Source organism: Microbacterium sp. LKL04 (genome assembly GCF_900102005.1).
Lineage (GTDB): Bacteria > Actinomycetota > Actinomycetes > Actinomycetales > Microbacteriaceae > Microbacterium.
The window spans coordinates 1,643,898-1,700,156 of sequence record NZ_LT627736.1 but is presented as its reverse complement, the minus strand read 5'-3'; the positions used below and the strand labels follow the sequence as shown (position 1 = coordinate 1,700,156).

The window sequence follows — 56,259 nt, the reverse complement described above, 5'->3', positions numbered from 1 at the left end:
ATCGAGCAGATCGAACATGTGCCCGCCGACGATCGTGGGAGTGGTCGTGAAGCGGCCGAAGACGATCGATCGGCGCAGGGCCTCGGGCTCGATCCGTACGTCGTCGTCCAGGAGCTGGACGAAGTCGCTGTCGGGACGATCGAGGGTCTCGAGCATGGCCCGGGCGAAGCCGCCCGAACCGCCGAGGTTCGGCTGGGTGATGACCTGGAGCGTCTCGCCGAGGCCCTCGGCGATCGCCGGGTACTCCTCGCGTGCGTCGACGCGCTTGTCGCCCTGATCGATGACGAAGATGCGGTCGATGTTCTCGAGCACGTCGGGCGCATCGATCAGGCTCTGCAGGGTCTCGACGCAGTATTCGGGCTTGTTGTACGTCGTGATGCCGATCGACGCCTTGCCGCCTCGAGCGGGCTCCTGATCCGTGCTCCAGATCCCGCTGCGGAACGTGACGTCCTGCGTATCGGCCACCACGTCGAACCAGATCCACCCGCCGTCGGTGTACTGCGTCAGATCGAGGTCGACCTCGGTCGTCGACTCGCCCGACACCTCGTGGGTGACGATCCGCTGGCGGATGCCCCCGCCGTTCGACCGGTAGACGAGCAGGGTGGCCTCGCCCGAGAGCTCCACCGTGAGGCGGATGCGTCGCACCGACGTCCAGTGCTGCCAGTACGACGCGGGGAAGGCGTTGAAGTACGTCGCGAACGACATGCGGCGTCCCGCGGCGATGCGCGCACGACGCCTGTCGAGCACGTCGCCCAGCTGCGCGTTGGCGCTGACGCGGACGCCTTCGCCCTCGATGGTCGACCACGTCTCGGGGTCGAGGTAGAGGGGGAGGATGTCGGGGTCGCGGTCGACGGGGAAAACGACGTTGGCGAGGACGTGGGTCAAGTGATCTCTCCGTGTTGGCGGCGCGGCGCACCGGACTGCGGGGCCAGCGATGATCCTACCCGGCCTGCCTGAACCCTCCCGGGGCGAGCGGCAGTCCCGGCGGAACTGCGCGCCGATCCAAAGCTTCCCGCCACGACCGCGACTGTCCGGCCCGCACTGCGCAGATCACCAGAAGGAGCCAGCCGATGCCGAACAGCGTGAAGCTCTCGAACATCGAGACGACCGCGAGCGTGGCCACCATGAGCGGGACCCAAGCGTGCACGGCCGCGCGGCGGCGGCTGGCATCCACCCACGATCGTGCGAAGGTGAGAGCGAAGAAGGCGACGAAGACCACCAGGCCGGCCCAGCCCAGTTGGAGGAGCACGTCGACGTACGCGTTGAGCGCTGTCGTGTGGCTGTCCCGCAGCAGCCAGTTGATGACGGCGAAAGGCGGTTCGCGGACATCCCAGGGGCCGAACCAGCCCCAGCCCTGCACGGGCTGGCGTTGCACGTAGAACTCGACGAAGCGCCAGAGGTTCGTGCGGAGGGACAGGTCGTCGGCCGCTCCGAGCCGGTTGATGATCGACGAACGCGCCCCCCACGCGACCGACCCGCCGATGACGGCGACAACGGCGAGTATCCACTGAGCGCGGGTGCGGTGCGCGTCGGGGATCCGACGGATGAGGTACAGAACCCCGGTCAGCGCCGAGACCGCTGCGGCGAGCACGAACACGGTCGGCGATGCGGACAGCAGCGCCAGGACGCTCGCGAGGACGATCGACAGGGCGGCGACCCCCGTGCGCACCGACCGGGTCCGGAGCTCCACGATGAACGTCACGAGGGCGACCACGCAGAAGAACCCGAGCATGTTCCTCGTGCCGAAGATGCCCTGAATCGGGCCGAGGTCGGCGATGTCGCCGCGGACGCCGAGGAAGGTGAACGGCATGTCGAAGAGGATGCCGGAGGCGATCTCGACAGCCAGCGAGACGATCAGGAGGAACCGAGCGACGTCTCCGACGGCGCGCACGGTCTGCAAGGTGTCCCGGATGTGACCGATGGTCACGGCGAGCAGCGCCAGCGCGGCGAGAGACAGCCAGCGGAAGAAGCTCTCGACGGGGTCCGTGCTCCAGAAGGCGCTCGCGAGCGTCCACAGGAGGAAGGCGACCAGAGTCAGAGGGATCAGCCGCAGCGCCGAGAGCTCGCGGCGCCGCGCGACGAGGATGCCGACGGCGATCATGCTCTCGGCGGCGATGATACTGACGAGCGCAGCACTCCCGGCGAGGCTCTCGATGGCGTGGCTTCCGGCGATGCTCGCGAGGACGGTCACCGTGAAGGCGCGCGCGAAGTCGGCGGAACCGGGAAGGTCGGTCCAGCGGGGGAGCGCACGCAGCGTCGTCATCGCTCGAGTGGCCTGTCTCCCTGTTCGCCGATGAGCCGTTCCTCCGAGGGACCTCTTCCGACCAGCGGGGCCTGCTTGATCTTAAAGGCGAAGAGGATGAGCAGGAACCAGCCCCAGTTCAGGAGGGGTGTCGACTCCGCGAGGCCCTGCACCAGCAGGATCGCCCCGGTCAGGGTCGGGAGCAGAGTGACGGCGGTGTAGGGCCGGTCGCTGACGAGGTCCCATCGGGGCCGGTCGATGGCGAAGAACCAGGACCGCCACACGAAGGCGACGTACGCGGCGGCGATGAGGACGATCCCGACGGCGCCGAGCTGAAGGAAGACGTCGACCCACATGTTGTGCGCCTGCATGACGGTCTGGCCGTGGTCGACGATCCACCGGTCGAAGGCGGGGTCGGTAGGGATCCACGGGGTGGAGAACCCCCAGCCGATGACGGGGTGCTCCACCGCTCGCGCGAGGACCTTCTCCCAGATCGACTCGCGTCCCGTGAGGTCGCTCGATCGTCCCAGCGCGGTGAAGACGTGGTCCCGCAGCAGCCAGGCGGCCAGCAGGCCTCCCACCGCGAGGATGCCGTAGGCCAGGTAGTAACGGGTGCGCTCGCCGGCTCGCGTGGTCGTCCGCATGACGAGGACCGTGATGAGGACGACCCCGACGGCGACGGCCGAGAGCGTGGCGGTCGCGGACCCCGCCCGAACGAAGAGGAAGACGGCGAGGACCAGCCAGAGAGCGAGCACGGGTCGTCGAGGTGCGCGCGAGGCGATCCGGATGGCGAACACGACGATCGCCAGCAGGGCGACATACGCGAGGGCGTTCGAATTGCCGAAGATCCCTTGGATGCGACCGCCGTCCAGGAGGTTGTCGCGAGACCACAGGACGATGGGGTCGGGGACCGGTCCCGCGGGGCGCTCGAAGTGGGGCAGGATCGGGCCGTCCCAGATGAGGCTGACCCACAGTTCGAACACGATGGACAGTCCCAGCATCCATTTCAGAGCGGATGCCAGTGCCCGAACGACTTCGCGCCACGTCAGGACGGCCCCGACGAACAGTGCGCCCACGGTCGTGACGATCAGGAGGGCGACCGTCGTCAAGGTGGCTTCCAGCCAGTGCGTCCAGAGGATCGATGCGAGTGCCCACACGATGTACGCGAGCGCGTACCAGGGCAGTCGCGGCCACTGGACGCGGGGACGGATCGTCGCCCAGAGGATCACCGAGACGAAGAAGCTGACGACGCCGACGGCTGCCGCGACGGGGACGCCGAAGGCGAGGGGGAGCGCGGTCCCCGAAAGGGTGACGATCAACAGGGCGATGCACCAGCCGCGCAAAAGGATGTGGCTCGTCCGCTCACGCGGCGGGGCAGCCGGCGGCGCCGAGACCGGGTGCGAGGAGTGGACGGCCATGGTGACAGCAGGGTATCGCGCGCCCCCGTGCGTTCCGCCTCACGCCCTAGGCTGATCGCGTGCTCGAGACGCTTGCGAACGCCCCCCGTGACTACTCGTGGGGATCTCCCACCGCCATCCCCGAGCTGCAGGGGCGGACGCCCACCGGAGCGCCCGAGGCCGAGGTCTGGTTCGGTGACCATCCGGGGAGCCCCGCGATCCTGGGCGACGGGCGGACCCTCGCTGACGCGAGGACGCACGCCGGCGAGCCGCCGCTTCCGTTCCTGCTGAAGATCCTCGCGGCGTCGTCATCGCTGTCCATCCAGGCGCACCCCGACCTCGCCCAGGCGAAGGCGGGCTACGCCGCGGAGGAAGCGGCAGGCGTCCCTCGCGACGCGGCGGAGCGCGTCTACCGCGACGACAACCACAAGCCGGAGATCATCGTCGCGCTGAGCGAGCGCTTCCGCGCCCTCGTCGGGTTGCGTCCCGTGGCGGACACCGACCGTCTGCTCGCGGGGCTCGGCGAAGCATCCGGCGTCATGAGACTCCGGCACGAGTTGACCGCCGCCGCGCCCGCCGACGCGCTGCGCGCCGTCATCGAAGCGGTCCTCAGCGGGCGCGCGGACGACGTCGTCACGGACGTGTCCGCCGCGATCCGGGATGCCGACGTTCCGGGCTTCGAGGAGGAGATCGACGTCCTCCGCGCCATCGTCCGGGACTTTCCGGGCGACGCGGGCATCGTGGTGGCGCTCCTCATGAACCTCGTCGTGCTGCGTGCGGGTGAGGCCGTCTTCGCCCGCGCGGGCGTCCTCCACGCCTATCAGGACGGCCTCGGCGTGGAGCTGATGGCGGCGAGCGACAACGTCCTCCGGGGCGGGCTCACGCCGAAGCACATCGACGTCCCCGAGCTCATGCGCATCGTCGACACGGAACCTGCGGACGCTCCCGTCCTCGCGCCCCGCGGTGACGAGGAGGCGGGGGAGGTCTTCGACGCCGGGGTGCCCGACTTCCTCTTGACGCGTCATCGGATGACCGGCACGTCCCGGACGGTCGCGCTCGAGGGTCCGGCGATCGTGCTCGCGACCGCCGGAGCGGTGTCCGTGGCCGGCGACGAACAGCGCGTCGACCTCGTTTCGGGCGCGGCCGCCTACGCCCAGGGCGAGGACTCGCTCACCGTGGAGGGCGTCGGCGTCGTCTACATCGCGCAGCCCGGTCGCCGCCACTGAGGGTCGCGACACGCCGGTGACCTCAAGAAGATTCAATGTCGGGTTGAGGGTTTACGATTTGCGACTTGACCGGAGCGAATCACACGGGTGTAATTAGGCATCGGCCGCACCGCGGCGAGTGTCTACAGGTGGGAGAGCAAGATGACGGGTTACCGTTCCGGCGTTCCCGAGAATTGGTTCGTCGACCCGGTGAACCTCGGGGTCCCCGGTGTCCGCCGGCGCATCGACACCGATGAGGACACGGCGCTCGCGTGGCAGGCCGACGCCCTGTGCGCGCAGACCGATCCCGAGGCGTTCTTCCCGGAGAAGGGTGGATCCACGCGGGACGCGAAGCGGATCTGCACCTCCTGCGACGTCCGCGGGGAGTGCCTGGAGTACGCCCTGCAGAACGACGAGCGGTTCGGCATCTGGGGCGGCCTCAGCGAGCGCGAGCGCCGCAAGCTCAAGCGACACGCTTCCTGACGCGATCCGCGCCACCCCGTCCGTCCTCCCCGCGACGGTCGGTGCGCGACCTAGGCTGACCTGGTCATGCCCGCCCGAGTACACGCGATCCTCGTCGTCCGCCCCCACGGACGAGGCCCCACGGATCTCCACCTGAGCCGCACCCTGCGCGCGCTCGCCGCCCAGACGCGGCGCGTCGACGCGCTCACCGTCGTCCTGTGCGGCCCCGACGAGGCGCTCAAGAAGCTGGCCTCCGAATCCGGCGCCGAAGCCGTCATCGTCACGGGGCGTGCGACCGGATTCGCCGACGCGCTCCGGCTCGCCAGTCGGCGTGTGTCGGGAGACGCCGTCTGGTTGCTCGCGCAGGACACCGCTCCCGCCCCGGACGCGCTCGCGCGGCTCGCGGGTGCGCTGGAGACCGCGCCGTCCGTCGCCCTGGCGGCACCGAAACTGGTCTCGTGGGATGACTCGAGTCGCATCGTCTCCCTCGGCGTCACCGTGACGCGCACCGGCCGCACGGTGGGCCTGGCGGACGGGGAACTCGACCAAGGCCAGCACGACACCGGTGAAGACGTCCTCGGGTCGGACATCCGCGGCGTCCTCGTCCGTTCGCAGGTGTGGCGCGACCTCGGCGGAGTCGACCCGGGCCTCGCCGGTGCGGATGAAGGCCTCGATCTCGGCATCCGCGCCCGTTTGTCGGGGGGACGCGTCGCACTCGCTCCCACCGCACTCGTGGCTGTCGCGGGCGACGGTGTCGCCGGCGCGCCCGCGGGTCGCTCCGCGGGGGCTCGCGGGCGTCGCCAGTACGCCGAACGCAAGGCGCAGCTGCACCGCCGGATGGCGTACGCGCCGGCCCTCGCCGTTCCGTTCCACTGGCTGAGTCTTCTCCCGTTGGCGCTCTGGCGGACTCTCGGTCACCTGCTGGCGAAGAATCCGGGTCGCATCGGGCCGGAGTGGGTGGCGTCGTTCTCCGTCCTGTTCGGTCTCGCGTCCGTGGTGCGTGCGCGCCGCACCATCCGCCGGCACCGGTCGGCGGCGTGGTCCTCGCTCGCGTCCTTGCGGATCGGACGCCGCGACCTCCGCGAGCGCCTCGAAGACGAGGCGGACGCCGCGGCGGCACCGAGGGAAGACCTCCACTTCTTCAGCGGGGGAGGGGCATGGCTCGTCCTCGGCGCGCTCGCGACGTCGGTTCTGTCGTTCGGCGCACTTCTGGCCTGGCCGGTCCTCGGCGGCGGCGGACTCGCACCGCTGCGCAGCGGCGTCCTCGCGCTGTGGACGGATGCCGCCTACGGTCCGCGTGCGCTGGGGTGGGACACCGTGGGTCCCGCCGATCCGTTCGCCTCCGTCGTGGCCGTGATCGGCTCGCTGTCTCCCCTCGCCCCGTCCCGGGCCCTCGTCATCCTGTGGTTCCTCGCGCTGCCGCTCGCGGCGCTCGGCGGCTGGTTCGCCGCGACGCGCGTGACCGCGCGTCCCATCCTTCGCGCCGCCGCGGGATTCGCGTGGGCCGTCGCACCGATGTTCCTCGCCGCCCTCGTCGAGGGTCGGCCGGCCGCGGTCATCCTCCACCTCGCGCTCCCGTGGCTGGTCTACACGGCGCTCGCCGCGCGCCGCTCGTGGAGCAGCGCAGGATTGGCCTCGATCATCCTGGTGGTGGTCGTGGCGTGCGCGCCCTCCCTGGGACCCGCGCTGATCGTGCTCTGGCTCGTGGGGCTCGGACTGGCGATCGCCACCCGCCGTGGACGTGGAGCCGGTCGCATCGCGTGGCTCGTCGTGCCGTCCGTCGCCGTCTTCCTCCCCCTCTGCTGGTACCACCTGAGCGTGGGCGATGCGCTCGCCGTCTTCTCCGATCCCGGGCGTCCGCTCGCCGTCACGGGTGACCCGGACGGTCTGCTGCCCAAAGCGCTCTTCGCCTTCGGCTACCCGTCGACCGACGGGGTCGGATGGGCGCAGTTCCTCGGCGAGGACGGGCGCGCGTGGTGGGCCGCCGCGTTCACGGCTCCCGTCGTGGTCCTCGCGCTCCTCGGGCCCGTCCTCGGTCGCCTACTCCCGGCATCCGTCGCTCTGGTGGCGGGAGTCCTCGGCGTCGCGACCGCGGTCGCGGGGTCGGGTGTCGCTCTGACGGTCGGGATGTCCGGCTCCGTCCCGATCTGGCCCGGGAGCGGACTCTCGCTCGCGTGGGCCGGCCTCGTCCTCGCCGCCGTCGCAGGCCTCGACGGGCTGCGCCGCGTCGACGCCCTCGTTCCCGTGGCGGCGTCCGTGATCATCGCCTTCCTCGCCATCGGCGCGGTGCCCGCGCTGACCGCCGTCGTCCGAGGGGATGCCGCGCTCACCGACGGGCCGACGAGCACCCTGCCGGCGTACGTCCAGACCGCGGGCAGCGAGGGGGAGCGCGACGGCGAACAGACCGCGACGCTCGTCCTCACGGTGCAGCCGGATGCCGCCTACTCGGCGTCGGTGGTCTGGGGTGCCAGCGAAACCCTCGGCGGACAGACGACGCTGCAGTCCACACGCCCCGACCTGACCGCAGGCGACCGCGAGCTCGCCCACGTGACGGCCGACCTCGTCTCGACGGCCGGCGGCGATGTCGTGTCCACCCTCGCGAATCACGGGATCGCCTACGTGCTCCTCGAGCGGGCGCCCCGCGAGAGCGACCTCGCCCGAGCGGGCCGACTGGGTGCTCAGAACCTGCTGAACCAGCGGGCCGACCTCGTGAGCGTCGGCGAGACGGCCCGCGGCGTCCTGTGGAGCGTGGAGGGTGCCATCGCGGAGCGCACCGTCGACGACGCGTCAGGCCCCACGACGCTCCGGGTGGCACTCCTCCAACTCGGCGTGATCGTCATCGCGCTGCTGCTGGCGGTCCCGACTCGGGCGAGCCTGCGCGCGGGACGACGTCACCCGCGCATCATCGGTGAGCGCGATGCGCTCGCTGCGGAGAGGAGCAGCTCGTGACGACCGCCCGCCGGATCCGTCGGGGCGTCGGGGGCGTGGTCAGCGTCCTCGTCGTCGTCGGCACCCTCTTCCTCGTGACCACGCCGCTGCCCGAGGTCGACCGGTCCACGCTGTCGCTCACGACCCGTCCCGAAGCGGCGACATCGCTGCTGTCCTGCACGGGACCGCTGTTCGCCGCGGGCCGGAACACCGATGATGCCGCCGCCGTCCAGGTCGCCGCGTCGCAGAGCGTCGTCGCGGGAACCGCTGCGGGGGATGCCGCGCCTGCGCAGGGTGAGGTCGCTTCGGCGGTGGCCGACGGTCCGCCGGCCCTGTCGTTCTCCGCGGTTCCCGTCGAAAGGGTGCGAACGGACCTCGCTGCGGCAGGATCGTCGCGCGTGAACGCCGACGACCTGGCCGGTTTCGGCGCGTCGGCGTGCACGCCGCCCGCCATGGAGACGTGGCTCTCCGCCGGCAGCGGTCTCACGGGCGCCGCCGACCTGGTGGTCATCGCCAATCCCGGGGACGTCGCTGCGCGCGTCGATCTCACCGTCTTCGCGTCCGGCGGTCGGACGGCACCCGAGGCGGGCGCAGGCATTCTGATTCCGCCGCAGCAGCAGCGGATCGTCCCGCTCGCGTCCCTCGCGCTCGGCGAGACCAGCCCGGTCGTCCTCGTCTCGGCCACGCAGGCCCCTGTCCAGGCGGTGCTGCAATCGAGCCTCACCCGCACTCTCGTGCCGGTCGGCGTGGACGAGGGGGGTGCGACGGGCCTGCCGCGCACGCAGCAGACGATCCCCGCCTTCAGCGTCGTCGGCGAACGCGATGAGCCCACCGACACCGCCGTCCGCGTGCTGGCGCCCTCCGACGACACCACGGTGTCGGTGTCGGTGACGCCCGTCGGCGGGCGAACGGCAGCGGCGTCGTTCAACGATCTCGCGGTGACCGCGGGTGTCCCGCTCGAGATCGACATGGAGAGGCTGCCCCCGGGACGGTACCGCGTGGACATCGACGCCGGGGCTCCCGTCGTCGCCTCGGCCCACGCCTCGACCGGGGCGGATGCCGGATCCGATTTCGCCTGGTACGGCACGGCCGACGACATCCGGGTCCCCTCGCTCCTCGCCGTCGCGCAGGGACCGCAGCCGCAGCTCGCGATCGTCAACCCGGGAGCGCAGGAAGTCGCGGCGGTCCTCACCGGCGCCGCTGGCGCCGGTGAGCCGAGCGAGGTCCGGATTCCGGCGGGCGGATCGGCGTCGGTCGACCTGCGCGCGGGCGAGCTCTACCGGCTGGATCCGGCCGGCGGCACCCTCCGCGCGAGCGTCACGTTCTCCGCGCCCGATGCGATCGCCGGCTATCCCGTCCTCCCCGCGGACGCGGCCGCCGCGCCCGTCGTGGTGCGGCCTCGCTGACGCCCGCCGGAGCAGGGTCCGTCGCGGTCAGAACCGGAAACGGTCGGGACCCAGGTCCCACGGGTCGCGGTCGAGGTACTCGGCTGCGGCGCGGAAGACGCAGCTCTCGATCATCATGCGGCGGTGCAGATCGTCGTTGCGGTGCAGTCGCGCGAGCCGTTCGATCGGCAGGCGGAAGAGGATGATCCGCTTCTGCTCGCCCTGGACCTGCCAGCGGGGGATGCCGTCGTCATCGGATGCGTCCGGCATCCACCCGATGTCGAAGCGGACCTCCCGGAGTTCGGGCCAGGCGCTCCGGAGGAATTCGACGGCCGTCGTGACGGTCAGGTCGAACTTCTCGGCGCGGGTCTCGATGGCGGGGAGTGGCGGGCGGACGACGGAGCTGCGGTCCAGACGGCCGTGTCGACCGTGCCGATCGGGGCGGGCGGTTGTGCGCGCACGTCGCCTCACGGGTCCACCTTGCTGCGCATGACGCCATCCTAGGCGTCGGCGGGCCGCCGGGTGCCGTCCTGCCAGACAGTGATGCCGCCGGCGATGAGAGCGAGGGCCGCAGAGAAGGCGTCGTCGGCGGGGTGCTCGAAGGACGCGGGGGTGACAGACGCCTCGGGCGCGGCCGCACCCCAGGCATCCGCTGATCGGCGCTGCTGCTCGTGGAACGTGATCCCGACGACGTAGTGGGTGATCGCGTCGGCGACCACGTCGGCGGTGGCGGACTCCTCCCAGCCGGAGAGCGCCTCGTGCAGGGGGGATGCCACGAGCCCGAGCGCCAGCGAACTCGAGACGACCTCGGCGCCGTCCCGGTGGGCGAGGAGCCGATCGTGCAGGCGGTGGCCGAGGGTGACGGCCGCCTCCGCGAGGTCGTCCGGATCCGACGAACGAAGGGTGACCGGGGCCAGGATGCGCGCGCTCACCGCCGCCAACAGCTCCTGCTTGCTGGCCACGTGCCAGTAGAGCGCGCTCGGCTGGACGCCGAGCTCGTCGGCGAGCCGCCGCATGGAGAGGTCGGGCAGGCCGACCCGATCGAGGAGGTCGACCGCCGCGTCGACGACGTCCTCTCGTGTCCTTCGCGCGGGACGGGGCGACCGGTTTGAGTCCGGGGGAGTCATGGGGCTACCCTACCTGAACAGTGTTCACGTGAACGCCGTTCAGGAGGATGAGATGACCCACCCACGCCCGACTCCGCGTCTGGACACGACCGACCTCGCGCGCGCGGCGGTCTTCGCCGGCGTCATCGCCGTCCTCGGACTACCCGGCTCGTTCTCGGTCTTCGGCGGCGTGCCCATCACCGCGCAGACGTTGGGGGTCATGCTGGCCGGTGCCATCCTCGGGCCGCTGGTCGGCGCGGTGTCCGTCGCCACCCTGCTGGCGCTCGTCGCCCTGGGCTTGCCCCTGCTCGCCGGCGGGCGCGGCGGAGCAGCCGTTTTCGTCGGGCCGACCTCGGGTTACCTGATCGGTTGGCTCGTCGGCGTCGTGATCATCGGGCTGATCGTGCACGCCGGTGAGCGTCGACCGGTGTGGTGGCGTACCTTCCTCGGGGTTTTCCTCGGCGGAGTCGTGGCCGTGTACGCCTGCGGCATCCCGCTCCAGAGCGTCATCATGCGGATCGGCGTCGATCAAGCCGCCCTCGCCAATCTCGCGTTCGTGCCCGCTGACCTCGCGAAGGCGATCATCGCGACCGTCGTCGTCGGCGCTCTGGTCCGCGGCTACCCGCGTGCGTTCCGGCGCACCTGGGCGCCGCGTGCGACCGCTCCGCGTGAGGCGGCGCCGGTCCGGTGACGAGCGCCGTCCGACTCGCCGGTGTCTCGGTTCGGCTGGCTGGCACCGACGTCCTCCACGATGTCGACCTCGCGCTCGATGCGCGGACCGTCGCCGTCGTCGGCGACAACGGCTCGGGCAAGTCGACGCTGGCCCGCCTCATCGGCGGGCTCGTGCGGCCGACGCGGGGACGTGTCGAGGTCTTCGGTCTCGACACGGTGACGGATGCCGCGGCGCTCCGCTCCCGCACCGCGATCGTCTTCAGCAATCCCGATGCGCAGATCGTCATGCCCACCGTCGCCGAGGACGTCGCCTTCTCCCTCCGTGCGGACCGGCTGCCCCGGCCGGAACGCGACGCGCGTGTCGCGGCCGCCCTCGAGCGGTTCGCCCTCGCGGAGCTCGCCGATCGCCCCGCCTACGAGCTGTCCGGTGGTCAGAAGCAGCTCCTCGCCCTGTGCGGCGCGTTCGTCCGGCATCCGGACCTCGTGATCGCCGACGAACCGACGGCGTTCCTCGACGGTCGGAACGCCCGTATCGTCGCGGGGCACCTGCTCGCCGACGGCGGGCATCGCCTGGTCGTCGTGACGCACGACCTCGACCTCGCGGCGCGCTGTGACGTCGCCGTCCGGGTGCACGAGGGGCGCATCGCCCAGGTGGGCGTCGCGGACGAGGTCGTCGCGGGCTACGCCGCGAGCTGGCGATGCTGAGCCTGTATCGTCCCGGCTCCGGTCCCTGGCACCGGATGCCGCCGGGGCCGAAGGCGCTGCTCCTCCTGCTCCTTGCGCTCGGCGTCTCGCTCCTGCCGTCGGCGTGGCCGTCCGCGGCCGTCGCGGTCGGCGTCTGCGTCGTCTGCTACGTCGTCCCCGGAGTGGGCATGGGTGAGCTCGGACGTCAGGTGTGGGCGCTCCGCTGGCTCGTCGTGGTGGCCTTCGGCATCCCGTGCATCTTCCTCGGTGTCGAGGCGGCGACGGTCGGCACCGTCCGCATCGTGGCCGCCGTCGCCCTCGCCGGGCTCCTCGCCCTGACGACTCCGGTCGCCGCGCTCCTCGACGTGGTGGAGCGGGCGCTGGGACCGCTCCGGATCGTCGGTGTGGATGCATCCCGCGTCGCGCTCCTGCTCGTCGTCGCGCTCGGAACGGTGCCGACGCTGGCCCGTCTCGCTCGCGAAGTGCGCGATGCGCAGCGCGCGCGGGGGGCCCGCGGCATCCGAGTGTTCGTGGTTCCCTTCCTCGTGCTCGCGCTGCGTCACGCAGACGACCTCGGGGACGCGTTGACGGCCCGCGGGGTGCGTTGAGACCGGCGCGGCCTCCCCGCGTCGTGGGGGCGCGCGGATAGCGTGGACCCGATGCTCGAGAGACTCTGCTCCAAGGTGGGCTGCGCCCGTGAGGCCGTGACGACCCTGACCTACGACTACGGCGACCAGATGGCCGTCCTCGGCCCGCTGGGCGCCGGCAACGACCCCCACGCGCACGATCTGTGCGCCATCCACACCGGCAGGATGTCGGTTCCCAAGGGGTGGGTCGTCGTCCGTCACGAGACGCTCCGCGTCTGACCCTGCGTGGGAGGATGGGCGCGTGCCCACTCCCGTGAAGACCATCGAACACGTCGTCGCCGACCTTTCGCTCGCGGAGGCCGGTCGTCATCAGATCCGCCTCGCCGAGAACGAGATGCCCGGACTCATGGCGCTCCGAGAGGAGTTCGGCGCCAGCCGTCCGCTCGCCGGCGCGCGGATCGCCGGGTCGCTGCACATGACGGTGCAGACCGCCGTCCTCATCGAGACGCTCGTCGTCCTCGGGGCGCAGGTCCGATGGGCCAGTTGCAACATCTTCTCCACGCAGGACGAAGCCGCCGCAGCCGTCGTCGTGGGGCCGAGCGGTACCGTCGCCGAGCCTGCCGGCGTGCCGGTGTTCGCTTTCAAGGGGGAGACGCTCGAGCAGTACTGGGAGCTCGCCGACCGGATCTTCGACTGGTCCGACGAGGGCTTCGACGGCCCGAACCTGATCCTCGACGACGGCGGCGACGCGACCCTGCTCGTTCACAAGGGCGTCGAATTCGAGGCCGCCGGTGCGGTGCCGGATGCCGCGCACACGGACTCGGCGGAGTACCGCATCGTCCTCGAGACGCTCCGGAGCAGCCTCGCGCGCGACCCGCAGCGGTTCACCCGTCTGGCGGCGGGGCTGCTCGGCGTCACCGAGGAGACGACCACCGGGGTCCACCGTCTCTACGAGCTGCACGCGGACGGGAAGCTCCTGTTCCCCGGCATCAACGTGAACGACTCGGTCACGAAGTCGAAGTTCGACAACAAGTACGGCATCCGACACTCCCTCCCCGACGGCATCAACCGCGCCACCGACGTCCTCATCGGCGGCAAGGTCGCCTTCGTCGTCGGGTACGGGGACGTCGGCAAGGGAGCCGCCGAGGCCCTGCGCGGCCAGGGTGCCCGCGTCATCGTGGGCGAGGTCGACCCGATCTGCGCCCTGCAGGCGGCGATGGACGGCTACCAGGTCACCCGTCTGGAGGATGTCGCGGACCAGGTCGACATCCTCATCACCGGGACGGGCAACACCCGTGTCGTCACGGTGGATCACCTCCTCGCGCTCAAGCACCTCGCCATCGTCGGCAACGTCGGTCACTTCGACGATGAGATCGACATGGCGGCGCTCGAGGCGCTGCCCGGTGTCGAGAAGGTCGAGATCAAGCCCCAGGTCCACGAGTACCGTCTGCCGACGGGGCGCAGCATCCTCGTCCTGTCGGAGGGGCGCCTCCTCAACCTCGGCAACGCGACCGGTCACCCGTCGTTCGTCATGAGCGCCTCGTTCACGAACCAGGTGCTCGCGCAGATCGAGTTGTTCACGAGGATCGACGAGTACCCGACGGGCGTGTACGTGCTGCCCAAGGCACTCGACGAGAAAGTCGCGCGCCTGCACCTGCCCGCCCTCGGCGTGCAGCTGACGCAGCTGACGCAGGAGCAGGCGTCGTACATCGGCGTGCCCGTCGAGGGACCCTACAAGCTCGATCACTACCGGTACTGACGCCGACACGCCCGGCGCAGGTCTCTTTTGATCGGATCAAAAGAAGGCGTAGGCTGAGTCCATGACCGATCTCACCCTGGACCCCGCCGGCGCCCTGCGCGACGCGGGTCTACGGGTGACCGAGTCCCGGCTGGCGGTGTTCGCCGCGCTCGCCGCCCACCCGCACGCGAGCGCGGACGCCGTCTTCGCCGAGGTCGCGGGGGCATTGCCGAAGGCGAGCCGCCAGTCGGTCTACAACGCGCTGAACGACTTCGCGGACGCCGCGATCGTCCGCCGCATCGAGCCGGCCGGTCAGCCCATGCTGTTCGAGCTCCGTGTCGACGACAACCACCACCACCTCGTGTGCACCTCCTGCGGCCGCGTCCAGGACGTCGACTGCGCCGTGGGCGCGGCACCTTGCCTGCACCCCGCCGACGACCACGGCTTCCGGATCGCCGCGGCCGAGGTGACCTATTGGGGTCTCTGCGGCGACTGCGCCGTCGAGGCCGCCGCCTGACCTCCCACCGCCCACCACTCATCCACCCGAACGGAAGGATCACCATGAGCGACCGTGACCCCCAGGCCGAGCCCATCGGCGCCGAGGCGACCGACGTCGACCACGCCGTCACCCCCATCGACACCCCGGTCGACGAGCGCGGCGACGGCGAGACGCGGCCGCGGGAGAACACCGCCGACGCCTGCCCCGTCATCCACGCGGCGCCCGGCGCCGACCGCGCGAACCACGGCGGCCAGCCGCATCCCACCGTCGGCACCGCCAACCAGGTGTGGTGGCCGAACCAGCTGAACCTCCGCATCCTCAAGAAGAACCCGGCCGTCGGCAACCCCGTCGGCGAGGACTTCGACTACAAGGCCGCCTTCGAGAGCCTCGACCTCGCCGCCGTGAAGGCCGACATCGCGGCCGTCCTCACCACGTCGCAGGACTGGTGGCCCGCCGACTTCGGCAACTACGGCCCCCTCATGATCCGGATGGCCTGGCACTCGGCCGGCACCTACCGCGCGACCGACGGTCGCGGCGGCGGCGGCACCGGCCAGCAGCGTTTCGCGCCGCTGAACAGCTGGCCCGACAACGTCAACCTCGACAAGGCGCGGCGCCTCCTCTGGCCCGTCAAGAAGACCTACGGCCAGGCGCTCTCGTGGGGCGACCTCATGATCCTCGCCGGCAACGTCGCGCTCGAGACCATGGGCTTCGAGACCTTCGGCTTCGGCGGCGGACGCCCCGACGTCTGGGAGCCGGACGACGACGTGTACTGGGGCCCCGAGACCACGTGGCTCGCCGACGAGCGCTACAGCGGCGACCGCAACCTCGAGAAGCCCCTCGCGGCGGTCCAGATGGGCCTCATCTACGTCAACCCCGAGGGCCCCAACGGCGAGCCCGACCCGCTGAAGTCGGCCCGCGACATCCGCGAGACCTTCGGCCGCATGGGCATGGACGACGAGGAGACCGTCGCCCTCATCGCCGGTGGTCACACCTTCGGCAAGACGCACGGTGCGGCGCCCGACACGAACGTGGACGACAACCCCGAGGCCGCCGGTCTCGAGCAGCAGGGCCTCGGCTGGAAGAACAGCCACGGCACCGGCAAGGGCGACGACACGATCACTTCGGGCCTCGAGGTCACGTGGACCTACCACCCGACCCGGTGGGACAACGAGTTCTTCCACATCCTCTACGCCTACGACTGGGAGCTCATGCGCAGCCCCGGCGGCGGACACCAGTGGCGTCCCACCAACGGCGCCGGTGCAGACATGGTCCCGCTCGCTCACTCCGACGGCCGCCGCGAGCCGCGCATGCTCACGAGCGACCTCGCGCTGCGGATGGACCCGGCCTACGACGCCGTGTCGCGCCGCTTCAAGGACGACCCGGTCGCCTTCGGCGACGCGTTCGCCCGCGCGTGGTTCAAGCTCACGCACCGCGACATGGGTCCCGTCGCGCGCTACCTCGGCCCCGAGGTGCCGCAGGAGGAGCTCATCTGGCAGGACCCGGTGCCCGCCGTCGACCACGAGCTGATCGACGACGCGGATGCCGCTCTGCTCAAGGAGCGCATCCTCGCCACCGGCCTGACGGTGTCGCAGCTGGTCTCGACGACCTGGGCCGCGGCATCCACCTTCCGCGGCAGCGACAAGCGCGGCGGCGTCAACGGCGCCCGCATCCGCCTCGCGCCGCAGAAGGACTGGGAGGTCAACAACCCCGAGCAGCTGCAGACGGTCCTCGCCGCGCTCGAGGACGTGAAGGCCGCCTTCGACGCCGAGCAGCAGGGACGCACCACGGTCTCGCTCGCCGACCTCATCGTGCTCGCGGGCAACGCGGGCGTCGAGAAGGCGGCGAAGGATGCCGGTGTCGAGGTCTCCGTGCCGTTCCACCCGGGCCGCACCGACGCCTCGCAGGAGCAGACCGACGAGCTGTCGTTCGGGTACCTCGAACCGGTCGCCGACGGCTTCCGCAACTACTACGGACCGAACGCGTTCCTCCCGGCGGAGCACCACCTCATCGACAAGGCGAACCTGCTGACCCTCAGCGCGCCCGAGATGACGGTGCTCGTGGGCGGCCTGCGCTCCCTCGGCGCGAACTGGGACGGCTCGTCGCACGGCGTGTTCACCGGCCGGCCGGGTGCGCTCACGAACGACGTGTTCGTGAACCTGCTCGACCTCGGGTCGACGTGGACACCCCTCGACCCGGGCTCGCACGCCTTCCGCGGCGTCGCCTCCGACGGTTCGCAGATCGGTGTGGGCACCCGTGCCGACCTCGTGTTCAGTTCGAACTCGGAGCTGCGGGCGATCGCCGAGGTCTACGCCTCGGACGACGCCGCCGAGAAGTTCGTCCGCGATTTCGTGGCTGCCTGGACGAAGGTGACCGAGCTCGACCGGTTCGACCTGCACGCCTGACCGGCACCGCCATCACGACGCACGGCCCCTCCTTCGCGGGAGGGGCCGTGCGTCGTCCGGGCGGGAGCGGTCACCTGTCGGTTACTGTGGACTCACCCGTGGCGGAGCACCGGCATCCGCCAACCCCGAAGGACGACATCGGCTCTATGACATCGCGCATCCTGGTTGTCGACGACGACACCGCTCTCGCAGAGATGATCGGCATCGTGCTGCGCACGGAAGGCTTCGACGTGGCCTTCTGCGCCGACGGTGCGGCCGCCGTCGACGCGTGGCGTGAAGAGCGTCCCGACCTGATCCTGCTCGACCTGATGCTGCCCGGCATGGACGGCATCGAGGTGTGCACCCGGGTGCGTGCCGAGTCCGGCATCCCGATCATCATGCTCACGGCCCGCACCGATACCGCCGACGTCGTCCGGGGCCTCGAATCGGGCGCCGACGACTACATCGTCAAGCCCTTCAACCCGAAGGAGCTCGTCGCCCGCATCCGCACCCGGTTGCGGCCGACCGCCGACGCGCAGACCGAGAACCTGCGGATCGGCGACCTGACGGTCGACGTCGCCGCGCACGAGGTCCGTCGGGCGGAGGGGGTCATCGCGCTCACTCCGCTGGAATTCGAGCTCCTCGTCGCACTCGCCTCGAAGCCCCAGCAGGTCTTCACCCGCGAGATGCTCCTCGAGCAGGTCTGGGGCTATCACTACAAGGCCGACACGCGGCTCGTGAACGTCCACGTGCAGCGGCTGCGCGCGAAGGTGGAGCGCGACCCCGACAACCCGCAGATCGTGACGACCGTGCGCGGCGTGGGCTACCGCGCCGGCGCCGCCGTGTGACCGGCCGGAGGATCCTCCCGTGTCGGTGACGGCTCGCACCGGTACGCACACCGTCGTCCCGGTCTGGCGCGATTGGCGGTCCTGGCAGCGACGCATCCGGTTCCTGTGGCGACGGTCCCTGCGCTTCCGGACGCTGGTCGTCACGCTGACCCTCACCGCGCTGACGATCGTCGTGGCGCTCGTCTGGATGTCGCTCGCGATCCTCACGGACCTGTACGAATCCCGCGCCGAGCAGGTGCAGGATGCCGCGCAGCGCGCCACGCAGGCCGCGCAGAGCACGTTCGACGCGGCCGTCGTCGACAGCGACCAGGTTGCGCTCCAGGTCCTCATGGACGAGGTGAGGCGGGAGATCCTGTCGCGCCAGGCGGGGACCACGATGCTCGCGGTGTTCCGCATCGACGACGAGCCGTCGGCGATCGCCCCGCAGAACTTCGAGGCCGGCGGACTCGAGGAGTCGATGATCCGCCCGGAGCTCCGCGAAAGCGTGCGGCTGTCGGCGGACCGGCAGTGGTGGCAGTCCATCGGGCTGCCCGAGGCCGATGGCGGCGAGACCCCCGGCATCATCGTCGGTCAGCAGCTGATCGTGCCCGAGGCCGGTGCCTACGAGGTCTACTTCGCCTACGACCTGGGGTCGGAGGCGCAGACGCTGCAGTTCGTGCAGGTGACCCTCTGGGTGGTCGGCGCAGCCCTCCTCGTCCTCATCGGCGGGATCTCGCTGTTCGTCCTGAGGTCGGTGACGGTGCCCATCGCCCAGGCGGCCGAGACGAGCGCCAAGCTCGCCGCCGGCGATCTGGCCGTGCGCCTCCCCGTCCGAGGCGAGGACGAGTTCGCGACCCTGGGCCGGTCCTTCAACGCGATGGCCGACAGCATCGAGGGGCAGATCAAGGAGCTCGCGGAGCTGTCCCTCGTGCAGCAGCGTTTCGTCTCGGATGTCTCGCACGAGCTCCGCACACCTCTCACGACGATCCGCCTCGCGGCCGACATGATCAACGACCAGCGCGAGGAGTTCGACCCCTCGACCGCGCGCGCCGCTGAGCTGCTGCATGCGCAGGTGCAGCGGTTCGAGGTGCTCCTCGGCGACCTGCTCGAGATCAGCCGTTACGACGCGGGCTCGGTTCAGCTGGAGCTCGAGGCGACGAGCCTCGCCCACCTGGCCGAGGACACGATCGAGTCGATGGCCCAGCTCGCGGAGCAGCATGGCAGTGACGTACGGCTGGTGGCCCCCGGCGGCTACTCGCCGGTGGAGATGGATCCTCGCCGCATCCGCCGTATCGTCCGGAACCTGCTCGGCAACGCGATCGAACACGGCGAGGGCCGTCCGATCGTCGTGACCGTCGACAGCGATCAGCGCGCCGTCGCTCTGGGGGTCCGGGACTTCGGCCTGGGCATGAGCGACGCGGACACCGAGCGGGTGTTCGACCGGTTCTGGCGCGCGGACCCGTCGCGGCGTCGGACGATCGGCGGCACGGGCCTCGGGCTCTCGTTCTCCCTCGGAGACGCGCGCTTGCACGGCGGTACCCTCGAGGTCTGGTCGGAGCTCGGCGGCGGAAGCCACTTCGTGCTGACCCTTCCCCGCAGGCCGGGGGAGCACCTCACCGGGGGATCGCCCATCGAGCTCGACCCGCGAGACGACGCTGCGCTCGGGGAACTCGGGCTCACCCAGCCGATCACCCTGCCGCAGCGGGAGGAGAGACCATGACCGTCCGTCGCGCCGTCAGTACGGTGATCGCGCTCGCCCTCGCCCTCATCCTGACGGCCTGCGCGGGTCTGCCCACCGGCGGATCCGTCCACGTCGGCAAGGCGATCGACGAGGTCGAGGGACCGCCGGACTTCTCCTACGTCCCCAACAGCCCCGTGAGGGATGCCACCCCGCAGCAGATCGTCGAGGGGTTCATCGCCGCCGGTTCCGGGCCGCGCGGCAACTGGAAGGTGGCGCAGGAGTTCCTCACGACCACCTTCCGTCAGAAGTGGCAGCCGCAGGCGGGTGTCACCGTCTACGCGCCCGGTGAGAGCTCGATCTCGTCGCCCGCCGAGAACGAGCTCGTGTTCAGCGTCGAACCCGTTGCGACCGTCGACGCGACCGGTTCCTACCGGCCGGCCGACCCCGGCCGCATCCCCTTCACCTTCTCCCTCGTGCAGGAACGCGGTCAGTGGCGCATCGCACAGGCGCCCGACGGCATCGTCCTCGACGCCAACCGATTCGGCTCGGTCTTCCAGAGCTACGACCTCTCCTACTTCGACCGGGGGTGGCGGACCCTCATCCCGGATGTGCGGTGGTTCCCCTCGACCAACCCCGCCACGCGGATCACCGCGGCCCTCGTCTCGGGGTCGCCGAGTCCCTGGATGGCGGAATCGGTCCGGTCGGCGTTCACGGGCGAGGTGACGCTCACCCAACCCTCCGTTCCGGTGCAGTCCGGCATCGCGCAGATCTCCTTCGATCCGTCGATCCGCGATCTCAACCGCGAAACCCTGGCGCGCATGAAGACCCAGCTCGAGGCGAGCCTCGCCGGGGCGGGCATCCTCGATGTGCAGATGCTCGTCGGCGACGAGCCCCTCGACGTCACGGCGCGCACCACGAGGTCGACGGCGGTCGATGCGCGCCCGCTCGTCCTCCGGGACGGCGCATTCGGCTTCCTCTCCGGAAACGACGTCGAGGAGGTGCCGGGGCTCGGCGACGCGTTGGACGAGGCGGATCCCGAGTCGGTGGAGACGGACGCCGCGCGTACGACGGCGGCGGTCCGCACCGGGAGCGGCGCGATCCTCCGCGTGTCCTCCGACGGGCAGCGGACCGAGGTGGACACCCGCGCGGGGATGACGGCGCCGACGGTCGACACGTTCGGGTACATCTGGACGGTGCCGGAGGACCAGCCCGGTGAGGTCGTCGCCTACGCCCCGGACGGTACCGCGCGGAAGATCCCGGCCGGGTGGGTCGGCGCGACGGAGGTCGCGGCGATGCGGGTCTCCCGCGACGGCGCCCGCGTGGCCGCGCTGGTGCGGTCCGGCGGACAGTGGGCCGTCTGGGTGGCGGGGATCATCCGCGACGAGAGCGGTTCCGTCCCCACCTCCCTCGGGCAACCGCTCCCGGTGGCGACCCTCGGCGGCAGGGGGGTCGACCTGTCGTGGATCGACGGGGCGACCATCGCCGTCGTGTACGTCGACGGGCAGCAGCGGGTCGTCCGCGAGCAGACGGTCGGCGGCCAGGGGACCGAGGTCCGCGGCCCCGACGGCGTCGTCGCGGTCGCGGGCGGCAACCAGAGCGGCAGCGTCTTCCTGCTGACCGACGACGGCAGCCTCTACGCGCAGCGCGGCTCCTGGCAGATCCTCGCGTCGGACGTCAGCGTTCTGGCGGATCAGCAGGGACTGCCCGGCTGATCCTCCTCCCCAGGAGAGCTCCTGCCGCGTCCATCCGCAACGCGCCACGGCCCCCGCCGCGACCGGTCGTCGGAGGGCACGGTGGGAGGATGCCGCACCCCACGGAACCCCGCGCCCCGTCACGCGTGCGCCGCGCGGTCGCAGAAGCCCTCGCCGTCGTGTTCCCCGTCGTGTGCGCGGGGTGCGACCTGAACGACGTCGATCTGTGCGAACGCTGCGTCGCGGAGCTTCGCCCCGATCCTCGTGCCCGGCGTCTTGCCGGTGGGCTGGAGGTGCGCAGCGCCCTGGTCTTCGACGCCGTGGCGGCCCGCGTCATCCGTGCGTTCAAGGAGGAGGGGCGGACTGCGCTCGCCGCGCCGCTCGGCAGGGCGCTCCGCGAGGCCTGGCCGTCCGGGTGGGACGCCGTTCCCGTGCCGATCCCCGCGAGCCGCTCGTCGATGAGGCGCCGAGGGTATGCACCCGTCGTCCTCGCGTGCCGGCGCGCGGGCTGGCGACCGTTCGCGCTGCTGCGTGTCGTGCGCCCGACCGCCGACCAGCGCCTCCTCGGCCGCCGGGAGCGCGCCGCGAATCTCGCCGGCGTGATGAGGGTGCGGCCACGTGCGGCGGCGAGACTCGCCGGACGGTGCGTCGTCCTCGTCGACGACGTGGTCACGACGGGAGCCACTCTGGCCGAGGCCGCGCGAGCGCTGGCCGAGGCGGGAGTCCATGTCACGGGCGCCGTCGCGATCGCCTCTACGCCGCTGCGCGGATCCTCGCGCGGCTGAGGGCGGATCCATCGTGATCTGGTCGTGACATAGCGCGGAGACGGCACTACGGTGGGGGGACACAAGGCGAACCGAGGTCCGCCCTTGACCGGGTGGACCGGAACAAGGAGGTCACGATGGAGATCAGTATCGTCGGCGTGGGAGTGAGCGTCAGCGACCGATTCCGCTCCGTTGTCGAGGAGAAGTCCGCCCGCATCGAGCACCTCGCCCCCCGGGCGCAGCGGCTCGACATCAAGGTCACGCACCGCGCCTATCACAACGGGGGCCGCGAGGATGAGACCGTCGAGGTCACCCTCACGGGCAAGGGACCCGTCGTGCGCGCAGAGGCGGTGGACGGCGACAAGTTCGCCGCTCTCGATCTCGCCATGACCAAGCTCGGCGAGCAGATCCGCCGGGCGAAGGAGAAGCGCGTGGACCTCCGCAACCACCCCCGCGGCGCGAAGCTCGAGAAGGGCACCGGGACGCTCCAGGGCATCGACGTGCAGCCCGCCTCGGTCGACGTCATCCGCGCTGTGGCGACGGGTGAAGTGCCGATCATCACGGGAGCCGAGGACGAAGAGGACTACACGCCCGTCGTCATCCGCACCAAGCGGTTCGACCCAGAATGGATGACGGTGGAAGACGCTGTGGACCGCATGGAACTGGTCGGCCACGACTTCTTCCTCTTCATCGACGCCCGCACCGACCAGCCGAGCGTCGTGTACCGGCGCAAGGGCTGGGACTACGGTGTCATCTCCCTGACCACCACGGCCGCACCGGCGGAGCTCGCCTCCTGACCTGACACGACCTGAGAAGAGAGGGTGGATGCCGCGCGGCATCCACCCTCTCTTCGTCTGATTTCTGTGTTCAGCCTGTCCGGAGAGCCTCGAGCACCCCGTCGCTGAACGGGGGCCAGACCTCGGCGGCCCACGGGCCGAAGGGGCGGTCCGTCAGCGCGACGAGCGCGGCACCCGCTCGAGGATCCACCCACAGGAACGTGCCGGACTGGCCGAAGTGTCCGAAGGTCTCGGGGGAGTTGTGCGCGCCCGTCCAGTGCGGACTCTTCGTTCCACGGATCTCCAGTCCGAGGCCCCAGTCGTTCTCGGGCTGCTGGCCGAAACCCGGGAGGACGCCGCGGCGCCCGGGGAACGACACCCCGGTCGCGCGCTCGAGCGTCGCGGGGTCCAGCAGACGCGGCTGCTGCAGCTCCGCGGCGAATCGCGCCAGGTCGGCGGTCGTGGACGATCCGCCTGCCGCAGCCGAGTCGCCGATCGACGTGTGGGCCATTCCGAGTGGCGCGAAGACCGCCTCCTGGGCGTAGGCGTCGAAGGCGATCCCGGTCTCGGACTCCAGCAGATCCGCGAGGACCTCGAAGCCCGTGTTGGAGTACAGGCGGCGTTCCCCCGGAGCCGCGCGGAGGGTCGTCGACGAGAAGTCGTACCCGGCGGTGTGCGCCAGGAGGTGCTCGACGGTCGCTCCCGGCGGGCCGGCGGGTTGATCGAGAGAGAGTGCGCCCTCCTCGACGGCGACGAGAGCGGCGTAGGCGCTGAGGAGTTTGGTCACCGAGGCGAGCCGGTACACCCGGTCCTGATCGCCGGCGGATGCCGCGGTCCGCCCGTCGGCGGTGACGACCGCGACCGATGCGTGCGGGACATCCCATCCCTGTGAGACCGCGACGGCGTCGTCGAGCGCCGTCATCAGTCGAACATGCCGTCGAGGAGCCCGCCGATCACGAGACCGCCGAGCAGACCGCCGGCCAGGCTTCCGCCGCCCATGCCCCCGCCCATGCCGCGGCCGCCGTAGCCGCCTCCGTTGCCCCAGTCGTTCGGGCGCGACGAGTCGATGTCGCGCTGGGCGAGATCGAGTGCCTCGGCGGCGAGCTGGCCGGCGCGACGGGCGAGGCCCATCGCCTCCTCGCGGTCGTCCTCGGGGATCGGCCCGGCGAAGCGCATGAGGTCGTTCCGAATGCGCTCGGCCTCGGCGAGGCGGGTGCGGGCGTCCGCGCCGATCCAGCCGCGGTGGCCCGAGATGACGCTGCGGGCGACGCCGATCTGGCGGTCGGCGTCGTCGATCGCGTGCCGGACGTGCGCCTCGGACGGGACGGGACGCTCCGCGCGGGCACGGGCCTTGGCGACCGCCGCGTCGAGGGCGGCGTTCGCGGTGCGGAGCCGGTTGAGCTCGGTGAAGGGGTCGGGCTTGCTCCCCGCGGGGGTGAGCGCGCCGAGCGCCGACTCGAGTTCCGTGGCCGCGGCCGCGACGTCGGGGGTCGCGCGGAGCGGCTGCGCGACGATCAGGTCCTCGCGCGAGTCGTCGACGATCGCCGCGAGGGTGGACTCGGCGCGGAGGGCTTCGATCTCGAAGGTGTCGACCGCTTCGACGAGGGTGCCCGCGCGCCGGGACGCCTCGATCGCCGTCTCGAGGGCGAGGTTCGCCTGCTCGCGCTGGCCGGCGTCGCGGCGGCGCTCCGACACCTCGGAACTGTGCTCGGCGAAATCGAGCAGCTGGGCGGCTTCGGCCGCGTTCCCGAGCACGGTCCGCATCGCGGCATCCGAGTACCGCGTCGACAGGCGCTCGAGACTCGCGTTCAACGCGGGGAGCCGCTCCCGCATGCGAGCGACGTCGCTGCGGATGCCGGCGATGATCTCGGGAGCGCGGCGGGCACGGGCGATGGATTCGGCCAGCGTCTCGGTACGGTCGTCCAGCAGGTCCTCGGCCCATTCGCACAGCTGCACGATCCGGGCGTTGCGCGTGCGCAGCTCCTCGGGGGTGTCGGGGATCTCGTCGTGGTTGAGCTGATGCAGCTGGAACGCCTCGCCGAGGTGCTGGCGGACGGCCGCCAGCGCGTCGCGCAGGTCCTTGGTAGCGTCGCGCCCGAGTTCGATCTCGGCGTACGCCAGCTCGTCGTCCGTCACCCGGATGCGCTCGTCGGCTGCGACGAGGGCAGCCCCGGCCTTCCGACTGAGTTCGGCATCCTGTGCCTCGATCTCCGCGTCTTCGCGCTTGCGCCTGCCCCAGAAACCCGCCATGCGCCCGATCTTACGGGCCGACGGATGCCGACGGTCCGTCACCTGCCGGGGGATGCCGGCGTCTCCAGCAACCTCGTAGGTCACGGGCGGATAACATGGCGATGTATGTCTGCGCGTCCTGCGCACCGGCATCCCGACATCGCGCGTCGGAATGCTGAATCGACAGATGGAGAACCTCCGTGGCGAACCCCCTCGAGAAACTGCTTCGTGCCGGTGAAGGCCGCGTCCTGCGCAGGCTGCAGCAGGTCGTGAAGGCCGTGTCGGCGCTCGAAGAGGACTACGCGCACCTCACCGACGAGGAGCTGCGCGGCGAGACGGCCGAGCTCCGCGCACGTCACGAGGCGGGCGAGTCGCTCGACAAGCTGATGCCCGAGGCGTTCGCCGCCGTCCGCGAGGCCGCGAGCCGCACCCTCGGTCAGCGTCCCTACGACGTCCAGGTCATGGGTGGCGCCGCCCTCCACCTCGGCAACATCGCCGAGATGAAGACCGGTGAGGGCAAGACCCTCACCGCGGCCCTGCCGGCATACCTCAACGCCATCGCCGGCAAGGGCGTCCACGTCATCACGGTCAACGACTTCCTCGCCTCGTACCAGTCAGAACTCATGGGCCGTGTCTTCCGTGCACTCGGCATGACGACCGGCACGGTCGTCTCGGGGCAGAACCCCGAGGTTCGGCGCCAGCAGTACGAGGCCGACATCACCTACGGCACGAACAACGAGTTCGGATTCGACTACCTCCGCGACAACATGGCGTGGCGGAGCGAGGACCTCGTCCAGCGCGGCCACTTCTACTGCATCGTCGACGAGGTCGACTCGATCCTCATCGACGAGGCCCGCACCCCGCTCATCATCTCCGGTCCGTCCTCGGGTGAGGCGAACCGCTGGTTCACCGAGTTCGCGAAGATCGCCCGCACCCTCGAGCCCGGAGTCGACTTCGAGGTCGACGAGAAGAAGCGCACGATCGGTGTCCTGGAGCCCGGCATCGAGAAGGTCGAGGACTACCTCGGCATCGACAACCTCTACGAGTCGGCCAACACCCCGCTCATCTCGTTCCTCAACAACTCCATCAAGGCGCTCGCCCTGTTCAAGCGCGACACGGACTACGTCGTCATGAACGGCGAGGTCATGATCGTCGACGAGCACACCGGTCGCATCCTGGTCGGTCGTCGCTACAACGAGGGCATCCACCAGGCCATCGAGGCGAAGGAGGGCGTCGCCGTCAAGGCCGAGAACCAGACCCTCGCAACCGTCACGCTGCAGAACTACTTCCGCCTCTACGAGAAGCTCGCCGGCATGACCGGTACCGCCGAGACCGAGGCGGCCGAGTTCATGTCGACCTACAAGCTCGGCGTGGTTCCCATCCCCACCAACAAGCCGATGATCCGCAAGGACCAGTCCGACCTCGTCTACAAGAACGAGCAGGCGAAGTTCGCGCAGGTGGTCGAGGACATCGCGGAGCGCCATGAGTCCGGACAGCCGGTGCTGGTGGGAACGGTGAGCGTCGAGAAGAGCGAATACCTGTCGCGCCTGCTCGCGAAGAAGGGCATCAAGCACGAGGTCCTCAACGCGAAGAACCACGCGCGCGAGGCCGAGATCGTCGCCCGCGCGGGCCGTTATGCCGCCGTCACCGTCGCGACCAACATGGCCGGTCGTGGAACCGACATCATGCTCGGCGGCAACGCCGAGTTCCTCGCCGTGTCGGAGATGAAGGCCAAGGGGCTGGACCCGGTCGAGACCCCCGACGAGTATGAAGCCGCGTGGGAAGAGGTCTACGCGGGCGTCAAGGAGAAGGTCCAGGAGGAGGCCGATCGCGTCGTCGAGGCAGGCGGGCTCTACGTCCTCGGTACCGAGCGTCACGAGTCGCGTCGCATCGACAACCAGCTGCGCGGTCGCTCCGGCCGTCAGGGCGACCCCGGCGAGAGTCGGTTCTACCTGTCGCTGACGGACGACCTGATGAGGCTGTTCCAGTCGGGCGCTGCCGAGGCGATCCTCGCCCGCACCAACTTCCCCGACGACGTGGCGATCGAGTCGACGATGGTCTCACGGGCCATCAAGAGCGCTCAGTCGCAGGTCGAGGCCCGTAACGCCGAGATCCGCAAGAACGTCCTCAAATACGACGACGTCCTCAACCGCCAGCGCGAGGCGATCTACGCGGACCGTCGCCAGATGCTCGAGGGCGACGACCTCTCGTCGCGCGTCGAGCACTTCATCGAGGACGCCATCGCCGCCATCATCGACGAACACACCGGCTCGGGTCACAACGAGAGCTGGGACTTCGACGCCATGTGGACCGAGCTGAAGACGCTCTACCCCGTGGGCGTGACGATCGACGAGGTCGTCGCCGAGAGCGGCAACAAGGGCAAGGTGACGCCGGAGCTGCTCAAGCGCGAGCTGCTCTCGGACGCGAAGATCGCCTACCGCTCCCGCGAGGAGACGCTCGGCGAGCCGGCCATGCGCGAGCTCGAGCGCCGCGTCGTGCTGCAGGTGCTCGACCGCCGCTGGCGCGATCACCTCTACGAGATGGACTACCTGAAGGACGGCATCGGCCTGCGGGCCATGGCTCAGCGCGACCCGCTCATCGAGTACCAGCGCGAGGGGTACCAGATGTTCCAGTCGATGATGGCGCAGATCAAGGAGGAGTCGGTCGGCTTCCTCTTCAACCTCGAGGTCGAGGTGCGTCAGACCGAGGGCGGCGACATCGAGGCCAAGGGGCTGGACTCGCCCGACATCGACGCGCAGAAGCTTCAGTACACCGCGCCCAACGACGCGGGTGAGGTCGAGGTGCGGAACGAGCGCGGTCAGGTGCAGCAGGCCGCCACCAGCAAGGCGCGTCAGCGCGAGGCCGAGCAGGAGGCGCCCGCCGAGGCACCTCGCGGAGCCTTCGGTCAGCAGGTCGACGCCGCGTCCGAGCCCGCAGATGCGGGCAACCGCGCGCAGCGCCGGGCGGCCGGCAAGAAGAAGTGACGGCGAGCCGGCGGGTGCCGGGCGGTCCACCGACCCGCCATTGGCCCCGTCGGCCTTCGCTATTCTGAACCGATGACCCCGCGCACCCTCGACCAGTCATCCAAGCTGAAGGACGTCCTCTACGAGATCCGCGGGGCCGCCCTGGTCGAGGCCGACAGGCTGCAAGACGAGGGTCACTCGATCCTCAAGCTCAACACGGGGAATCCCGCAGTTTTCGGGTTCGAGGCGCCGTTCCAGATCGTGCGCGACATGATCGAGGCCGTACCGAACGCGCACGGCTACTCAGACTCGCGGGGCATCATGTCCGCGCGACGCGCGATCGTCTCGCGCTACGAGGAGGAGCCCGGCTTCCCCAAGTTCGATCCCGACGACGTCTACCTGGGCAACGGCGTGTCCGAGCTCATCACGATGACGATGCAGGCGCTGCTGGACGAGGGCGACGAGGTCCTCATCCCGGCGCCGGACTACCCGCTCTGGACGGCGATGACGAGCCTCGCCGGTGGCACGCCGGTGCACTACCTCGCCGACGGGGAGAACGGCTGGCAGCCTGACCTCGACGACATCCGGTCGAAGGTGAGCCCGCGCACGAAGGCCATCGTCGTCATCAACCCGAACAACCCGACGGGAGCGGTGTACACCCGGGAGGTGCTGCGGGGCATCGTCGAGATCGCCCGCGAGCACGATCTGCTCCTGCTCGCCGACGAGATCTACGACCGCATCCTGTTCGACGATGCGACGCACATCCCGCTCGCGAGCCTGGCGCCGGACCTGCTCTGCCTCACCTACAACGGACTGTCGAAGACGTACCGCGTCGCGGGCTACCGCTCCGGGTGGATGGTCATCACCGGCCCGAAGAAGCACGCGGCCGGATTCCTCGAGGGCATCCAGCTCCTCGCCTCGACCCGGCTGTGTCCGAACGTCCCGGCGCAGTTCGCCGTGCAGGCCGCGCTCTCGGGCGTGCAGTCGATCGATGCGCTGATCGCACCGACGGGGCGGTTGCACGAGCAGCGGGATGCCGCCTGGGAGGGGCTCATGGCGATCCCGGGCATCGACTGCGTGAAGCCGCAGGGCGCGCTCTACGCCTTCCCTCGACTCGATCCGAACGTGTACGAGATCCACGACGACGCGAAGTTCGTGTACGACTTCCTCGTGGCGGAGCACGTGCTCCTCGTTCAGGGCACCGGCTTCAACTGGCCGACGCCGGATCACTTCCGCATCGTGACGCTTCCGGAGTCTCGGGTCCTGACCGAGGCCATCGAGCGGCTCGGGAACTTCCTCTCGTCGTATCGCCAGTGACGCGCGTCACAGGAGCGCGAGCGATGTGGCTCGCCAGCGTCCGTCCCAGCCCTCCAGACGCATCGCGACCGCGCGCGTCCGGACCGGACCGCTGACGATAACGACGGCTTCGAGCGCGCCGTCCGAGGGCTCGCACGTGCGTTCGGCGAGGATGCGGTGGGCGGGTCGCACGGCGGCGAGTCCGCGTGCGCTGCGCGCGCGGGCCGAGAGGTTCGCCCGCGTGACGAGCGCACGGTAGGCGTCCTCACCCAGCCAGCGCGCCAACTGGTCCACGTCGCGAACACCGGCGAGCACCTCGAGGACGCCGATCGTGAGGTTCTTCACCAGCGGAAGAGGGTCGGGCAGCTCGGCCGACGGCGTGCGTTGCGGCGCGAAGTACTCCGCGACGTCGAGGGAGCTTCCCGAACGCGGGATGCGGATGTCTTCGGTGACGGCGAGGGCCATGTCGGTTCCTCTCGGGCGACAGGTGTCTGCGGAGCAGGTGAACGGCACGAGTACAGCACAGCCCCGCGTGCGGATGGATGAGAATACTCCAACCTGTGGACAAAGGCGGCGGGCCGTACGACGGTCCTCTACTGTCGCCTCCGTGCGCTGGGACCGATTCTTCGAAGACCTCGAAGACCAACTCGACTCCGAATGGGAGGCGGAGAGGGCCGCGCTCGACAGCGAGGCGGAGCGTCTCCGGCTGGCGCGGCTCTCCTTGTTCGAGCGTGTGAACGCGCTGACCGACGCCGGGGCGGGCGACCTGCTCGTCGATGTGAAGGGAGGCGCCTCGATGACGGGGCGACCGATCGCGGCCGGCCCCGACTGGCTCGCGCTCGACGACCGCGCGCCACGAGGAGTCCTCGTCGTCCCCTTCGGCGCCGTCGTCTCGCTGGGGGCGTCCCACGCCGACGTCCTGCGGAGCGCCCGAGGAGGGACGCCGAGCCGTCTGCGCGAGCGGATGACCCTCGGATTCGTGCTCCGCGATCTCGCGCGACGCCGTGTGCCGGTGACTCTTCTGACCACGGATGGTCGCGAGTACAGCGGGACCATCGACCGAGCGGCATCCGATCACCTCGATCTCGCGCTGCATGATCGTGGTGCACCCCGTCGTGCCGACCTCGTGGCAGGTCACCGGCTGGTCCCGTTCGGTGCGCTGGCGGGGGTCCGACTCGACTCGCCCGTCGCGCTCGCCTAGTCGCGCCCTCGCCTCGTCGCGCCCTCGTCTATTCGCCGCCGCGCCGGCCGCGACCCCACAGCTCGGGGAAGCTCGCCGCGTTCGATTCGCGCCACAGCGCGTGCAGGCGAGCGTCCTCGGCCTGGTCGTCGAGGTAATCCTCGACACTGGCCTCCTCGACCCGCCAGGATGCGGGGGACCCCACCCGTGCCCCGCGCAGCCGCCCGTCAAGAACGAGCGCGACGACCTCATCCACGTCGAGCTGCAGCATCTCCGCAACCTGAGCGGGCGTCAGCATACGCACGGGGATTCCATCGGGCATGAGGCCATTATGGGCCCGGCGGATGGTCGTCTCCCGAGCGACGGCGGCTTGTGGATAATCCCCGCTCCGTCCGATGCGGCTCGGTCACCATGGCGTCATGACCACTCCCGACACCGTGAGACCCGCCCCCCGCGCGTTCTGGGCCGATGCACGCTTCCTGCTCGGCATCGCGCTCATCGTCGCCTCCGTCGCGGGTGTCTGGCTCGTCGTCGCATCGGCCCGTCAGACGGCACCCGTGTTCGCCGCGGCGCGCACGATCGTGCCCGGGCAGACCGTGACGGCGCAGGACCTCCGGGTCGTCGACGTCGCCCTCGGCACGGCCGGCGAGACGTACGTGTCGCCGGCCTCACTCGAGCCGGGTGCGATCGCCACGCGGACGATCCTCGAAGGGGAACTCGTGCCGCAGGGTGCGATGGGTGACGCGGATGCCGGGACCACGACGAGCGTCGTGATCCGTACCGCGGGCGATGTGTCCGCCGCCGTCGGCGCCGGATCCGTCGTGGAGGTGTGGGCTGCGCCGACGGAAGCCGGCGGGGAGGTCGGGAAGCCCCGCATCCTCGTCCCGTCGGCGACGGTCGTGAGCGTCACGCGCGACGATGCCGTCGTGTCGGGCGAAGACGTGTCGCTCGAGGTCGTCATCCCGCGCGCGGATGTCGCGGCGACGCTGGCCGCGCTCTCCGATGACTCGAGCCTGTCGGTCGTCCCCGTCGCCGGGGAGTCGCGATGAGAGTCGTCGTCGCCGTCGACGGCCGCATCGGCGAAGACCTCGCTCGGCGACTGCGGGAGGAGGACGCCGACGTGCGCGCGGTGGTCGCGGCATCCGCTCCCGCTGGGGCCGCGTTCGATGCCCTCTCCACTCCGGAGGCGGCGGAGCTGCTCGCGGAGCTGTCCCGCGCCGACGTCCTCGTCGTCGAGGGGCGCCCCGCCGCGCTGACGGCGGAACTCGTCGCGGCGTGCGATCGGATGTCCGTGCGGATCGTCCCGGTGTCTTCTCGCTCGGCGGACCTCCGCCTCGCCGCGTCGCTCGGGCTGACCGCCCACGATCCCGGTGCGCCGGCGGAAGAGATGCTCGCCCCTCCGGTCTCGATCGCACCCGGCGCAGCCGCGCGTGGTCGCGTGATCACGGTTTGGGGCGCATCCGGCGCGCCCGGGCGGACGACCCTGGCCATCGAAGTGGCGTCTGCACTGTCGACCCCGACGCATCGGGTCGCGCTCGTCGACGCGGATTCGCACGCGCCGTCGCTCGCTCTTGCCACGGGCCTGGCGGACGAGGGACCGGGGTTCGCCGCCGCGTGCCGGCAGGCCGACCGCGGCGCCTTGACGGTCGCCGAGCTCAGCCGCATCTCCTCGACCCTCGGCGAGCTCGAAGTGCTGACGGGCCTCAATCGACCGGGTCGGTGGCCCGAGCTCTCGCACCGACGGGTCGCGGCTGCCCTCGACGCCTGCCGGTCCTGGGTCGATGACACCGTCGTCGACACGGCCGCGCCGCTCGAGCGCGACGAAGAGATCGTGAGCGACCTCGTCGACGGTCCGCGTCGCAACGCCGCCACCTTGGCGGCGCTCGAGTCGGCCGACGTCGTCCTCGCCGTCGTGGCGGCGGACCCGGTCGGCGTGTCGCGCTTCGTCCGAGCATGGCCCGACCTCCGGGCCGCGGCGGGCGCGACGCCGGTCCGTGTCGTGGTGAACAAGATCCGGGCTGGCGCGCTCGGCGTCGACGCGCGCGGACAGGTGCGCCGCACGCTCGAGCGCTACACGGGCGTCACGGACGTCGCCTTCGTCCCGTGGGACGCCCGGGGCACGGATGCCGCGATGCTCGCGGCTCGTCCCATCGCCCACGTCGCACCGCGCTCGGCGGTGCCGACCGCGGTGCGACGCCTCGTCGCCGAATCCCTGGCACCGCGGGAGGCGGGCGAAGGGGCCGCGACCCGGCACTCCCTGCGTCGCCTCGCGCGGAGCGCCTGACTGGTCGACGGGCTCTGCGCACCGGGTGCTCGCGGGGGAGTGGTGTGACGGAGGATCTAGGGTGGAGGCGTGTCCACCCTCAGCGACCTCGTCTACGCCCAAGGCCGTTCCACCGCGGAGGATGTCGAGTGGCTCCACCGTCTCGCCGGTGACGGTCAGCTGCTCGCCGATCTCGCGTTCGCCGACATCGTCGTCTGGGTCCCGACGCCGGACGACTCTTTCATCGCGGTCGCGCACACGCGCCCGAGCGGTGCGGCGACGCTCTTCTACCGCGACATCGTGGGTGACGTCGTGCGTCCGCAGTGGCGCACGCAGGTCAAGGACGCCTTCACCCAGGGGCGGATGGTCGATTCGGCCTCGCCGGATTGGTTCGAGGAGACGCCGACTCGCGTGCGTGCCGTCCCGATCGTCCGCGAACGTGCGGCGGAGGGTCGCGAGACCCGCGTGATCGGCGTGCTCACCCGTCACACGAACCTCGGGGAGGCGCGGACCCCGTCGCGTCAGCAGATCACCTTCAACGACTGCGCCGATGACCTCTTCGGGATGATCGCCTCAGCCGATTTCCCCGACCTCACGGCCCCGACGTCGCCGCGCCGCGGCGCGCCGCGCGCGTCGGACGGGCTCATCCGTCTCGACGTGGACGGCGTCACCACGTTCGCGAGCCCCAACGCGCTCTCAGCGTTCAACCGGCTGGGATTCGACGACGAACTCGAAGGCGAATCGCTCATGGAGGTCGCGACGACGATCATGCCGGCATCCCGGCAGTTCGACGAGTCCCTCCCGATCGTCATGGCCGGCCGCGCGCCGTGGCGTGCGGATGTGGAAGCTCGAGGTGTCACCGTGTCGCTGCGGACGATCCCGCTGCGCGAGAACGGCAATCGCATCGGAGCGATCGTCCTCTGCCGCGACGTCAGCGAGATCCGTCACCAGGAGCAGGAGCTCATCACGAAGGACGCGACGATCCGCGAGATCCACCATCGCGTCAAGAACAACCTGCAGACCGTCGCGTCGCTCTTGCGCATCCAGGCGCGTCGCACGCACTCGGACGAGGGCCGGGACGCCCTGACGCAGGCGATGCGCCGTGTCAGCGCCATCGCGGTCGTGCACGACACGCTGTCCGAGGGGCTCATGCAGAGCGTCGACTTCGACGACGTCTTCGAACGGGTGCTCAAGCTCGTCGCCGAGGTCGCGGCTGCCCCCAACACGCGCGCGCGGACGGTCAAGACCGGGACGTTCGGGACCCTGCCGAGTGAGTACGCCACGCCCCTCGCCCTCGCGCTGACCGAGCTGGTGACGAATGCTGTCGAGCACGGCCTGGCAGACAAAGAGGGCGAGGTCGAGATCATCGCCGAGCGGGATGCGGACCAGTTGCTGGTGCGCGTGCGCGACACCGGGGTCGGCCTGCCGGAAGGTCAGGTCGGCCGCGGTCTCGGTACGCAGATCGTGCGCACACTCATTCAGGGTGAACTGAGCGGAACGATCGACTGGCACACGCTCATGGGCAGCGGCACCGAGGTGACGATCGAGATCCCGATGCGATACATCGAGCGCGCGCGGGCCTGAGGCCCGCGCGCGGGCTCGTCAGGAGGCGCGGCGGGCGCGAGCGGCGCGACGCTTGAGCGCGCGACGCTCATCCTCGGAGAGGCCCCCCCATACGCCCGAGTCCTGGCCGGTCTCGAGGGCGTACTGCAGGCAGAGTTCGGTGACGGTGCACCGGGCGCAGACGGACTTCGCCTTTTCGATCTGGTCGACGGCGGGCCCGGTGTTCCCCACGGGGAAGAACAGTTCGGGGTCGACGGTCAGGCAGGCGGCTTTGTCGCGCCAATCCATAGCGGTGCTCCTAAGGGGGATCGGAAGTCGGGATGCGACGCCGGGCGACGTCGACTAACCTGGGTGGTGTGCGAGCTGTTGCTCGCCCCACGCCGCTGTGGGAGCACACTTGCCCGTCAATATTCCCATGCCCGGGCATGTGAATCAAGGGTTAACGGAGTATTTCGGCGCCTCGCCGTGCACCGGCGCCCAGGAGGAGCGATCATCGTGCGGACCAGCCGGATCGAACGCATCGCGGCGGGCTGGCTCGCCGTCGAAGCGACGGGCGTCCTCGTCCTCGCGGTATGGGAGCTCGTCGCTCTCGTTCGCGGCGACAGCGAAAGCCTCGCGAGCTCGGTCGCGCTCCTGGGCCTCACCGTCATCGCCGCTGCGGCACTCGGCGCGTTCGCCGTCGCCGTCTGGCGCGGAGCGTCCGGCGGGCGATCCGGCGGAGTCGTCGTCCAGGCCCTCGTCCTGTCGGTCGCGCTCGGCACCCTCACGGGTGAGGGCGCGGATCTCCGCCTCGCGGCGGCGATCGCGGTCCCGGCCCTGGTCGGACTCGTTCTGCTCATTGCAGCGGCCCGCACCGCCGGTCAGCGCTCGAAGGATCCCGCCGAGGAGCCGGGCGACGCCGCCGGTGTCTGATCAAACGCCCAGCAGCGCCCGCACGCGGGCGACGTGCCCGGTCGCCTTGACGTTGTAGAGCGCGTGGAGGATCGCGCCGTCCTCGTCGATCACGAACGTCGATCGGATGACGCCTTCGACGACCTTGCCGTAGTTCATCTTCTCGCCCCACGCGCCGTAGGCCTCGTGCGCCGAGTGGTCAGGGTCGCTCAACAGGTCGTAGGGGAGGCTGTCCCGATCGCGGAAGGCGCGGAGCTTGGCCGGCTCGTCCCGTGAGATGCCCACAACCGTGTACCCGGCGGCCTGCAGCGGTGCCACGCTGTCGCGGAAGTCGCATGCCTCCGTCGTGCACCCCGGCGTCATCGCGGCGGGGTAGAAGAACGCGACGAGACGCCTCCCGCGGAAGTCGGCGAGCGAGACGGGCTGGCCGTCCTGGTCGACGAGGGAGAAATCGGGTGCGGGGGTTCCACTATCCAGGCGCGGCATCCGACCATCTTAGGACGAGTGATCAGGTGGCGAAGGTGGCGAGCAGCCGCTGCAGGGAGTCGAGGCGTGCGGCTCCCCGTTCGCCGAGGCGACCCTCGGCCACAGCCTCGGCGATGGCGCAGTCGGGGGCGTCGGGGAGGTGGGTGCACCCGCGGGGGCACTCCTCCGCGACGGCCGCCAGATCGGTGTAGGCCCGCAGGATGTTGGCGGGATCGACGTGCCCGAGGCCGAACGAGCGCACCCCCGGGGTGTCGATGACCCAGCCGCGGCCGTCCTGGCCGGCGTACCGCAGCGAGACGGCGGAGCTGGACGTGTGACGACCGCGTCCGGTGACCTCGTTCACGTGCCCGATCGCGCGGAGCGCGTCGGGGACCAGCGCGTTGACGAGTGTCGACTTGCCGACGCCGGAATGCCCGACGAAGACCGTCGAATGGCCTGCGAGACGCGCGCCGATGACGTCGACCGGCATGGCGTCGCGACCGCTCGTGAAGACCTCGAGGTCGTCGAGACCCTCGAAATGGGCGAGGAATGCCGTCGGGTCCGCGAGGTCCGTCTTGGTGACGACGAGCATCGGGTGCATTCCGGCATCCAGCGCAGCGATCAGGTAGCGATCGACCAGACGCGGTCGCGGCTCCGGGTCGGCCGCCGCGACGACGACGAGGAGCTGATCGGCGTTGGCGACGATGATCCGCTCGATGTGGTCGGTGTCGTCGGCGCTGCGTCGCAGGAGCGAGGTGCGTTCCTCGATTCCGACGATCCGTGCGAGGGTGCCGTCATCCCCGGACGTGTCGCCCACGACGCGGGCGCGATCCCCGTTGACGATGGGTTGTTTGCGGAGCTCCCGTGCACGAGAAGCGAGGATCTGCCGCTCGTTCGGACCGTCCTCGTCGATGAGGACGGTGTACCTGCCGCGATCGACGCCGAGCACGCGGGCGACCTGGGCGTCGGCATGCGCCGGGCGTCGCTTGGTGCGCGGCCGGTTCGCCTTCGGGTTGGGGCGTACGCGGATGTCGGCCTCGTCGAAGTCGAGGTCGTCGTCATCGTCGTCGCTGAGCCAGCTCACGCGAGCATGTCCGCCCACAACTGGGGGAATTCGGGCATCGTCTTCGCGGTCGTCCCGATGTCGTCCACCACGACGCCCGGTACCCGCAGGCCGATCACGGCGCCCGCCGTGGCGATGCGGTGATCGTGATGAGCCCGCCAGACCCCGCCGTGCAGCGGGCGAGGACGGATGTGGATGCCGTCCTCCCGTTCCTCCGCGTCGCCGCCGAGGGCTCGGAGGTTGTCGACGAGAGCGGCGATGCGATCGGTCTCGTGGCCACGGATGTGCCCGATGCCGTGGAACGTCGTCGGGGCGTCCGCGAAGGCCGCGAGCGCGAACAGCGTGGGTGTCAGCTCGCTCGCCGCCGAGAGGTCGAGGTCGACCCCGGCGATCCGGTCACCGGCGGTGACGGTGAGCGCTCCGGCCCGACGGGACGCGTGCGCGCCCATGACCGGCAGGATGTCGGCGAGCAGGGCCCCCGGTTGGGTCGAGTGAGCGGGCCACCCCGGGACCGTCACCGAACCGTCGGTCAGGATCGCCGCGGCGAGGAAGGGGGCCGCGTTGGAGAGATCGGGTTCGATCGCCACGTCCTTGCCGCGCACGGGACCGGCCGGGACGACCCACTCGTTCGGAGTCGGGTGCTCGACGTGGACGCCGCGTCGAGCCAGGGCCTCGACGGTCATCTCGATGTGCGGCAGGCTGGGGAGGCGCTCGCCTTCGTGGATCAGTCGCAGTCCCACATCGAATCGGGCGGCGGCCAGCAGCAGCCCCGAGACGAACTGGCTCGACTGACTCGCGTCGATCGTCACCTCGCCCCCGCGGATGTGGCCATGGCCACGGACCTCGAAGGGGAGGGCCCAGCTTCCGGCGTCGTCGATGTCGGCGCCGACCTCGCGCAGGGCCTGGATCATCGCGCCCATAGGACGGTGCATGGCCGTGGGGTGCGCTGTGACGTGCACATCGCCGACAGCGAGGCCGGCGATGGGGGAGACGAAGCGCATGACCGTGCCGGCCTGACCGCAGTCGATCGTCGTGCCCCCGGTGAACGAGGCGGGCGGTGTGACGTCCAGGTCGGGCCCGAACGGCGAGTCGCCCGGAACGGCGTCGATCCTGACGCCCAGCTCGCGGAGCGCATCGATCATACGGGCGGAGTCGTCGGAGTGGAGCGCGCCGCTCAGCAGGCTCGGCCCGTCGGCGATGGCGGCGAGCACGAGCTCACGGTTGGTGAGCGACTTCGAACCGGGCACCGAGACGCGTGCGTGCACCGGCTCGCCCGGCGTGGGCGCCGGCCAGGACCCGCCGGGAATCTCATCGGCGGGGGCGGGGGAGGAAGGGGCGTCGCTCATCGTCTCCAGCCTACTGAACGGGGCGTCGCCGCCGATGAGCGAGTGTCACGACGATGTTCCGGATCTGCGACATCGCGGCGACAGTGCGGCGACATCGACCCCCTAGCGTGAATCCCATGGAACACACCTCACGCGTCGGCATCCGATCCGTCGTCCTCGCCGCAGCCTTCCTCGCACCCCTTCTTCTCGCGGGGTGCTCCGTGGCCGTCACCGACCCCGCGTCGAGCGCCTCCCCCATGGCCTCGGACCCGCGCGGGTGGATGCCGGATGCTCCGGATGCCTCGCCGGCGCCGGCGGCGTCCGAGGCCTCGGCGGCACCGGACGCGGAGTCGAGCACCGAGGTGGACCCCGACGTCCGCGCGCAGCTGGACCGCACGCGCCTGCGCGAGCTGGTGACGCAGAACCTGACGTGCGTCGACGGGTCGGCGACCGTCGGCCGCGACCTCGACGGTATGTACGTCGAGCTGACCGGCGACTGCACCACCGTGACGATCCTCGCGAGTGCGGGCGGTGTGCTCCTCCCCGAGGTCGGGACGGTCACGATCAAGGGCGACGGCGCGACGGTCGTCATGACGTCGGCGACCCGGATCGCGTTCGACAAGAGCGCCGACATCAACGTCGTCGGCTGGGAGAGCGGCACCCCGGACATCGCGTACGCGGGCACCGCCAACATCACGACGCCCCTGTCCTGATCGCTACGATCCCGGTATGTCCTCCGAAGCGACGCCGCGACTGCTCCTCGTCGACGACGAGCAGTCGATCACAGAGAGCCTCGCTCCCTTCCTGAGTCGCAGCGGATTCGACGTCGACGTGGCGGCGGACGGCGCCGCAGCGCTGCGGATCATCGAGTCCCGGCATCCCGACATCGTCGTGAGCGACGTCGTCATGCCGGTCGTCGACGGGCGCGAGCTCCTGCGGCGTCTGCGGCGGGCAGGGGACACGACGCCGGTCATCCTGCTGACCCACGTCGGCGAGTCGGGGGAGCGCTCGGCGGCCCTCGACGAAGGCGCCGACGACTATCTCAACAAGCCCTTCGACCCGCAGGAACTCGTCTCTCGGAGTCGGGCGGTCCTCCGCCGCGTGGCGGCGGGAGCAGGCGGGCTCGTCTCGGCGGAGCTGGTCGAGGCGGAGGGCCTTCGCCTCGACCGACCCGCGCGACGGGTCTGGCGGGACGGCATCGAGGTCTCGCTCACGCCCAAGGCGTTCCAGCTGCTGGAGTTCCTCATGACGCGGCCCGGGGAGGTCCACGCCCGGGAGCGTCTGCTCAGCGTCGTCTGGGGATTCGACTTCGCCGCGCACACCCGCGCCGTCGACAATCGCGTCGCCGAACTGCGATCCGTCCTCCGGGATGACGCGTCCGCGCCGACGTACATCGAGACCGTCCCCGGGGTCGGCTACCGATTCACCCGATCGGTGCGTCGCGCGTGAGCAGCCGTCGCATCGTCGTCGCCGCGCTGCCGACGGCCGCTCTCCTGGTCGTGGCCGGCGTGGCCTTCGCCGTCGACCGGCGGACGATCACCGTGTCGATGCCGCTCGGAACGTCGATCCTCCTCGCGGCCGCGCTGGTCGGCGTCGTCACGATCGTCGTCGCGATGTGGCGGGCGCAGGTGCGCCGTGCGTCATCCCGCGCGGCACAGGCTGCGCTCCAGTCCGCCGCCGCCGAGCACCGTCGGTTCCTCGACCGGCTGGATCATGAACTGAAGAACCCCATCACCGCGATCCGGGCCGCCGTCGCGGTCAGCGATGCCGCCACACCGCAGCTGGCGGCCATCGACGCGCAGACCACCCGGATGGCGCGGCTGGTGGGGGATCTCCGGAAGCTCGGCGAACTGCAGACCGCACCCATGGAACGCATTCCGGTCGATCCCGGCGCCATCGTCACCGATGTCGCCGCGACGATCCGCGACACCCACGCCAGGGAGATCCGCGTCACGCTGCCGTCGGCGCCGTGGCCTCTGCCGGCCGTCGTGGGCGATCCCGATCTGCTCTTCACCGCCGTCCACAACGTCGTCGCGAACGCCGTGAAGTACTCGGACCCCGGCGACGCGGTGGAGATCCGCGGCATCGAGCGGTCCGGTCGCATCGTCCTCGAAGTCGCCGACACGGGTCGCGGCATCCCCGCCGCCGACGTGCCGTCGGTCCTCCAGGAGCTCGCGCGCGGATCGAACGCACGCGATCGGCCGGGGAGCGGCCTGGGGCTGGCCCTCGTCCGCACCATCGTGGACCGCCATGACGGGACCGTCTCGGTCGACTCGCACGAAGGGCGCGGCACGCGGGTGAGCATCGAACTCCCGGTCGGAACCGCCTGATCCGCGCTCCGCGCTGACGCGGGGAATAGGCCCAGCCCCTCGCTCGTTGGATGGACATGTCGACGACGTGCACAGACGGGAGAGGAGCGCGATGATCGCCACACTGGACGCGCCGGAACTCGCCGAATGGGCCGACGTAGACTGGCCTGCGATGAACGATCAGGCGGTCGAAGACCCGCGCACCCAGTTCGAGGAGCAGGCGCTCCCCTTCATGGACCAGCTCTACGCGGCGGCGATGCGGATGACCCGCAACCCCGCTGATGCATCCGATCTGGTCCAGGAGACCTTCGTCAAGGCGTTCGCCGCCTGGGCGTCCTTCACCCAGGGCACCAACCTCAAGGCGTGGCTGTACCGGATCCTCACGAACACGTACATCAACACGTACCGCAAGAAGCAGCGCGAGCCCTACCAGGGCACGATCGACGAGCTCGAGGACTGGCAGCTCGGCGGCGCGGAGTCGACGACGGCCTCCTCGGCCCGCTCGGCCGAGGCCGAGGCGATCGATCACATGCCGGCATCCGTCGTCAAAGACGCCCTGCAGTCCCTGCCCGAAGACTTCCGACTGGCCGTGTACCTCGCGGACGTCGAAGGGTTCGCGTATCAGGAGATCGCGGACATCATGAAAACCCCCATCGGCACGGTCATGAGCCGTCTGCACCGTGGCAGACGTCAGCTCCGCGACCTGCTGTCCGACTATGCGAAGGAGCGTGGCATCGAGGTGCCCGCCACAAGGAGTGCGAAATGACCGACTGCGGTTGCGACAAGGCCCAGAAGGATCTCGAGGAGTACCTGCGCAACGAGGTCTGCAACACCCGCCACGCCGACATCACCGAGCACCTCGAGAACTGCGCGGCGTGCCGGGATGAAGCCCTCGTGGCGACGACGCTGACCGCGGTGGTCGCCCGCGCCTGCAAGGAGGCCGCGCCCGAGGACCTTCGGGACCAGGTGCTCGCGCGCCTGCGGGCGGAACAGGCGACCCACCACTGACGCGCATCTCGAGCGTCGGATACGGAAGAAGGCCCCGCCGAAGCGGGGCCTTCTTCCGTATCCGTAACGGCAGGCTCAGAAGTTGAGCGCCTCGTCCATGATCTCGGCGTGCTGGCGCGCGTGGACCTTCGGCGAGCCGGTGGCCGTGGAGGCAGCAGCCGATCGCGAGATCCGCTTGATCGTCCGGCCGTGGAGGTGCTTGACCACCTCGAGGGCGATGAACGGCCAGGCGCCTTGGTTCTCCGGCTCCTCCTGGACCCAGTAGAGCTCGGCGTTCGGGTAGCTGTCGAGGATCGCGTTGAGCTGATCGATCGGCGCCGGGTAGTACTGCTCCAGGCGCACGAGCGCGACCTTCTCGTTCGGCTTCTTCTCCAGCTCCGCGGTGAGGTCCCAGTGGATCTTGCCGGCGTGGAGGAGGACGCGGGTGACGGCCTCGCGATCGAGCGAGCGCTCGTCGTCGATCACCGGCTCGAACCGGCCCTCGAGGAAGTCCTCGACGGGGCTCGTCGCGTTCCGCAGACGCAGCATCGCCTTCGGGGTGAAGACCACGAGCGGGCGCCGCGGACGGGCATAGGCCTGGCGGCGCAGCAGGTGGAAGTACGACGCGGGCGTCGAGGGGCGGGCGACGGTCATGTTGTCCTGCGCGCACATCTGCAGGTAGCGCTCGATGCGCGCCGACGAGTGGTCCGGCCCCTGACCCTCGTAACCGTGGGGGAGCAGGAGCACGACGCCCGACTGCTGGCCCCACTTCTGCTCAGCCGAGGAGATGAATTCGTCGATGACCGACTGCGCGCCGTTGGCGAAGTCGCCGAACTGGGCCTCCCACAGGGTGAGGGTGTCGGCGCGTTCGACGGAGTAGCCGTACTCGAAGGCCATCGCCGCATACTCGCTGAGGAGGGAGTCGTAGGCGTAGAAGCGGCCCTGGTTGTCGCTGAGGTTCGCCAGCGGCAGCCATTCCTGGCCGTTCGCCCGGTCGTGCATGACCGCGTGCCGCGTCACGAAGGTGCCGCGGCGGACGTCCTGACCGGCGAGGCGGACGTTCGACCCTTCGGTCAGAAGCGATCCGAAGGCGAGCAGCTCGCCGAAGCCCCAGTCGATCTTGCCGTTGCGGCTCATGTCGTGGCGCTTGTCGAGCAGCTGCTGGAGCTTCGTGTGCACCGTGAAGCCCTCGGGCTTGTTCACGAAGGCATCGCCGATGCGCTCGATGACGTCGCGGTCGACGGCGGTGGAGTCGGGCTCGCCGACCGCGGGCTCGGCCTGGCTCTCCGCCGAGACGACGGGCGAGGTCCCGGTCTGGGCGGCGTGGATCTCGGCGAAGGCGATCTCGAGGCGGTTCTGGAAGTCCTGCTTGGCCTTCTCGTACTCCTCCTCGGTGATGTCGCCACGACCGACGAGAGCCTCGGTGTAGAGCTTGCGGACCGAGCGCTTCGCCTCGATGAGGTTCGTCATGAGCGGCTGCGTCATCGAGGGGTCGTCGCCCTCGTTGTGTCCGCGGCGGCGGTAGCAGACGAGATCGATGACGACGTCGCGGTTGAACTCCTGGCGGTACCGGAACGCGAGCTCCGCCACGTGGACGACGGCCTCGGGGTCGTCGCCGTTCACGTGGAAGATCGGCGCCTGGATGGTCTTCGCCACGTCGGTCGCATAGATCGAGGTGCGCGCGTCGAGCGGAAGGGTCGTGAAGCCGACCTGGTTGTTGACGACCACGTGGACCGTGCCGCCCGTCCGGTAGCCGCGCAGACGGGACATCTGCAACGTCTCCATCACCACGCCCTGGCCGGCGAAAGCCGCGTCACCGTGGACGAGGATCGGCAGCCACGAGAACGAGCCGATGGGCAGGCGGTCCTGCTTGGCGCGGACGATCCCCTCGAGGACGCCGTCGACGGTCTCGAGGTGCGAGGGGTTGGCCGCGAGGTAGACGGGGAGCTCTTCGCCGCCGTCGGCGACGAAGGTGCCCTGCGTGCCCAGGTGGTACTTGACGTCGCCGGACCCGCTCTTCGAACCGACGGCGACGGAGCCTTCGAACTCCCGGAAGAGCTGGCTGTACGTCTTGCCGGCGACGTTGGTGAGGACGTTGAGACGACCGCGGTGCGCCATCGCGATCGCGGCGCCGTCGAGGCCCTCTGCGGCGGCGCCCTGGAGGATCTGGTCGAGCAGCGGGACGAGCGACTCGCCGCCCTCGAGGCTGAAGCGCTTCTGGCCGACGAACTTCGTCTGCAGGAAGGTCTCGAAAGCCTCGGCCTCGTTGAGCTTGCCGAGGACGCGCAGCTGCTCGTCGTGACCGGGCTTCTGGTACTTGATCTCCAGGTTGTCCTGGAACCACTTGCGCTGCGTCGGGTCCTGGATGTGCATGTACTCGACGCCGACGGTGCGGCAGTACGAGTCGCGGAGGATCCCGAGGATGTCGCGGAGCTTCATCGTGCGCTTGCCGCCGAAGCCGTTCGTGACGAACTCGCGGTCGAGGTCCCAGAACGTCAGCCCGTGGTTCTCGATCTCGAGGTCGGGGTGCGTGCGCTGGACGTACTCGAGCGGATCGATGTCCGCCATCATGTGGCCGCGCACGCGGTAGGAGTTGATGAGCTCCTGGACACGAGCGGTCTTGTCCACGCGCTCGGCGATGTCGACCTTGATGTCGCTCGACCAGCGGATGGGGGAGTACGGGATGCGGAGGGCCGCGAAGATGTCGTCGTAGAACCCCTCCTGCCCGATGAGGAGCTGGTGGACGATCTTCAGGAACTCGCCCGAGCCGGCACCCTGGATGACGCGGTGGTCGTACGTGCTCGTCAGGGTGATGGTCTTGCCGATGCCGAGCTCGCCCAGCGTCTTCTCGCTCGCGCCCTGGAACTCGGCGGGGTAGTCGAGGGCGCCGGCGCCGATGATGCAGCCCTGGCCCTTCATCAGACGGGGGACGGAGTGGACCGTGCCGATGCCGCCGGGGTTGGTGAGTGACACAGTCGTGCCCTGGAAGTCGGCCGCGGTCAGCTTGTTCTTGCGGGCGCGCTGGACGAGGTCCTCGTAGGCGGAGAGGTATTCGCCGAAGGTGAGGGTCTCGGCCTGCTTGATGCTCGGGACCATGAGAGCCCGCGTGCCGTCGGGCTTGGGGAGGTCGATCGCGATGCCCAGGTTGATGTGCGCCGGCGCGACGACCGACGGCTTGCCGTCGACCTCGGCGTAGAAGACGTTCTGCGTCGGGAAGGCCTTGAGGGCCTGGATGAGCGCCCAGCCGATGATGTGGGTGAAGCTCACCTTGCCGCCACGCGTGCGGGACATGTGGTTGTTGATGACGATGCGGTTGTCGATCATCAGCTTCGCGGGGATGGTGCGCACGCTCGTCGCGGTGGGGACGGTCAGCGACTCGTCCATGTTCGCGGCGAGGGTCTTCGGCAGGCCGCGCAGCGGAGTGACGGTGTCCTCGAGGGTCGCCTTCTCGCCCGCGGGGGCGGCCTTGGGCGCCTCGGCGGGGATCGGCTGGGGCGCGGCGGGCCGTGCCGTCGTGCGCGCCACGGGCTGGACGCCGGTGGCGGCGGGACGAGAGTCAGACGTGGGCGCGGCTGCGGGGGCCGCGGACTCTGCCGGAGCGGATGCCGCCGGTGCGGCGCTCGCTGCGCCGGCTCCGCCGGAGGGGGCGTCGGGGGTGTAGGCCTCGAGGATCGGCCACCACTCCTTGTCCACCGAGTTCTTGTCGCGGCTGTACTGCTCGTACAGCTCTGCGACGAGCCATTCGTTGGCTCCGAACTCCCCGTCGCTCGTAGTTCCCACGCCGGTCGCCTGACTGGACACGGTTCCGCCTGCTTTCGTCGTCGACGTTCGAAATGTGCGGGCCTCGCGCGGCCTCGCGCACAGACGTCAAGGGTATCCCAGGTTGTCCCCCCTCCGACCCGCACGGGCCGCCCGGACGCAGGGGTTCCTCGTCGCTTAGCGTGGGTGTATGCACTTCTCCGGCGAGCGGCCCGCGGGCGACCTGACCTACTCCGACGTGTTCCTCGTTCCGCGGCGCTCCGACGTGACGAGCCGGCTGGACGTCGACCTCTCTCCGGGCGACGGAACGAGCGCGACCATCCCGCTGGTGGCCTCGAACATGAACTCCGTCACCGGCCCCCGGCTGGCCGCGACCCTCGCGCGGCGCGGAGGACTCGCCGTCCTTCCGCAGGACATGCCGCTGCAGGATGTGGATGCCGGCATCCGGTGGGTCAAGGAGCAGCCGGTCCGCTGGGACACGCCGCTCGTTCTCCCGCCCGAGGCGCTGGTCGCGGACGCTGCGGCCCTCCTGCCGGCAGCGGCGGGGCACGGGATCGTCGTCGCGTCCCGCGCGGAGCGGATCCATAGGGACGACATCGTCGGCATCGTGCCGGCCGAGCGCCTGGGCACCGCCCTGCCCGACGCTCGTCTCGGCGACCTCGTGCGGGGACGGGCGGCATCCATCGACGCGGACGACGTCGACACCGCGCGTGCCGCGTTCGACCTGCTGATCGCGGCCGAGGCCGACATCGTCACGGTGGTGCAGCACGGGTATCTCGTCGGCACGCTGTCGCAACGGACCGCCCTGCGCTCGTCGCTCTACCGGCCCGCCGTCGACGGTGAGGGGCGGCTGATCGTCGCCGCGGCCGTCGGGATCAACGGCGACGTCGCGGCGAAGGCCCGCGCGCTCGCCGCCGCCGGCGTCGACGCGCTCGTGGTCGACACGGCGCACGGGCACCAGGAGAGCATGATCCGTGCTCTCCGCGCCGTCTCCGCCCAGAACCTCGGACTCCCGATCGTGGCGGGGAACGTCGTGACCGCGGAGGGGGTGCGCGACCTCGTCGAGGCCGGCGCCACGATCCTCAAGGTCGGCGTGGGGCCCGGTGCGATGTGCACGACGCGCATGATGACGGCCGTCGGACGCCCGCAGTTCTCGGCCGTGCTGGAGACCGCCGAGGCCGCCGCCGCGGCGGGCGCGCACGTGTGGGCCGACGGCGGCGTCCGCTACCCCCGGGACGTCGCCCTCGCCCTCGCGGCAGGCGCGGCATCCGTCATGGTCGGATCCTGGTTCGCGGGCACGATCGAGGCGCCCGGCGATCTGCGGGTCGATGCCGAGGGGCGCGTGTTCAAGGAGTCGTGGGGCATGGCGTCGACGAAGGCGGTGCAGGGGCGCTTCGGCCGTCTCGACCCGTTCGAGCGCGCTCGCAAGGAGCTGTTCGCCGAGGGCATCTCGTCGTCGCGGATCTACCTCGACCCCCTGCGGCCGAGCGTCGAGGACCTCCTCGACATGATCACCTCGGGGGTCCGCTCGTCGTTCACCTACGCGGGAGCGGCGACCGTCGCCGATTTCCACGAACGGGCGACGGTGGGCTTCCAGTCCGCGGCCGGCTACGAAGAGGGCAAAGCACTGCCGGTCAGCTGGTGAGAGAACGCGCTCGTGCGACGCGCGCGGTGCCGTAGAATCATCCCCACAATGGACGACCCTCCCAGTAGACCTTCGCCCCACCGACCCTGCTCCCCGATGATCGGGGGTGACGTGTGATGGACTACGTCATGTTGGGCGTGGGGCTGCTCCTGACAGTGGGAACCGGCCTGTTCGTCGCCAGTGAGTTCGCACTCGTCAACCTCGATCGGGCCGATCTCGAGTCGCGCCGCGCAGCCGGCGAGAGCCGACTGTCGCTCACGATCAACGCGCTGCGGATCACGTCGACGCATCTTTCGAGCGCACAGCTCGGCATCACGCTGACGACCCTCCTCACCGGTTACACGATGGAGCCGGCGCTCTCGAATCTGCTGAACCCGGTGTTCGAGTCGTGGGGTGTGCCGGAAGCGGCATCCCGCCCCATCGCGACCGTGGTCGCCATGGCCACCGCGACGATCTTCTCGATGATCATCGGCGAGCTCGTCCCGAAGAACTTCGCCCTCGCGGTTCCTCGCCAGACCGCGAAGCTCGTCATCGGGTTCCAGACCGTCTTCACGACCGTCTTCAAGCCCGCCATCCAGTTGCTCAACGGCAGCGCGAACGCCGTGCTCCGTGCCATGGGCGTCGAGCCCAAGGAGGAGCTCTCCGGTGCCCGCACCGCGGAAGAGCTGTCGAGCCTGGTCCGCCGCTCGGCCAGCGCCGGCGTCCTCGAAGAGGACACCGCGTCGCTGCTCGACCGCACGCTCACCTTCTCGCGTCTCACGACGGCTGACGTCATGACCCCGCGACCCAGCGTCCACGCCGTCGCCGCCGACGACAGCGTCGAAGACGTCATCCAGCTCGCCCGACGCACCGGCCACAGCCGGTTCCCCGTGTACGGCGAGTCGATGGACGACATCACGGGCATCGTCCATCTGAAGCAAGCGGTGTCCGTGCCGCGTGAACGACGCGCGGACGTCCCGGCCGCCGCGATCGCGGAGGAGCCGCTGCGCGTCCCCGAAGCCGTGCACCTCGACGGTCTGATGTCCGAACTGCGCTCGCGCGGTTACCAGATGGCGATCGTCGTCGACGAGTACGGCGGCACCGCCGGCGTCGTCACGCTCGAAGACCTCGTCGAGGAGATCGTCGGCGAGGTGCTCGACGAGCACGACCGCAGCCGTGCCGGCGTCGTCCGCGCCAAGGGGTCGATCATCTTCCCCGGCGACCTGCGCCCCGACGAGGTGCTCGACCGCACCGGCATTCGCGTGCCAGAAGGCGACGTCTACGACACGGTCGGCGGATTCATCATGGCCACGCTGGAGCGCATCCCCGCGGTGGGAGACCAGATCACCCTCGACGACGGGACCATCACCGTGCAGCGGATGGACGGTCGCCGCGTCGACCGCGTGAAGTTCGTGCCCGCTCCCGTGCCTGTCGGCGCCGAGACCGAGGGAGGTGAGCGTCGATGAACGACTGGGTCGGAATCGCATGGCTCGTCGTCCTCCTGGTGGCCAACGCCTTCTTCGTCGGAGCCGAGTTCGCCGTCATCTCCGCGCGACGCTCGCAGATCGAGCCGCTCGCCGAGAAGGGTTCGCGGTCGGCCAAGACGGCCCTGTGGGCCATGGAGCACGCGACGCTCATGCTGGCGACGTGCCAGCTCGGCATCACGATCTGCTCGCTGCTGATCCTGAACGTGTCGGAGCCGGCGATCCACCACCTGCTCGCGGTGCCGCTCGAGGCGATCGGCCTGCCGTACGCGGTCGTCGACGTCACGGGCTTCGTCATCGCGCTGCTGCTCGTGTCGTATCTGCACGTCGTGTTCGGCGAGATGGTGCCGAAGAACCTCGCGTTCTCGCTGCCGGATCGCGCTGTGCTGCTGCTCGCGCCGCCGCTCGTGTTCGTGTCACGGGTGTTCCACCCGATCATCGTGGCGCTCAACTGGATCGCGAACCACGTCGTGCGGCTGTTCCGCGTTGAGCCGAAGGACGAGGCCGCCTCGACCTTCACGCTCGACGAGGTCGCCACCATCGTGAACCAGTCGCGCATCGAGGGCGTGCTGGATGACGCCTCGGGCGCGGTCGCTGCGGCGGTGGAGTTCACCGACAAGAAGGCGAAGGATGTCGCGGTCCCGCTCTCGGAGCTCGTCACCCTGCCCGAGCACACGACGCCCGACGAGATCGAGCGGGCCGTGGCTCGTCACGGTTTCTCGCGGTACGTGATCGTCGACGACGAGGGGATGCCGCTCGGCTACGTCCACCTGAAGGACGTCCTCCGGGCCGCCGAGGGGGAGGACTCCGAGGACACGGTCGCCCAGCCGATCAAGCCCAAGCGGATCCACCACATGATCCCCATCGGCGAGGCCACCGACCTCGAGGACGCCCTCGCCCTCATGCGCCGGTCGAGCCGTCACCTGGCTCAGGTGCGCGACTCGGCGGGCGAGACGACGGCCGTGCTGTTCCTCGAGGACATCATCGAGGAACTCGTCGGCGAGGTGCACGACGCGACGCGCCGCCTCTGACGGGGCTCAGCGCCGGCGGGCGCGGAGGTACTGCGGCGGCCACAGCGTCGCAGCCTCCGCGTCGTCCAGGTCGTCTGCGGCCTGGAGGGCGAAGTGCGGATCGCGCAGCCAGCCGCGGCCGACCATGACCGCATCGGCGAGGCCGTCCTGCAGGACGGCCTCGGCCTGCGGGCCGTCAGCGATCTCGCCGACGGCCGTGACGAGGAGCCCGGTGCGTTCGCGGACCGTTGCCGCGAACGGAACCTGGTACCCCGGTCCTGTCGTGATCTTCTGATGCGCGACGAGCCCGCCCGTCGAGATGTCGATGACGCTCGCCCCGCGCTCGCCGACCCAGCCGGCGACGGTCGCGGTCTCGTCGACGCCCCACCCGCCGTCGGCCCAGTCGGTCGCCGAGAAGCGGACCGCGAGGGTACGGCCGGGTGCGGCATCCCGGACCGCGTCGACGACGCGCAGGAGCAGGCGGGCGCGGTTCTCGAGAGACCCGCCGTACCCGTCGGTGCGCTCGTTCGACAGCGGCGAGAGGAACTGGTGCAGCAGGTAGCCGTGCGCCGCGTGGATCTCGAGCAGATCGAAGCCGGCGTCGTCGGCGCGGCGAGCAGCGTCGCCGAACGCGACCACGAGGGCGTCGATCCCGTTCGCGTCGAGGGCGACGGGCTGGGCGTAGCCGTCGAAAGCGATCGCTGAGGGGGCGACGGTCGTCCAGCCGCCCTCGGCGGGGGAGACGCTGCCGCGCGCATCGTCGAACGGGCGGTGCGTCGACGCCTTCCGGCCCGCGTGAGCGAGCTGGATGCCTGCCAGGGCTCCGCGCGAGTGAATCGCGGCGACGATGGGAGCCCAGGCATCCCGCTGCTCGTCGTCCCACAGCCCTGTGTCGGACGGCGTGATCCGTCCCTCGGGCACGACGGCCGTCGCCTCGGCGATGACCACCCCGGCGCCGCCGTTCGCGAACTGAGCGAGGTGCACGTGGTGCCAGTCGTTCGGCACGCCGTCGACGGCGGAGTACTGGCACATGGGCGAGACCCAGAGCCGGTTGCGGGCGGTCGTACCGGACAGCTCGAGCGGGCGGAAGAGGAGGGTCATGAGCGGACTCCGTCGCATAGGGTGGGCGCCATGACGGCGCGGATGTGGAACAGGGCGGACACGGCCGCCGTCCTCACCGAGCCAACGGCGGACGACGACAAGTATTCCCGCGGTGTGGTCGGGATGCGGACCGGTTCGGCCGCCTTCCCGGGAGCTGCGGTCCTCGGCGTCGAGGCGGCGTGGCGCACCGGCGTGGGGATGGTGCGCTACCTCGGGCCGGGTCCGGCCGCCGACCACGTCCTCGCCCGACGACCCGAGACGGTGACCGCTGACGGCCGCGTGCAGGCGTGGGTGATCGGGTCCGGGACGGATGCCGCGCACCGCTCGGCGAGCGAACGCGCGGCGCTCGTCGGCATCCTCTCGGCCGATGTCCCCGTCGTCGTCGACGCCGGGGCGCTGGACCTGGCCGTCGACGCGCCCGCTCCCGTCGTGGCGACGCCGCACGGTCGCGAGCACGCCCGGCTGCGCGCTCTGCTGGGACTCGATCCGGACGTCGACGATGCCGCGGGCACCGCTGGTGCGCTCGGCGGTGTCGTCGTGCGGAAGGGGGCGACGACCGTCGTCGCCGCACCCGGGATCGACCCGATCGAGGTCACCGCGCCGACGTCGTGGCTGGCGACCGCCGGGACGGGCGACGTCCTCGCCGGGACCGTCGGTGCCGTTCTCGCGGGGGTCATCGGACACGGGACGTCGCCGGGTGACCTCGGCGCACTGCAGCGGGCGGCGGCATCCGCCGTCTGGCTGCACGGACACGCGGCCGCGCTCGCCGTCGCGGCGCACGGCGGGGGACCGATCGTCGCGCTCGACGTCGCCGAGCACCTGCCGCACGCCGTCGCAGCGGCGCTCGCCGGGTGACGCGAGCGCATCGGCCTAGGCTGGAGGGCGTGACGAACCGCGTGCTGCTGTGGGCCGCGTTCGCCCTCGTCCATCTCGTCGTCGGTGTGCTCGGCTTCCTGCTGCCGAACGAGCCGATGGGCGACGTCTACCGCGTCTACGAACCCTGGTCGCAGGCCGTGTTCTCGGGCGGCGGGATCGTCGGCGTCACGCAGGACTGGGTGTATCCGCATCTCGCGCTTCTGCCGATGCTCCTCGCGCACGTGCCCGGAGCACTGGTCGGGAGCTACACCGTCGGGTGGGCGATCCTCGTGACGCTCCTCGACGCGGTCGCCTTCGCGATCCTGGTCGGCGCGGGCCGCTCGATCGGACGCCTGGGCGCGGCGGGGTTCTGGCTGGCGGCGATCGTCGCCCTCGGGCCCGTCGGGATGTATCGGATCGATGCGGTCTCGGTTCCGCTGGCGATCCTCGGATGCCTGTGGCTCCTGCGCCGGCCGGGTGTCGCCGGTGCGCTGCTCGCTGCCGCGACGTGGATCAAGATCTGGCCGGCAGCCCTCATCGGGGCCGCGGTCGTCGCGGTCCGTCGGCGGAGCGTCGTCCTCGGCGCGGGGGTGCTGGTGAGCGTGGCCGTCGTCGGCGTCGTCGTCGCCACGGGAGGCGCCGACCACGCCCTCGGATTCGTGACGGGTCAGACCGGGCGCGGACTCCAGGTCGAGGCACCGGTGAGCGCCGTCTACCTGTGGGGTGCACTCCTCGGCCTCGACGGGTGGACGGTCTACTACGACCAGGGGATCCTCACCTTCCAGGTCTCGGGACCCTTCCTCGGCACCGTGTCGGCACTCATGACGCCCGCGCTCGTCCTCGCCGCCGCCGCGGTCGTGGGGATCGGCGCGATCAATGCTCGTCGGCACGTCCCCTTCGTACGGCTGTTCCCGACGTTGGGCCTCGCCCTCACGACCGTCCTCATCGTCGTGAACAAGGTCGGCTCGCCGCAGTTCCAGACGTGGCTGTTCGCCATCGTCGCGTTCGGACTCGTCGTCGATCGCCGACGGTGGATCGCGCCCGGAGCGCTCGTGCTGGTGTCGGCCGCCCTCACCCAGTTCGTCTACCCCGTCCTCTACGACGGGATCGTCTCGCCCGAGGTCGTCGCCGTGAGCGTGCTGACGCTCCGCAACGTCGCGCTGATCGCGCTGCTGGTGTGGATGGTCGTCCGTCTCGTCCGCCTTCCCGTACCCGTCCGTTCCATCCACTGATCCGGAGGTCCCCATGATCGTCGCCTTCTCCGTCGCCCCGTCCGGGAACGGCAATCCGGACGGTTCCGTCCACGACGCCGTGGCAGCGGCCGTCGCCGTCGTCCGCGCCTCGGGCCTGCCGCATCGGACCACGAGCATGTTCACTGAGATCGAGGGGGAGTGGGACGAGGTGATGGCCGTCGTCAAGGGCGCGGTCGACGCCGTCCAACCCTTCGGGTCGCGTGTCTCGCTCGTGCTGAAAGCCGACATCCGTCCCGGGTACACGGGCGAGATCGACGGCAAGATCGCGCGCCTCGAGTCCGCGCTCGAATCGATTCGTCCCGAGGAGGGGAGCGGGACTACGATCCCTGAGTGACCTCGACCCCCACCCGTCCCCGCCGCGCCCTCCTGGCGCTGGCCGTCGGCAGCTTCGGCATCGGGATGACCGAGTTCGTGGTCATGGGGTTGCTGCCCGAGATCGCGCGCGAGTTGCTCCCCACCGCGTGGGCGAGCTCGCAGGAGGAGGCGATCGCCCAGGCGGGATGGCTCATCACGCTCTACGCGCTCGGCGTCGTGATCGGAGCTCCGACGATCGCCGCATCCGTGGCCAAGTACCCGCGACACCGCGTCATGGTGCTCCTGGCCGGCGCCCTGACCGTGTGCAACGCGCTGACGCTGATCCTGCCGACGTTCGAGCTCGTCGCGGCATCCCGTCTTCTCGCCGGCCTGCCGCACGGCGCGTACTTCGGGATCGGTGCGCTCGTCGCCGCCGACGTCATGGGGCCGGGGAACCGCGCCAAAGGCGTCGCGTTCGTCCTCACGGGCCTCACGGTGGCGAACGTCGTCGGCGTTCCGCTCGGTACGTTCCTCGGTCAGAACCTCGGCTGGCGCTGGGCGTTCGTGCTGGTCGTCCTCATCTTCGCCGCCGCGACCCTCGCGATCGCCCTCACCGTCCCGCACCGCCCCGGGGAGCCGTCGCGCACGCTCCGGGCTGAGCTCAAGGTGTTCCGGATCGGACAGGTGTGGTTCGCGCTCGGGATCGGCGCGATCGGCTTCGGGGGCTTCTTCGCGGTCTACACGTACGTCTCGCCGCTGGTCACCGAGGCCGCCGGGGCACCCGCCTGGCTCGTCCCCGTCGTGCTCGTGATCCTGGGATTGGGGATGACGGCGGGCAACCTCGTCGGCGGCCACCTCGCCGACGTCAATCTGATCCGATCGATGTTCGGGCTCCTGGTCCTCCTCGTCGTGACGCAGCTGCTCCTCGCGCTGACCGCCGGGTGGATCGTGACCGTGATCGTCTTCGTCTTCGCGGTGGCCTTCGCCTCGTCGGCCGTGAGCCCGACGATCCAGACCCGGTTGATGGACGTCGCCAGCGACAACCAGTCGATCGCTGCGGCCCTGAACCACTCCGCCCTCAACACGGGCAATGCGGTCGGTGCGGCTCTCGGCGGCGCGGTCATCGCCGCCGGACTCGGCTTCACGGCTCCCGTCTGGGTGGGGCTGCTGCTGGCCCTCGGCGGACTCGGGATCGCCGCCCTCAGCATCGGCCTCGAACGCCGCTCGGCCGCGCGCGCCCCGGCCGAGGTCTGACACGCCTCGTCCGAGGGCGCAACCCCGTCCGTGACGCTCGGCCTCAGTCGCTAGCGTCGGAGGCATGTCCCGCAACTCGCGCGTGTTCGCCTGCACCCCTGACGACGTCTTCGCCGTGCTCGCCGACGGGTGGCTCTTCCCGTCGTGGGTCGTCGGCGCGTCCCGGATGCGCGAAGTCGCCGAGACCTGGCCCGAGGTCGGTTCGCACCTGCACCACTCGTTCGGCGTGTGGCCGGCCCTGATCGACGACGAGACCGAGGTGCTGGCGTACGACCCGCCGCGTCACCTCCTCCTCCGTGCGAAGGGGTGGCCGATGGGCGAGGCGCAGGTCGACATCCAGGTCAGGCCGCACCGCGACGGTGCCGTCGTCCGCATCCAGGAGGAGGCCGTCGCGGGACCCGGGAGCCTCATCCCGCCCGCGCTCCTCGACATCGCGCTGCAACTGCGGAACGCAGAGACCCTCCACCGCCTCGCCTACCTCGCCGAGGGCCGCGCCGCGCGTCCGACCGATGAGACCACCGCCGAGGACGAGGGCGTCGGAGAATGAGCGACCTCGACGCGATCGTGGTCGGCGCGGGGCCGAACGGGCTCGCGGCGGCCGTCACCCTCGCCCGTGCCGGTCTCAGCGTGCGTGTGTACGAGAAGGGCGGCACCATCGGCGGCGGCGCGCGCACCATGGAGATGACCCTCCCCGGCTACCTGCACGACGTCTGCTCGGCCGTACACCCGCTCGCCTTCGAGAGCCGCTTCTTCCGCGAGTTCGGGCTGGGGAGGCGCGTCGACTTCGCCGTCCCCGACGCCTCGTTCGCCCAGCCCCTCGACGGCGGCCGCGCCGCGATCGCCTACCGCGATCTCGACCGCACCGCCGAGAGCCTCGGCCGCGACGGCGACGCGTACGCGCGCCTGATGCGCCCGCTCGTGGAGCGGGCGTCCGGCGTCTCGGACTTCACCGGTCACCCGCTGCTGCGCGTACCCGCCGACCCGGCCGCCGCCGTGTGGTTCGGTCTGCGGGCTCTCGAACAGGGGAGCGGGCTGTGGAACGCGCGCTTCGCGGAGGATGCCGCTCCGGCCCTGCTCACCGGTGTCGCCGCGCACACGATCCTGTCGCTCCCGAGCCTGGCGGCGGCGGGAGCGGGACTCGCACTCTCGACCTACGGGCATGCGCGCGGGTGGCCGATCCCGATCGGCGGCAGTCAGAGCATCGTCGACGCCATGGCCGACGACCTGCGCGAGCACGGCGGCGAGATCGTCACCGACCAAGAGGTCGAGTCGCTGCGGGAGCTGCCCGACGCGAAGGCCGTCCTGCTCGATGTCGTCCCGCGCGCTTTCCTCCGGATCGCGGGCGACGCCGTTCCCGCCGGCTACCGCGGTGCCCTCGAGCGCTTCCGCTACGGCGGCGCGGTCGCGAAGGTCGACTTCGCCCTCTCGGGTCCCGTCCCGTGGGCGAACGAGGAGGTCCGCTCGGCCGGCACCGTCCACGTCGGCGGCACGCGCGCCGAGATGGCGGCATCCGAGAACCTCATCTCCCGCGGCGGACTTCCCGACGCTCCCTACGTGCTGGTCGCGCAGCCGTCGGGGTTCGATTCGTCGCGCGCCCCCGCCGGAGCTCATGTGCTCTGGACGTACACGCACGTCCCCTCGGGGAGCACCGCCGATCGCGCCGACGCCGTCATCCGGCAGATCGAGCGGTTCGCGCCCGGCTTCCGCGACCTGATCGTCGGCATGAATTCGCGGAACGCGGTCGAGGTCGAAGCCGAGAACCCGAACTACCCCGGCGGGGACATCGCGGCGGGGGCTCCCGCCCTCTGGCAGCTGCTCAAACGGCCGGTCGTGTCGCGTGAGCCGTGGCGCACGCCGCTCGACGGGGTCTACCTGTGCTCGGCGTCGACGAGTCCGGGGCCCGGTGTGCACGGCCTGGCCGGGTGGCATGCGGCGAGGTCGGCGCTGCGCCACACGTTCGGCACGCGGATCTCCCCGGATCTCGCGCCGCGGTAGTCGGACGTCAGCTCTCGAGCAGGCGTCGAAGGTGGCGTCCGACGGGTTCGGTCTCGATGAGGAAGCCGTCG

Annotated in this window: 53 protein-coding genes (2 of these 53 running past the window's edge); 37 read left to right on the top strand and 16 right to left on the bottom strand. The window is 70.6% G+C overall.

From position 1 onward, the window contains the following. The 3 genes in view from BLP38_RS08390 to BLP38_RS08380 are tightly spaced (at most 55 nt apart) and all read right to left on the bottom strand, a layout consistent with a single transcriptional unit that may run on beyond the window. Window positions 1-885, bottom strand: the beginning of a protein-coding gene (locus tag BLP38_RS08390) for a glycosyltransferase (protein WP_091355878.1). It extends 1,047 nt beyond the left edge of the window; only the first 885 of its 1,932 coding nucleotides appear in the window; the start codon lies at window positions 883-885; the stop codon falls past the left edge of the window. Between the two features lie 55 nt (window positions 886-940). Continuing rightward, window positions 941-2,263 (bottom strand): O-antigen ligase family protein, encoded by a 1,323-nt coding sequence (locus BLP38_RS08385; protein ID WP_091355874.1) that lies wholly within the window; start codon window positions 2,261-2,263, stop codon window positions 941-943. After that, window positions 2,260-3,660, bottom strand: a complete 1,401-nt coding sequence (locus BLP38_RS08380) for an O-antigen ligase family protein (protein WP_091355871.1) — start codon at window positions 3,658-3,660, stop codon at window positions 2,260-2,262. Before BLP38_RS08380 ends, BLP38_RS08385 begins: the two co-directional genes overlap by 4 nt. Window positions 3,661-3,719: 59 nt before the next feature. Here BLP38_RS08380 and manA point away from each other — a divergent pair, with 59 nt between their 5' ends. From manA to BLP38_RS08360, 4 genes are all read left to right on the top strand, one after another. Further along, window positions 3,720-4,865: a mannose-6-phosphate isomerase, class I gene (gene manA / locus BLP38_RS08375; protein WP_091355868.1), complete on the top strand. Its 1,146-nt coding sequence runs from the start codon at window positions 3,720-3,722 to the stop codon at window positions 4,863-4,865. Window positions 4,866-5,006: 141 nt separating this feature from the next. Then, window positions 5,007-5,327: a WhiB family transcriptional regulator gene (locus BLP38_RS08370; protein WP_083199396.1), complete on the top strand. Its 321-nt coding sequence runs from the start codon at window positions 5,007-5,009 to the stop codon at window positions 5,325-5,327. Between the two features lie 66 nt (window positions 5,328-5,393). Then, on the top strand, window positions 5,394-8,255 hold the full coding sequence (locus tag BLP38_RS08365; RefSeq protein ID WP_091355865.1) for a glycosyltransferase: 2,862 nt from the start codon (window positions 5,394-5,396) through the stop codon (window positions 8,253-8,255). Next, window positions 8,252-9,640 carry a DUF5719 family protein gene (locus tag BLP38_RS08360; RefSeq protein ID WP_091355861.1) on the top strand — a complete coding sequence of 463 codons (1,389 nt, stop codon included), beginning with the start codon at window positions 8,252-8,254 and terminating at the stop codon, window positions 9,638-9,640. Before BLP38_RS08365 ends, BLP38_RS08360 begins: the two co-directional genes overlap by 4 nt. Before the next feature lie 27 nt (window positions 9,641-9,667). Here BLP38_RS08360 and BLP38_RS08355 read toward each other — a convergent pair whose 3' ends face one another. Beyond that, window positions 9,668-10,090: a metallopeptidase family protein gene (locus BLP38_RS08355; RefSeq protein ID WP_172824683.1), complete on the bottom strand. Its 423-nt coding sequence runs from the start codon at window positions 10,088-10,090 to the stop codon at window positions 9,668-9,670. A gap of 29 nt (window positions 10,091-10,119) precedes the next feature. Beyond that, window positions 10,120-10,746, bottom strand: a complete 627-nt coding sequence (locus tag BLP38_RS08350; protein WP_091355858.1) for a TetR family transcriptional regulator — start codon at window positions 10,744-10,746, stop codon at window positions 10,120-10,122. A gap of 52 nt (window positions 10,747-10,798) precedes the next feature. Between BLP38_RS08350 and BLP38_RS08345 the strand changes: the two genes are divergently transcribed. From BLP38_RS08345 to hpf, 12 genes are all read left to right on the top strand, one after another. Next, window positions 10,799-11,416, top strand: a complete 618-nt coding sequence (locus BLP38_RS08345) for a biotin transporter BioY (RefSeq protein ID WP_091359696.1) — start codon at window positions 10,799-10,801, stop codon at window positions 11,414-11,416. Further along, window positions 11,413-12,102, top strand: coding sequence for an energy-coupling factor ABC transporter ATP-binding protein (locus tag BLP38_RS08340; protein WP_091355854.1), 690 nt, complete (start codon window positions 11,413-11,415; stop codon window positions 12,100-12,102). The genes BLP38_RS08345 and BLP38_RS08340 overlap by 4 nt, the downstream gene beginning before the upstream one ends. Further along, window positions 12,096-12,689 carry an energy-coupling factor transporter transmembrane component T gene (locus tag BLP38_RS08335; RefSeq protein WP_091355850.1) on the top strand — a complete coding sequence of 198 codons (594 nt, stop codon included), beginning with the start codon at window positions 12,096-12,098 and terminating at the stop codon, window positions 12,687-12,689. Before BLP38_RS08340 ends, BLP38_RS08335 begins: the two co-directional genes overlap by 7 nt. A 51-nt stretch (window positions 12,690-12,740) precedes the next feature. Further along, window positions 12,741-12,947, top strand: a complete 207-nt coding sequence (locus BLP38_RS08330; RefSeq protein ID WP_036313226.1) for a DUF3499 family protein — start codon at window positions 12,741-12,743, stop codon at window positions 12,945-12,947. A 22-nt stretch (window positions 12,948-12,969) separates the two neighbouring features. Then, window positions 12,970-14,427, top strand: coding sequence for an adenosylhomocysteinase (gene ahcY, locus BLP38_RS08325; protein WP_091355846.1), 1,458 nt, complete (start codon window positions 12,970-12,972; stop codon window positions 14,425-14,427). Between the two features lie 61 nt (window positions 14,428-14,488). After that, complete coding sequence (locus BLP38_RS08320) at window positions 14,489-14,923, top strand: Fur family transcriptional regulator (protein ID WP_091355842.1); 435 nt, start codon at window positions 14,489-14,491, stop codon at window positions 14,921-14,923. A 44-nt stretch (window positions 14,924-14,967) separates the two neighbouring features. Next, window positions 14,968-17,307 carry a catalase/peroxidase HPI gene (gene katG / locus BLP38_RS08315; protein ID WP_091355838.1) on the top strand — a complete coding sequence of 780 codons (2,340 nt, stop codon included), beginning with the start codon at window positions 14,968-14,970 and terminating at the stop codon, window positions 17,305-17,307. Between the two features lie 146 nt (window positions 17,308-17,453). Continuing rightward, complete coding sequence (mtrA, locus tag BLP38_RS08310; RefSeq protein WP_091355834.1) at window positions 17,454-18,134, top strand: MtrAB system response regulator MtrA; 681 nt, start codon at window positions 17,454-17,456, stop codon at window positions 18,132-18,134. A gap of 19 nt (window positions 18,135-18,153) precedes the next feature. Beyond that, window positions 18,154-19,833: an MtrAB system histidine kinase MtrB gene (gene mtrB, locus BLP38_RS08305; RefSeq protein ID WP_091355830.1), complete on the top strand. Its 1,680-nt coding sequence runs from the start codon at window positions 18,154-18,156 to the stop codon at window positions 19,831-19,833. Continuing rightward, window positions 19,830-21,506 carry an LpqB family beta-propeller domain-containing protein gene (locus BLP38_RS08300; RefSeq protein ID WP_091355826.1) on the top strand — a complete coding sequence of 559 codons (1,677 nt, stop codon included), beginning with the start codon at window positions 19,830-19,832 and terminating at the stop codon, window positions 21,504-21,506. Before mtrB ends, BLP38_RS08300 begins: the two co-directional genes overlap by 4 nt. Window positions 21,507-21,595: 89 nt before the next feature. Next, a complete protein-coding gene (locus BLP38_RS08295) occupies window positions 21,596-22,270 on the top strand; it encodes a ComF family protein (RefSeq protein ID WP_091355823.1) in 675 nt (224 codons plus the stop codon). Between the two features lie 116 nt (window positions 22,271-22,386). Continuing rightward, window positions 22,387-23,046, top strand: coding sequence for a ribosome hibernation-promoting factor, HPF/YfiA family (gene hpf / locus BLP38_RS08290; protein ID WP_172824682.1), 660 nt, complete (start codon window positions 22,387-22,389; stop codon window positions 23,044-23,046). 70 nt (window positions 23,047-23,116) lie between these two features. Here the strand turns inward: hpf and BLP38_RS08285 are convergent, their stop codons facing one another. Continuing rightward, the gene (locus BLP38_RS08285; RefSeq protein ID WP_091355816.1) at window positions 23,117-23,947 is read right to left on the bottom strand and encodes a serine hydrolase domain-containing protein; all 831 of its coding nucleotides are present in this window, start codon (window positions 23,945-23,947) and stop codon (window positions 23,117-23,119) included. Further along, complete coding sequence (locus BLP38_RS08280) at window positions 23,947-25,275, bottom strand: hypothetical protein (RefSeq protein WP_091355813.1); 1,329 nt, start codon at window positions 25,273-25,275, stop codon at window positions 23,947-23,949. Before BLP38_RS08280 ends, BLP38_RS08285 begins: the two co-directional genes overlap by 1 nt. Window positions 25,276-25,454: 179 nt before the next feature. Here BLP38_RS08280 and secA point away from each other — a divergent pair, with 179 nt between their 5' ends. Further along, a complete protein-coding gene (gene secA / locus BLP38_RS08275; protein WP_091355811.1) occupies window positions 25,455-28,238 on the top strand; it encodes a preprotein translocase subunit SecA in 2,784 nt (927 codons plus the stop codon). Window positions 28,239-28,310: 72 nt separating this feature from the next. Beyond that, complete coding sequence (locus BLP38_RS08270) at window positions 28,311-29,534, top strand: pyridoxal phosphate-dependent aminotransferase (RefSeq protein WP_091355807.1); 1,224 nt, start codon at window positions 28,311-28,313, stop codon at window positions 29,532-29,534. Window positions 29,535-29,540: 6 nt separating this feature from the next. Here the strand turns inward: BLP38_RS08270 and BLP38_RS08265 are convergent, their stop codons facing one another. Beyond that, a complete protein-coding gene (locus BLP38_RS08265; protein WP_091355804.1) occupies window positions 29,541-29,978 on the bottom strand; it encodes an Rv3235 family protein in 438 nt (145 codons plus the stop codon). Between the two features lie 142 nt (window positions 29,979-30,120). Here BLP38_RS08265 and BLP38_RS08260 point away from each other — a divergent pair, with 142 nt between their 5' ends. Beyond that, window positions 30,121-30,714: a hypothetical protein gene (locus tag BLP38_RS08260; protein ID WP_091355801.1), complete on the top strand. Its 594-nt coding sequence runs from the start codon at window positions 30,121-30,123 to the stop codon at window positions 30,712-30,714. Window positions 30,715-30,742: 28 nt separating this feature from the next. On the opposite strand, the gene BLP38_RS08255 is transcribed toward BLP38_RS08260, so the two are convergent. Continuing rightward, window positions 30,743-30,991 carry a helix-turn-helix domain-containing protein gene (locus tag BLP38_RS08255; RefSeq protein ID WP_091355798.1) on the bottom strand — a complete coding sequence of 83 codons (249 nt, stop codon included), beginning with the start codon at window positions 30,989-30,991 and terminating at the stop codon, window positions 30,743-30,745. A gap of 121 nt (window positions 30,992-31,112) precedes the next feature. On the opposite strand from BLP38_RS08255, the gene BLP38_RS08250 reads away from it, so the two are divergent. From BLP38_RS08250 to BLP38_RS08240, 3 genes are all read left to right on the top strand, one after another. Continuing rightward, window positions 31,113-31,742 carry an SAF domain-containing protein gene (locus tag BLP38_RS08250; protein ID WP_091359692.1) on the top strand — a complete coding sequence of 210 codons (630 nt, stop codon included), beginning with the start codon at window positions 31,113-31,115 and terminating at the stop codon, window positions 31,740-31,742. Beyond that, a complete protein-coding gene (locus tag BLP38_RS08245; protein WP_091355794.1) occupies window positions 31,739-32,977 on the top strand; it encodes an AAA family ATPase in 1,239 nt (412 codons plus the stop codon). The genes BLP38_RS08250 and BLP38_RS08245 overlap by 4 nt, the downstream gene beginning before the upstream one ends. A gap of 69 nt (window positions 32,978-33,046) precedes the next feature. Next, complete coding sequence (locus BLP38_RS08240) at window positions 33,047-34,540, top strand: sensor histidine kinase (RefSeq protein ID WP_091355791.1); 1,494 nt, start codon at window positions 33,047-33,049, stop codon at window positions 34,538-34,540. Between the two features lie 18 nt (window positions 34,541-34,558). Here the strand turns inward: BLP38_RS08240 and BLP38_RS08235 are convergent, their stop codons facing one another. Continuing rightward, a complete protein-coding gene (locus tag BLP38_RS08235; protein WP_018188706.1) occupies window positions 34,559-34,807 on the bottom strand; it encodes a WhiB family transcriptional regulator in 249 nt (82 codons plus the stop codon). 207 nt (window positions 34,808-35,014) lie between these two features. Between BLP38_RS08235 and BLP38_RS08230 the strand changes: the two genes are divergently transcribed. Continuing rightward, window positions 35,015-35,431 (top strand): histidine kinase, encoded by a 417-nt coding sequence (locus BLP38_RS08230; RefSeq protein ID WP_091355787.1) that lies wholly within the window; start codon window positions 35,015-35,017, stop codon window positions 35,429-35,431. Here BLP38_RS08230 and bcp read toward each other — a convergent pair whose 3' ends face one another. Genes bcp through aroA form a run of 3 tightly spaced genes read right to left on the bottom strand, consistent with a single transcriptional unit; the run spans window position 35,432 to window position 38,284 of the window. Further along, a complete protein-coding gene (gene bcp / locus BLP38_RS08225) occupies window positions 35,432-35,896 on the bottom strand; it encodes a thioredoxin-dependent thiol peroxidase (protein WP_091355783.1) in 465 nt (154 codons plus the stop codon). It lies immediately after the preceding gene. Window positions 35,897-35,918: 22 nt separating this feature from the next. Beyond that, window positions 35,919-36,959, bottom strand: coding sequence for a ribosome small subunit-dependent GTPase A (gene rsgA / locus BLP38_RS08220; protein WP_091359687.1), 1,041 nt, complete (start codon window positions 36,957-36,959; stop codon window positions 35,919-35,921). Then, on the bottom strand, window positions 36,956-38,284 hold the full coding sequence (gene aroA / locus BLP38_RS08215; protein WP_091355780.1) for a 3-phosphoshikimate 1-carboxyvinyltransferase: 1,329 nt from the start codon (window positions 38,282-38,284) through the stop codon (window positions 36,956-36,958). The genes rsgA and aroA overlap by 4 nt, the downstream gene beginning before the upstream one ends. A 116-nt stretch (window positions 38,285-38,400) precedes the next feature. On the opposite strand from aroA, the gene BLP38_RS08210 reads away from it, so the two are divergent. The 5 genes from BLP38_RS08210 to BLP38_RS08190 all read left to right on the top strand — a co-directional run bounded on the left by BLP38_RS08210 (window position 38,401) and on the right by BLP38_RS08190 (window position 41,580). Then, the gene (locus tag BLP38_RS08210) at window positions 38,401-38,976 is read left to right on the top strand and encodes a hypothetical protein (RefSeq protein ID WP_091355776.1); all 576 of its coding nucleotides are present in this window, start codon (window positions 38,401-38,403) and stop codon (window positions 38,974-38,976) included. Between the two features lie 16 nt (window positions 38,977-38,992). Next, complete coding sequence (locus BLP38_RS08205; protein WP_091355773.1) at window positions 38,993-39,712, top strand: response regulator; 720 nt, start codon at window positions 38,993-38,995, stop codon at window positions 39,710-39,712. Continuing rightward, window positions 39,709-40,593 carry a sensor histidine kinase gene (locus tag BLP38_RS08200; protein WP_231916464.1) on the top strand — a complete coding sequence of 295 codons (885 nt, stop codon included), beginning with the start codon at window positions 39,709-39,711 and terminating at the stop codon, window positions 40,591-40,593. Before BLP38_RS08205 ends, BLP38_RS08200 begins: the two co-directional genes overlap by 4 nt. A 91-nt stretch (window positions 40,594-40,684) precedes the next feature. After that, window positions 40,685-41,338, top strand: a complete 654-nt coding sequence (locus BLP38_RS08195) for a sigma-70 family RNA polymerase sigma factor (RefSeq protein ID WP_269457011.1) — start codon at window positions 40,685-40,687, stop codon at window positions 41,336-41,338. Beyond that, window positions 41,335-41,580 carry a zf-HC2 domain-containing protein gene (locus BLP38_RS08190; protein ID WP_018188697.1) on the top strand — a complete coding sequence of 82 codons (246 nt, stop codon included), beginning with the start codon at window positions 41,335-41,337 and terminating at the stop codon, window positions 41,578-41,580. Before BLP38_RS08195 ends, BLP38_RS08190 begins: the two co-directional genes overlap by 4 nt. Before the next feature lie 75 nt (window positions 41,581-41,655). On the opposite strand, the gene BLP38_RS08185 is transcribed toward BLP38_RS08190, so the two are convergent. After that, a complete protein-coding gene (locus BLP38_RS08185) occupies window positions 41,656-45,360 on the bottom strand; it encodes a multifunctional oxoglutarate decarboxylase/oxoglutarate dehydrogenase thiamine pyrophosphate-binding subunit/dihydrolipoyllysine-residue succinyltransferase subunit (protein WP_172824681.1) in 3,705 nt (1,234 codons plus the stop codon). A gap of 148 nt (window positions 45,361-45,508) precedes the next feature. On the opposite strand from BLP38_RS08185, the gene BLP38_RS08180 reads away from it, so the two are divergent. The 3 genes from BLP38_RS08180 to BLP38_RS08170 all read left to right on the top strand — a co-directional run bounded on the left by BLP38_RS08180 (window position 45,509) and on the right by BLP38_RS08170 (window position 49,457). Next, window positions 45,509-46,963 carry a GuaB1 family IMP dehydrogenase-related protein gene (locus BLP38_RS08180; RefSeq protein ID WP_091355763.1) on the top strand — a complete coding sequence of 485 codons (1,455 nt, stop codon included), beginning with the start codon at window positions 45,509-45,511 and terminating at the stop codon, window positions 46,961-46,963. Window positions 46,964-47,079: 116 nt separating this feature from the next. Continuing rightward, window positions 47,080-48,408 carry a hemolysin family protein gene (locus tag BLP38_RS08175; protein WP_091355760.1) on the top strand — a complete coding sequence of 443 codons (1,329 nt, stop codon included), beginning with the start codon at window positions 47,080-47,082 and terminating at the stop codon, window positions 48,406-48,408. Then, window positions 48,405-49,457 (top strand): hemolysin family protein, encoded by a 1,053-nt coding sequence (locus BLP38_RS08170; RefSeq protein ID WP_091355757.1) that lies wholly within the window; start codon window positions 48,405-48,407, stop codon window positions 49,455-49,457. Before BLP38_RS08175 ends, BLP38_RS08170 begins: the two co-directional genes overlap by 4 nt. Window positions 49,458-49,463: 6 nt before the next feature. Here the strand turns inward: BLP38_RS08170 and BLP38_RS08165 are convergent, their stop codons facing one another. Then, complete coding sequence (locus BLP38_RS08165) at window positions 49,464-50,537, bottom strand: NADH:flavin oxidoreductase/NADH oxidase (RefSeq protein WP_091355754.1); 1,074 nt, start codon at window positions 50,535-50,537, stop codon at window positions 49,464-49,466. A gap of 21 nt (window positions 50,538-50,558) precedes the next feature. Here BLP38_RS08165 and BLP38_RS08160 point away from each other — a divergent pair, with 21 nt between their 5' ends. The 6 genes from BLP38_RS08160 to BLP38_RS08135 all read left to right on the top strand — a co-directional run bounded on the left by BLP38_RS08160 (window position 50,559) and on the right by BLP38_RS08135 (window position 56,188). After that, window positions 50,559-51,392: an ADP-dependent NAD(P)H-hydrate dehydratase gene (locus BLP38_RS08160; protein WP_091355751.1), complete on the top strand. Its 834-nt coding sequence runs from the start codon at window positions 50,559-50,561 to the stop codon at window positions 51,390-51,392. Window positions 51,393-51,421: 29 nt separating this feature from the next. After that, on the top strand, window positions 51,422-52,624 hold the full coding sequence (locus BLP38_RS08155) for a glycosyltransferase 87 family protein (protein ID WP_091355747.1): 1,203 nt from the start codon (window positions 51,422-51,424) through the stop codon (window positions 52,622-52,624). Window positions 52,625-52,637: 13 nt separating this feature from the next. Then, entirely contained in the window at window positions 52,638-52,979 is a 342-nt protein-coding gene (locus BLP38_RS08150; RefSeq protein WP_091355744.1) for a thiamine-binding protein, read from the top strand. After that, window positions 52,976-54,193 carry an MFS transporter gene (locus BLP38_RS08145; protein WP_091355741.1) on the top strand — a complete coding sequence of 406 codons (1,218 nt, stop codon included), beginning with the start codon at window positions 52,976-52,978 and terminating at the stop codon, window positions 54,191-54,193. The genes BLP38_RS08150 and BLP38_RS08145 overlap by 4 nt, the downstream gene beginning before the upstream one ends. 64 nt (window positions 54,194-54,257) lie before the next feature. Then, window positions 54,258-54,740, top strand: coding sequence for an SRPBCC family protein (locus BLP38_RS08140; RefSeq protein ID WP_091355738.1), 483 nt, complete (start codon window positions 54,258-54,260; stop codon window positions 54,738-54,740). Further along, window positions 54,737-56,188, top strand: a complete 1,452-nt coding sequence (locus BLP38_RS08135) for a phytoene desaturase family protein (RefSeq protein ID WP_091355734.1) — start codon at window positions 54,737-54,739, stop codon at window positions 56,186-56,188. Before BLP38_RS08140 ends, BLP38_RS08135 begins: the two co-directional genes overlap by 4 nt. A gap of 7 nt (window positions 56,189-56,195) precedes the next feature. On the opposite strand, the gene metX is transcribed toward BLP38_RS08135, so the two are convergent. Next, window positions 56,196-56,259, bottom strand: the 3' end of a protein-coding gene (metX, locus tag BLP38_RS08130; protein WP_091355730.1) for a homoserine O-acetyltransferase MetX. Its footprint extends 1,139 nt past the window's final position; 64 of the gene's 1,203 nt are visible here — the last part of the coding sequence; the start codon falls outside the window, past its right edge; it ends in the stop codon at window positions 56,196-56,198.

Excerpts from the sequence above, each read along its gene's own strand:
- BLP38_RS08385 (WP_091355874.1), bottom strand. The coding sequence starts at position 2,263 with ATGACGACGCTGCGTGCGCTCCCCCGCTGGACCGACCTTCCCGGTTCC.
- BLP38_RS08380 (WP_091355871.1), bottom strand. The coding sequence starts at position 3,660 with ATGGCCGTCCACTCCTCGCACCCGGTCTCGGCGCCGCCGGCTGCCCCG.
- BLP38_RS08370 (WP_083199396.1), top strand. The coding sequence starts at position 5,007 with ATGACGGGTTACCGTTCCGGCGTTCCCGAGAATTGGTTCGTCGACCCG.
- BLP38_RS08365 (WP_091355865.1), top strand. The coding sequence starts at position 5,394 with ATGCCCGCCCGAGTACACGCGATCCTCGTCGTCCGCCCCCACGGACGA.
- BLP38_RS08350 (WP_091355858.1), bottom strand. The coding sequence starts at position 10,746 with ATGACTCCCCCGGACTCAAACCGGTCGCCCCGTCCCGCGCGAAGGACA.
- BLP38_RS08345 (WP_091359696.1), top strand. The coding sequence starts at position 10,799 with ATGACCCACCCACGCCCGACTCCGCGTCTGGACACGACCGACCTCGCG.
- BLP38_RS08335 (WP_091355850.1), top strand. The coding sequence starts at position 12,096 with ATGCTGAGCCTGTATCGTCCCGGCTCCGGTCCCTGGCACCGGATGCCG.
- BLP38_RS08330 (WP_036313226.1), top strand. The coding sequence starts at position 12,741 with ATGCTCGAGAGACTCTGCTCCAAGGTGGGCTGCGCCCGTGAGGCCGTG.
- BLP38_RS08320 (WP_091355842.1), top strand. The coding sequence starts at position 14,489 with ATGACCGATCTCACCCTGGACCCCGCCGGCGCCCTGCGCGACGCGGGT.
- katG (WP_091355838.1), top strand. The coding sequence starts at position 14,968 with ATGAGCGACCGTGACCCCCAGGCCGAGCCCATCGGCGCCGAGGCGACC.
- mtrA (WP_091355834.1), top strand. The coding sequence starts at position 17,454 with ATGACATCGCGCATCCTGGTTGTCGACGACGACACCGCTCTCGCAGAG.
- BLP38_RS08300 (WP_091355826.1), top strand. The coding sequence starts at position 19,830 with ATGACCGTCCGTCGCGCCGTCAGTACGGTGATCGCGCTCGCCCTCGCC.
- BLP38_RS08295 (WP_091355823.1), top strand. The coding sequence starts at position 21,596 with ATGCCGCACCCCACGGAACCCCGCGCCCCGTCACGCGTGCGCCGCGCG.
- hpf (WP_172824682.1), top strand. The coding sequence starts at position 22,387 with ATGGAGATCAGTATCGTCGGCGTGGGAGTGAGCGTCAGCGACCGATTC.
- BLP38_RS08285 (WP_091355816.1), bottom strand. The coding sequence starts at position 23,947 with ATGACGGCGCTCGACGACGCCGTCGCGGTCTCACAGGGATGGGATGTC.
- BLP38_RS08280 (WP_091355813.1), bottom strand. The coding sequence starts at position 25,275 with ATGGCGGGTTTCTGGGGCAGGCGCAAGCGCGAAGACGCGGAGATCGAG.
- BLP38_RS08270 (WP_091355807.1), top strand. The coding sequence starts at position 28,311 with ATGACCCCGCGCACCCTCGACCAGTCATCCAAGCTGAAGGACGTCCTC.
- BLP38_RS08265 (WP_091355804.1), bottom strand. The coding sequence starts at position 29,978 with ATGGCCCTCGCCGTCACCGAAGACATCCGCATCCCGCGTTCGGGAAGC.
- BLP38_RS08255 (WP_091355798.1), bottom strand. The coding sequence starts at position 30,991 with ATGCTGACGCCCGCTCAGGTTGCGGAGATGCTGCAGCTCGACGTGGAT.
- BLP38_RS08250 (WP_091359692.1), top strand. The coding sequence starts at position 31,113 with ATGACCACTCCCGACACCGTGAGACCCGCCCCCCGCGCGTTCTGGGCC.
- BLP38_RS08245 (WP_091355794.1), top strand. The coding sequence starts at position 31,739 with ATGAGAGTCGTCGTCGCCGTCGACGGCCGCATCGGCGAAGACCTCGCT.
- BLP38_RS08235 (WP_018188706.1), bottom strand. The coding sequence starts at position 34,807 with ATGGATTGGCGCGACAAAGCCGCCTGCCTGACCGTCGACCCCGAACTG.
- bcp (WP_091355783.1), bottom strand. The coding sequence starts at position 35,896 with ATGCCGCGCCTGGATAGTGGAACCCCCGCACCCGATTTCTCCCTCGTC.
- aroA (WP_091355780.1), bottom strand. The coding sequence starts at position 38,284 with ATGAGCGACGCCCCTTCCTCCCCCGCCCCCGCCGATGAGATTCCCGGC.
- BLP38_RS08210 (WP_091355776.1), top strand. The coding sequence starts at position 38,401 with ATGGAACACACCTCACGCGTCGGCATCCGATCCGTCGTCCTCGCCGCA.
- BLP38_RS08205 (WP_091355773.1), top strand. The coding sequence starts at position 38,993 with ATGTCCTCCGAAGCGACGCCGCGACTGCTCCTCGTCGACGACGAGCAG.
- BLP38_RS08195 (WP_269457011.1), top strand. The coding sequence starts at position 40,685 with ATGATCGCCACACTGGACGCGCCGGAACTCGCCGAATGGGCCGACGTA.
- BLP38_RS08190 (WP_018188697.1), top strand. The coding sequence starts at position 41,335 with ATGACCGACTGCGGTTGCGACAAGGCCCAGAAGGATCTCGAGGAGTAC.
- BLP38_RS08180 (WP_091355763.1), top strand. The coding sequence starts at position 45,509 with ATGCACTTCTCCGGCGAGCGGCCCGCGGGCGACCTGACCTACTCCGAC.
- BLP38_RS08175 (WP_091355760.1), top strand. The coding sequence starts at position 47,080 with ATGGACTACGTCATGTTGGGCGTGGGGCTGCTCCTGACAGTGGGAACC.
- BLP38_RS08170 (WP_091355757.1), top strand. The coding sequence starts at position 48,405 with ATGAACGACTGGGTCGGAATCGCATGGCTCGTCGTCCTCCTGGTGGCC.
- BLP38_RS08165 (WP_091355754.1), bottom strand. The coding sequence starts at position 50,537 with ATGACCCTCCTCTTCCGCCCGCTCGAGCTGTCCGGTACGACCGCCCGC.
- BLP38_RS08150 (WP_091355744.1), top strand. The coding sequence starts at position 52,638 with ATGATCGTCGCCTTCTCCGTCGCCCCGTCCGGGAACGGCAATCCGGAC.
- BLP38_RS08140 (WP_091355738.1), top strand. The coding sequence starts at position 54,258 with ATGTCCCGCAACTCGCGCGTGTTCGCCTGCACCCCTGACGACGTCTTC.
- BLP38_RS08135 (WP_091355734.1), top strand. The coding sequence starts at position 54,737 with ATGAGCGACCTCGACGCGATCGTGGTCGGCGCGGGGCCGAACGGGCTC.